Annotated in this window: 36 protein-coding genes and 3 tRNA genes; 29 read left to right on the top strand and 10 right to left on the bottom strand. The window is 64.5% G+C overall.

From position 1 onward, the window contains the following. Window positions 1-253 precede the first annotated feature (253 nt). Window positions 254-712 (top strand): hypothetical protein, encoded by a 459-nt coding sequence (locus YUU_RS62935; protein ID WP_156944750.1) that lies wholly within the window; start codon window positions 254-256, stop codon window positions 710-712. A gap of 76 nt (window positions 713-788) precedes the next feature. Here the strand turns inward: YUU_RS62935 and YUU_RS0138475 are convergent, their stop codons facing one another. Together YUU_RS0138475 and YUU_RS61685 are read right to left on the bottom strand one after the other, a co-directional pair. Continuing rightward, window positions 789-1,517, bottom strand: coding sequence for an SOS response-associated peptidase (locus YUU_RS0138475; RefSeq protein ID WP_027527078.1), 729 nt, complete (start codon window positions 1,515-1,517; stop codon window positions 789-791). Between the two features lie 69 nt (window positions 1,518-1,586). Further along, window positions 1,587-1,883 (bottom strand): hypothetical protein, encoded by a 297-nt coding sequence (locus YUU_RS61685; RefSeq protein ID WP_035664535.1) that lies wholly within the window; start codon window positions 1,881-1,883, stop codon window positions 1,587-1,589. A gap of 234 nt (window positions 1,884-2,117) precedes the next feature. On the opposite strand from YUU_RS61685, the gene YUU_RS53130 reads away from it, so the two are divergent. The 3 genes from YUU_RS53130 (at window position 2,118) to YUU_RS0138455 (ending at window position 4,287) form a co-directional block, all read left to right on the top strand. Beyond that, the gene (locus YUU_RS53130) at window positions 2,118-2,504 is read left to right on the top strand and encodes a hypothetical protein (protein WP_371260557.1); all 387 of its coding nucleotides are present in this window, start codon (window positions 2,118-2,120) and stop codon (window positions 2,502-2,504) included. A gap of 432 nt (window positions 2,505-2,936) precedes the next feature. After that, a complete protein-coding gene (locus tag YUU_RS0138460; protein WP_027527077.1) occupies window positions 2,937-3,209 on the top strand; it encodes a hypothetical protein in 273 nt (90 codons plus the stop codon). Continuing rightward, window positions 3,196-4,287, top strand: a complete 1,092-nt coding sequence (locus YUU_RS0138455; RefSeq protein ID WP_198031905.1) for a tyrosine-type recombinase/integrase — start codon at window positions 3,196-3,198, stop codon at window positions 4,285-4,287. The genes YUU_RS0138460 and YUU_RS0138455 overlap by 14 nt, the downstream gene beginning before the upstream one ends. A gap of 81 nt (window positions 4,288-4,368) precedes the next feature. On the opposite strand, the gene YUU_RS0138450 is transcribed toward YUU_RS0138455, so the two are convergent. Then, a tRNA-Arg gene (locus YUU_RS0138450) sits at window positions 4,369-4,445 on the bottom strand. A gap of 381 nt (window positions 4,446-4,826) precedes the next feature. Here YUU_RS0138450 and YUU_RS0138445 point away from each other — a divergent pair. The 6 genes from YUU_RS0138445 to YUU_RS0138420 all read left to right on the top strand — a co-directional run bounded on the left by YUU_RS0138445 (window position 4,827) and on the right by YUU_RS0138420 (window position 16,014). Continuing rightward, on the top strand, window positions 4,827-10,031 hold the full coding sequence (locus YUU_RS0138445; RefSeq protein ID WP_027527075.1) for an alpha-2-macroglobulin: 5,205 nt from the start codon (window positions 4,827-4,829) through the stop codon (window positions 10,029-10,031). Between the two features lie 11 nt (window positions 10,032-10,042). Then, the gene (gene pbpC, locus YUU_RS0138440) at window positions 10,043-12,250 is read left to right on the top strand and encodes a penicillin-binding protein 1C (RefSeq protein ID WP_035664540.1); all 2,208 of its coding nucleotides are present in this window, start codon (window positions 10,043-10,045) and stop codon (window positions 12,248-12,250) included. Between the two features lie 50 nt (window positions 12,251-12,300). Beyond that, window positions 12,301-14,043 carry a glycosyltransferase family 39 protein gene (locus YUU_RS0138435; protein WP_027527073.1) on the top strand — a complete coding sequence of 581 codons (1,743 nt, stop codon included), beginning with the start codon at window positions 12,301-12,303 and terminating at the stop codon, window positions 14,041-14,043. 1 nt (window position 14,044) lies between these two features. Continuing rightward, the gene (locus tag YUU_RS0138430) at window positions 14,045-14,884 is read left to right on the top strand and encodes a phosphatase PAP2 family protein (protein ID WP_027527072.1); all 840 of its coding nucleotides are present in this window, start codon (window positions 14,045-14,047) and stop codon (window positions 14,882-14,884) included. Between the two features lie 63 nt (window positions 14,885-14,947). Beyond that, window positions 14,948-15,679: a glycosyltransferase family 2 protein gene (locus YUU_RS0138425; protein ID WP_198031904.1), complete on the top strand. Its 732-nt coding sequence runs from the start codon at window positions 14,948-14,950 to the stop codon at window positions 15,677-15,679. Further along, entirely contained in the window at window positions 15,676-16,014 is a 339-nt protein-coding gene (locus YUU_RS0138420; protein WP_027527070.1) for a lipid-A-disaccharide synthase N-terminal domain-containing protein, read from the top strand. Before YUU_RS0138425 ends, YUU_RS0138420 begins: the two co-directional genes overlap by 4 nt. A 124-nt stretch (window positions 16,015-16,138) precedes the next feature. Here YUU_RS0138420 and YUU_RS0138415 read toward each other — a convergent pair whose 3' ends face one another. After that, on the bottom strand, window positions 16,139-17,830 hold the full coding sequence (locus tag YUU_RS0138415) for a Na/Pi cotransporter family protein (protein WP_027527069.1): 1,692 nt from the start codon (window positions 17,828-17,830) through the stop codon (window positions 16,139-16,141). Between the two features lie 135 nt (window positions 17,831-17,965). Further along, entirely contained in the window at window positions 17,966-19,159 is a 1,194-nt protein-coding gene (metC, locus tag YUU_RS0138410) for a cystathionine beta-lyase (protein WP_027527068.1), read from the bottom strand. A gap of 369 nt (window positions 19,160-19,528) precedes the next feature. Here metC and YUU_RS0138405 point away from each other — a divergent pair, with 369 nt between their 5' ends. From YUU_RS0138405 to YUU_RS0138390, 4 genes are read left to right on the top strand one after another with little or no spacing between them, the layout of a single operon-like run. Next, window positions 19,529-20,545: an amino acid ABC transporter substrate-binding protein gene (locus tag YUU_RS0138405; protein ID WP_027527067.1), complete on the top strand. Its 1,017-nt coding sequence runs from the start codon at window positions 19,529-19,531 to the stop codon at window positions 20,543-20,545. 26 nt (window positions 20,546-20,571) lie between these two features. After that, complete coding sequence (locus YUU_RS0138400; RefSeq protein ID WP_027527066.1) at window positions 20,572-21,777, top strand: amino acid ABC transporter permease; 1,206 nt, start codon at window positions 20,572-20,574, stop codon at window positions 21,775-21,777. Continuing rightward, a complete protein-coding gene (locus YUU_RS0138395) occupies window positions 21,774-23,294 on the top strand; it encodes an amino acid ABC transporter permease (protein WP_027527065.1) in 1,521 nt (506 codons plus the stop codon). The genes YUU_RS0138400 and YUU_RS0138395 overlap by 4 nt, the downstream gene beginning before the upstream one ends. 11 nt (window positions 23,295-23,305) lie before the next feature. Continuing rightward, window positions 23,306-24,046 (top strand): amino acid ABC transporter ATP-binding protein, encoded by a 741-nt coding sequence (locus YUU_RS0138390; RefSeq protein WP_027527064.1) that lies wholly within the window; start codon window positions 23,306-23,308, stop codon window positions 24,044-24,046. 105 nt (window positions 24,047-24,151) lie between these two features. Here the strand turns inward: YUU_RS0138390 and YUU_RS0138385 are convergent, their stop codons facing one another. The 4 genes from YUU_RS0138385 to YUU_RS0138370 all read right to left on the bottom strand — a co-directional run bounded on the left by YUU_RS0138385 (window position 24,152) and on the right by YUU_RS0138370 (window position 28,756). Next, window positions 24,152-25,186, bottom strand: a complete 1,035-nt coding sequence (locus YUU_RS0138385; protein WP_027527063.1) for a cysteine synthase A — start codon at window positions 25,184-25,186, stop codon at window positions 24,152-24,154. An 84-nt stretch (window positions 25,187-25,270) separates the two neighbouring features. Further along, window positions 25,271-26,500, bottom strand: a complete 1,230-nt coding sequence (locus tag YUU_RS0138380; protein WP_027527062.1) for a cyclopropane-fatty-acyl-phospholipid synthase family protein — start codon at window positions 26,498-26,500, stop codon at window positions 25,271-25,273. A gap of 89 nt (window positions 26,501-26,589) precedes the next feature. Beyond that, the gene (locus tag YUU_RS53125) at window positions 26,590-27,441 is read right to left on the bottom strand and encodes a DUF1365 domain-containing protein (RefSeq protein WP_084801748.1); all 852 of its coding nucleotides are present in this window, start codon (window positions 27,439-27,441) and stop codon (window positions 26,590-26,592) included. Between the two features lie 4 nt (window positions 27,442-27,445). Then, complete coding sequence (locus YUU_RS0138370) at window positions 27,446-28,756, bottom strand: NAD(P)/FAD-dependent oxidoreductase (RefSeq protein ID WP_027527061.1); 1,311 nt, start codon at window positions 28,754-28,756, stop codon at window positions 27,446-27,448. A 420-nt stretch (window positions 28,757-29,176) separates the two neighbouring features. Between YUU_RS0138370 and YUU_RS0138365 the strand changes: the two genes are divergently transcribed. The 8 genes from YUU_RS0138365 (at window position 29,177) to YUU_RS0138325 (ending at window position 41,241) form a co-directional block, all read left to right on the top strand. Beyond that, window positions 29,177-30,649, top strand: a complete 1,473-nt coding sequence (locus tag YUU_RS0138365) for an efflux transporter outer membrane subunit (RefSeq protein ID WP_156944751.1) — start codon at window positions 29,177-29,179, stop codon at window positions 30,647-30,649. After that, window positions 30,639-32,054 (top strand): efflux RND transporter periplasmic adaptor subunit, encoded by a 1,416-nt coding sequence (locus YUU_RS0138360; RefSeq protein ID WP_027527059.1) that lies wholly within the window; start codon window positions 30,639-30,641, stop codon window positions 32,052-32,054. Before YUU_RS0138365 ends, YUU_RS0138360 begins: the two co-directional genes overlap by 11 nt. Window positions 32,055-32,081: 27 nt before the next feature. Next, window positions 32,082-35,228: an efflux RND transporter permease subunit gene (locus YUU_RS0138355; protein ID WP_027527058.1), complete on the top strand. Its 3,147-nt coding sequence runs from the start codon at window positions 32,082-32,084 to the stop codon at window positions 35,226-35,228. Continuing rightward, window positions 35,228-38,329: an efflux RND transporter permease subunit gene (locus tag YUU_RS0138350; protein WP_027527057.1), complete on the top strand. Its 3,102-nt coding sequence runs from the start codon at window positions 35,228-35,230 to the stop codon at window positions 38,327-38,329. The genes YUU_RS0138355 and YUU_RS0138350 overlap by 1 nt, the downstream gene beginning before the upstream one ends. A 57-nt stretch (window positions 38,330-38,386) precedes the next feature. Next, on the top strand, window positions 38,387-39,127 hold the full coding sequence (locus YUU_RS0138345; RefSeq protein WP_027527056.1) for a tRNA-uridine aminocarboxypropyltransferase: 741 nt from the start codon (window positions 38,387-38,389) through the stop codon (window positions 39,125-39,127). 186 nt (window positions 39,128-39,313) lie between these two features. Then, complete coding sequence (locus tag YUU_RS0138340) at window positions 39,314-40,030, top strand: ABC transporter permease (protein WP_027527055.1); 717 nt, start codon at window positions 39,314-39,316, stop codon at window positions 40,028-40,030. Window positions 40,031-40,039: 9 nt separating this feature from the next. Beyond that, window positions 40,040-40,807, top strand: a complete 768-nt coding sequence (locus YUU_RS0138335) for an ABC transporter ATP-binding protein (protein ID WP_027527054.1) — start codon at window positions 40,040-40,042, stop codon at window positions 40,805-40,807. Between the two features lie 360 nt (window positions 40,808-41,167). Further along, window positions 41,168-41,241, top strand: a tRNA-Cys gene (locus YUU_RS0138325). A gap of 404 nt (window positions 41,242-41,645) precedes the next feature. Here the strand turns inward: YUU_RS0138325 and YUU_RS0138320 are convergent. Then, window positions 41,646-41,825 (bottom strand): hypothetical protein, encoded by a 180-nt coding sequence (locus tag YUU_RS0138320; protein WP_027527053.1) that lies wholly within the window; start codon window positions 41,823-41,825, stop codon window positions 41,646-41,648. A gap of 263 nt (window positions 41,826-42,088) precedes the next feature. Between YUU_RS0138320 and YUU_RS0138315 the strand changes: the two genes are divergently transcribed. The 7 genes from YUU_RS0138315 to YUU_RS53120 form a co-directional block, all read left to right on the top strand. Further along, on the top strand, window positions 42,089-42,349 hold the full coding sequence (locus YUU_RS0138315; RefSeq protein WP_027527052.1) for a hypothetical protein: 261 nt from the start codon (window positions 42,089-42,091) through the stop codon (window positions 42,347-42,349). Window positions 42,350-42,639: 290 nt separating this feature from the next. Further along, window positions 42,640-43,803 carry a PspA/IM30 family protein gene (locus YUU_RS0138310; RefSeq protein WP_027527051.1) on the top strand — a complete coding sequence of 388 codons (1,164 nt, stop codon included), beginning with the start codon at window positions 42,640-42,642 and terminating at the stop codon, window positions 43,801-43,803. A 10-nt stretch (window positions 43,804-43,813) separates the two neighbouring features. After that, window positions 43,814-44,485 carry an OB-fold-containig protein gene (locus tag YUU_RS0138305; RefSeq protein ID WP_027527050.1) on the top strand — a complete coding sequence of 224 codons (672 nt, stop codon included), beginning with the start codon at window positions 43,814-43,816 and terminating at the stop codon, window positions 44,483-44,485. Between the two features lie 11 nt (window positions 44,486-44,496). Beyond that, window positions 44,497-46,200 carry a flotillin family protein gene (locus tag YUU_RS0138300; protein WP_027527049.1) on the top strand — a complete coding sequence of 568 codons (1,704 nt, stop codon included), beginning with the start codon at window positions 44,497-44,499 and terminating at the stop codon, window positions 46,198-46,200. Between the two features lie 229 nt (window positions 46,201-46,429). Next, a complete protein-coding gene (locus YUU_RS0138295) occupies window positions 46,430-46,798 on the top strand; it encodes a hypothetical protein (protein WP_027527048.1) in 369 nt (122 codons plus the stop codon). A 154-nt stretch (window positions 46,799-46,952) separates the two neighbouring features. Beyond that, window positions 46,953-47,027, top strand: a tRNA-Asn gene (locus tag YUU_RS0138290). 687 nt (window positions 47,028-47,714) lie between these two features. Continuing rightward, on the top strand, window positions 47,715-47,878 hold a 164-nt coding region (locus tag YUU_RS53120), incomplete at its 3' end, for a transposase (protein WP_245288233.1).

The following is a 47,878-nucleotide window of genomic DNA, read 5'->3' as shown; positions in this document are numbered from 1 at the left end:
GTAAATGAGGAGCGGCCCCGGCGCTTGGGGCTGGCAGAAACGCCAGGGCCGTCCACATGCACGGCCGCCGCCGTTCGCACCGAAATCACTATGTCGGGAAAGATAGGCAGGAACGAGATGTCTTAATCTGCTTCTGCGGATTTAAGCAACACCGCATGCAGGCGAGCGAGAGCTGACACGTTTTGTTCTTTTACAACCGACAAAGCACATTCAGGTTGTGTCCGCTGAGAACCAAAGAAGATCGAACGGGGGCTTGTTATCGGTTGGCTGGTTCTGTCTTCAAAAGCCGCACATAGGTTCGACTCTCGTACAGCTCGAGCCAGCCACGCTCGACTGCTACCTTGATGCCCGCACCGAACTCCGGGCCGGTGGCTTTAAGCGAGCAGAAGAATGGGGCGTTGATCCTCTCGATGTGGATGCGACCGTCCTGCACTGGTTCGATCCTTGCAGCGAGCTCGACCAGCTTGCGCGCTGCGGCTTCTGGGTTGGCGAAGGGACGTTCGGCGGTGAGCTTTCATGCAGCGGATGCACGGCGTTGTTTCGGACATTGAGCTTCCGCCCGGGCAAGGTCCTGCCACGCCAGAGCAACACGCAACCATTTCAAACGGTCGACCGGGCAGGTAGCGGCTACGGCGCAGCGCATCGCCTCTTCGGCCTCGGTTCGCGGATCAGCGTCTTGGCTCATCCTGCCCCTATAGCCGGTATAGTTTAACGGCTGAAGAACGCAGACGGCCGGGAAACTACGGCCGGTCTCCTATCTGAGCGCTCATCGGGCGCTGGGTAGTCAGCTAAGCAGCCGGGAAGGGATCTTCCTTCTCGCCGGTGGCGACGATCTTGAGCGCGCCGTCGGGGAGGGACCGCTGCAGCGCTTTGGCTTCGTCCCACGAGGCGCGCATCCACACGTCGCGTTCCTCCGCGGTCGTCAGGATGACCGGCATTGCCTTCGGGTGGACGCGTTTCACCTCGGCGTTGGGATCGCTTGTAAGGAAGCCGAACACGTCGGCGGTTACTTCACCTTCCTTGACCTTGCGCACGCTGGTCCAGTTCGTCCAGATGCCAGCGAAGGCGAGCAGGGGGCGGGTCTCGTCCTGTGCGAACCACACCGGGACCTTCTTGCCGTCGATCGTGTCGTACTCGGAAAACGACGTAAGCGGCACCAGGCAGCGGTTGTCAGGTGCAAGCCATCGCTTCCAATGTGCGCTGTTGACGTTGCGGATATTGGTCGTGCCGCTGTCCGGCTCCATGCGCAGCAACTCCTTGAAATCGACAGTCTGGCCCTTCGCTTCTAGCTTCTGCGCGCGCTTCTTCGTGGCGTCCATCAGCGCCCGTTGCGATGACGGCATGCCCCACCTTGCGATGACGATCTCTCGCCTGTCGGGTGCATTGCGAACGATCGGCGCAGGGTAGTCAGGAAAGATGCCCGGCATCGAGGGCAGGTTGCCGACGCGACTGTTGAGAGCGTTGAACAGCCGCCGGATCGCGTCGACGTTCTTAGTCATCGAGTAGAGATTGCACATGATCACGTCTCCGGCGTGGCGTGGCCGCTGCGCGAGCTGGAATAGGGGGCGGCGGGGCGATGACCGGCCTTAGCACATTTGCTGCATCGGAGCCTGCCGGCTAGGTCGTGGACGAAGGTCGTTGAGGCATGTGGCAGCGCGGCCAGATCGACGTCGCGCAGCGTCCTTCAGACGCGAGCACGAAATCGCGAACCATGGGTAGACTGGGTTTTTGATGGAAACCCCACCCGCGTAGAGGAATGGCGCGTTGATCTTCTCGATGTGAATGCGGTCGTCCTGGACGGGCTCGATGCCGGCGGCGATCTCGACCATCTTGCGCGCTGCGGCTTCAGGGTTGGCGAAGAGACGATCGGCGGTGAGCTTCATGCAGCCGCCAGGCGGTGGAAAGAGCGAATATGAGAATCTAGTGTGGGATTGGTGATTACCTCGCCGCAGAATCAGCGTGCAATCCCTTCTGGCCGCTGTGTGGAAGTGGCAGAACCAGGTCGTGCATTCGATCGTTCCAGGCCGTCCTGTCGCGCTGCCGGCGCCAAGCCTCGTAATCGGCCTCTGTGCGCGCGCTGCGCGAAGTGATGGACCGGAATCCCGTTGCAGGTGACCGTGAGCCAGCTGGGCGGATCTATGGCCAGCGCGGCAACGACTGGCAAATATTCGATTGCGGTAACTGAAAAACAGGAAGAGACTTTCACGGTCGGACCCAACAAGCTCCCACGGCTATCACCGAAGGAGGAGGGAATGACCGCTCACAAAAATTACGGATGGAAGCTGCCCACTGCCGCCCAACGTGAGGCGCAAAGGGTCTTCAAGGAAACTGATGCCAAAGTAGCGATGTCCGAGTATGAACGCATCCAAGCGGCGTTTCATGCAAACCGCGAGCGGTTAAAGGCTGAACGACTTGCTCGCGAGGCCGAAGCGGCGGCCCGGAAGCACAAAAACCTGATCACGGCCCACTCTCCGAATGTGCACGGCGGTCCGCGGCACCGCTGATACGAGCATTCAAAATTATCAATCGGAAAGGGCAGGCGCTTGCGACGTGCAAGCCGGCGGAGTGGTTCACTTTTCGCCCTCAACTCGATCTCGACCGGCCGGCGGATGGCCGCAGCGTCACCAGCTTGCGCCCATCTACCTTGATCGGATCTTCGAAAGGTCGCCCCCACCCCTCGGTCGTGTCGTGTTTCGATACCCCATCGCCGACTGTGCTGGCGCGTTCCAATTGAAGTCCAGTCGGATCTTGGCACCGCGTCGCCCGCAGGCCTTGCACACAAATCGCGGCTCGAGGTCCGATAGCCTCAGATCATCCGGCCACTGACCAGCGGTCAGAGCAACGTTATGGCGGCAGCGGCAGTCCGCGCAATAGACCAGAATGCCTTGGACGCCCATAGCGCGCATGTCGCCGTTTGAGCGGCAAGAGCGGCAGGATTGTTTGGCGGCCTCAGCCAGGATGACGAGCCCGAAGCACCGGGGGAAGACCATCTGATGGGCCGTGCGCCCTCTAGCTTCCGCGAGAACGACGTGAAACGGGCGCTGCGTGCCATCGAAGCTGCCGGCCAGAAAGCCGAATCCCTCGAGATCGAAGGCGACTGTCTCAAGATCAAGTTCCAGATCCAGAATGTCAATGGTGCCGACGAGGGCACCAGCGAAAACGGAATGAACGAGACCGACGAGTGGGATGAGAAATATGGCCAGCATTGAGCTTTGGCGCGTCAACAGCTTCCGTGATCGCCACGGCAAAATGCGACATTACTTTCGGCCGCCCGGACGTAAACCGGTTCCGTTGCCGGGGTTGCCCGGTTCCGACGAATTTATGGAGGCTTGTCAGACTGCACTAGGGGAATGCAAAGCGGCGCCTCCCACGATTGGCGAAAGCCGCACTCAGGCCGGAACGCTCGACGCAGCCATCGTTGTGTACTACGCGAGTCCGGATTTCAAGATCGGTCTCGCTGCTGTGACCCAGAGCAACCGCCGCGCCATCCTGGAGCGGTGGCGCACAGAGGACGGTGAGAAGCGATTCTCAGGGATCCGGTCGCATCATCTCTCCAATATGCTCGCGCCAAAGAAGCCGAACGTGCAGAAAAACTGGCTTAAGGCGATCCGGGGGCTGATGAAGTTCGGCAAAAAAATGAACTTGCGCTCCGACGATCCAGCGCAAGACATCGAGATCGTCAGGGCAGGAAAGAGCATGGGCCACATGACATGGCTCGAGCCTCATGTGACTCAGTATCGCGAGCACCACCCGATTGGCACGACGGCGCGACTGGCGCTTGAGCTTCTGCTCAACGTTGCGGGGCGGCGGCAGGACGCGCATGTGCTTGGCCATCAGCACATCAATCGCGATGCCAAGCTGTCATGGTGTCCGCAAAAAACCCGGCGCAGCACCGGCAAGAGGCTGACGATCTCCATCATGCCGGAGCTGCGGGCGGCGCTCGACGCGATGCCGAAGAGCGACGCGATGCCATTTCTGCTCACCGCGTACGGTCGGCCGTTCGCGTCCGCGGCGGCATTCGGCAACAAGTTCGCTGATTGGTGCAAGGAGGCCGGATTGCAGCCGGTCGTATGCGACGACGGCAGGGTTCGAAATTACCGCGCGCACGGTCTGCGCAAGGCGGCGCTGCGCGCGCTGGCGCATGCCGGATGTACCGGCTCCGAAATGATGAACGTGAGCGGTCACAGCTCGCTTCAACAGTTGCAGGAATACCTCGACGAGGTGGAGCAGGAACGACTGGCCGACGCGGCTCTCACCAAGTTAAGGGGCGCGAAGGCCAAAACCTGAACAGCGAGTTACAAACCGTGCTGACCCTGATTTACAAACCGGAGCCTAAGCGATTGAAATCGCAAGAGCTGCGTTCAAGGTTGGCGATCCCGGCAGGACTCGAACCTGCAACCCGCGGAGTAGAAATCCGCTACTCTATCCAGTTGAGCTACGGGACCGTCTGGACAGCCCCGGGGGATGGGGCCCGGCGACGTCTTAGCACGCCAAATATGAAAAATCCGCACGTCCGCCAAGTCCGGATCGAACCGTTTTCCCCGGTCGCGCGACCAAGCGAAGCGATGGACTCTTCTCGTCCCGTTCTGCCCAGCGACGCTCCAGACGTCGCACTCGCGTTCGGGACCCGGTCCACCGGCTGATTTTGTCCGGTGCTGCCATAGGCTGAGGCGGCGCCAGGGGCGGCACTTCGGAGGCCCACTCGGGCTTGCTTGCCAATGGCGCATGCGACGTTTTGCTATTCTGGTTCCATCGCCTTGAGTCTGTCACCTTTCCGCGCATTTCATCGCATACGCGGCGCTTGTCCGCGCTCCCGGGAGTCCATCATGATCGGTTTGGTTCGCGCCGTCACAATCTGCGCAACGCTGGCGCTCGGCCTGGTATCGGCGCAGGCCGCCGACAAGGCCTTCAAGCGCGACGATCTCGCTGATGCCGCGATCAAGCTGGAGGCCCAGATCAAGAGCGAGGCAGGGCCGGTCGCCAAGACCAACGCGACCCTGCGCACCGACGCGGATGCCGCCTTCCGGCGCAACGATGGCCGCAGCGGTCTTTCCATCCTCGGCCAGATCGCCGCCACCACGCCTGAGGATGCCGGCAACTGGCTGCGCCTTGCGAAGGTGATCTTCCAGATCGCGCCGAAGAGCTCGAGCGAGCAGACTTTTCTGCTCGAGCGCGCCTCGACCGCCGCTTACATAGCTTACATGCGCGCCGGCAATGCGGGCGAGGAGGCGGATGCGCTCGCGGTGCTCGGCAAGTCGCTCTCCGAGCGGCATTTGTTCCGGCCGGCGCTGGATGCGCTGCGGCTGTCGCTCGACATGCGGGAGGTTGCCGACGTCCGCGGGAGTTACGAGAAGCTGCGGGACGAGCATGGCTTCCGGCTGCTCGATTACACCGTCGATTCCGACTCGGCGAGCCCGCGCGCCTGCTTCCAGTTCTCCGAGGAATTGGCCAAGCGTACCGACTTCGCGCCGTTCCTGGCGCTCGCAGGGCAGGACAAGCCGGCGCTGTCGGCCGAGGGCAAGCAGCTCTGCGTCGATGGCCTCAAGCATGGCGAACGCTACAACGTCAACTTACGCGCCGGCCTGCCGTCAACGGTGAAGGAAGGGCTGCCGAAATCGGCCGAGTTCAACATCTATGTGCGCGACCGCAAGCCCTTTGTGCGGTTCACCAGCCGCGCCTATGTGCTGCCGCGGACCGGCCAGCGCGGCATTCCCGTGGTCAGCGTCAATACGCCGGCAGTCAACATCAACGTGTTCCGGATCGGTGACCGCAACCTGATCAACACGGTCGTCGACAGCGATTTTCAGAAAACGCTGTCGCGCTACCAGCTCTCCGATCTCGGCGGCGAGCGCGGCGTAAAGGTGTGGTCCGGCGAGCTCGCGACCGCGATGACGCTGAACCAGGACGTCACCACCGCATTCCCGGTCGACCAGGCACTCGGCGATCTCCAGCCCGGCGTGTACGTGATGACCGCCGCGGCCAAGGGGCCGGGCAGCGACGACGATTCCCAGCTCGCGACGCAGTGGTTCATCGTCTCGGATCTCGGCGTCACAGCCTATTCCGGCAATGACGGCATCCACGTCTTCATCAATTCGCTGGCCTCGACCGATCCGGTCGGCAAAGCCGAGGTGCGGCTGGTCGCCCGCAACAACGAGATTCTGGCGACCCGCAAGACCGACGATGCCGGCCATGTGCTGTTCGAGGCGGGGCTGGCGCGCGGCGAGGGCGGGCTGTCGCCGGCGCTTTTGACGGTCAACGGCGAGAAGACCGACTATGCCTTCCTCAGCCTCAAGACCAGCGCCTTCGATCTCACCGATCGCGGCGTGGCGGGACGCGCGGTGCCGGCCGGCGCCGATGCCTTCGTCTATGCCGAGCGTGGCGTCTACCGATCCAACGAGACCGTGTACCTGACTGCGCTGTTGCGCGACGGGCAGGGCAATGCCGTGACCGGCGGGCCGCTGACGCTGGTGATCGAGCGCCCCGACGGCGTCGAATTCCGCCGCGCCGTGCTGTCCGACCAGGGCGCCGGCGGCCGCACGCTCTCGGTTCCGCTCAACTCCGCGGTCCCGACCGGGACCTGGCGGGTGCGCGCCTTCACCGACCCGAAGGGCGCGTCGGTCGGCGAGACCACTTTCATGGTCGAGGATTACGTCCCGGATCGGATCGAATTCGATCTCACGTCCAAGGACAAGCTGATCAAGGCGAATGCTCCGGTCGAACTGAAGGTCGACGGCCATTTCCTCTATGGCGCGCCGGCCTCGGGCCTGCAGCTCGAAGGCGACATGCTGGTGGCGCCAGCCGACGAGCGGCCGGGCTTTGCCGGCTACCAGTTCGGCGTTGCCGACGAGGAGAGCACCAGCAACGAGCGCACGCCGCTCGAAAACCTCCCCGAGGCCGACGCCAACGGCGTCGCGACCTTCCCGGTCACGCTGGACAAGCAGCCGGCTTCGACCCGGCCGCAGGAGGCGCAGATCTTCGTGCGCATGGCGGAGACGGGCGGCCGCGCCGTCGAGCGCAAGCTCGTGCTGCCGGTCGCACCCGCGGCCGCGATGCTTGGCGTCAAGCCGCTGTTCGGCGACAGAAACGTTGCCGAGGGCGACAAGGCCGAGTTCGACGTGGTGTTCGTCTCGCCGGAGGGCAAGACGCTGCAGCGCGACGGACTGCGCTATGAGCTCCTCAAGACGGAGTCGCGCTACCAGTGGTATCGCCAGAACAATTACTGGGAGTACGAGCCGGTCAAGTCGACCTCGCGCGTCGCTGACGGCGATCTCACCATTACCGCCGACAAGCCGTCGCGCATTTCGCTGAACCCACGGCCGGGACGCTACCGGCTGGACGTGAAGTCGAACGACGCGGACGGTCCGGTGACGTCGGTGCAGTTCGATGTCGGCTGGTATTCGGACGGCAGCGCCGACACACCCGACCTTCTGGAGACCTCGATCGACAAGCCGCAATACGCCTCCGGCGACACCATGACGGTGTCGGTGAACGTGCGTAGCGCCGGCAAGCTCACCATCAACGTGCTGGGCGATCGCCTGCTGACGACGCAGACCGTCGACGTCAAGGAAGGTACAGCGCAGGTCAAGATCCCCGTCGGCAACGACTGGGGCACCGGCGCCTACGTGGTGGCGACTTTGCGCCGGCCGCTCGATGCGGCGGCCCAGCGCATGCCTGGCCGGGCAATCGGGCTGAAGTGGTTCGGCATCGACAAGCAGACGCGCACGCTCGCCGTGAAGCTGACGCCGTCGGCGCTGATCCGGCCGAATTCGATGCTGAAGATCCCGGTGAAGCTCGACGGGCTCAACCCGGGCGAGGATGCCAAGATCGTCATCGCGGCGGTCGATGTCGGCATTCTCAACCTCACCAACTACAGGCCGCCGGCTCCGGACGACTACTATCTTGGCCAGCGCCGCCTGACCGCCGAGATCCGCGATGTCTACGGCCAGCTCATCGACGGCATGTCGGGCACGCGCGGCCAGATCAAGTCCGGCGGCGACGCGGGCGGAGCCGAGCTGCAGGGCTCGCCGCCCATACAAAAGCCGCTTGCGCTCTATTCGGGCATTGTCACGGTTGCCGCTGATGGCACCGCGGAAGTGAGCTTCGACATCCCGGAGTTCGCCGGCACCGCGCGCGTCATGGCGGTGGCGTGGACCGCGACAAAGCTTGGCCGTGCCAATACCGACGTCGTGATCCGCGATCCCGTGGTGCTGACGGCGACCCTGCCGCGCTTCCTGCTCAATGGCGACCACGGCACGGTCAATCTCGAGATCGACAATGTCGAGGGCCAGGCCGGCGACTACACGATCAACGTGAAAACGGGCGGCCCGGTGAAGATGACCGGCAATCCCGCAACCACGATCAAGCTCGCCGCCAAGCAGCGCAACTCGTTCTCGCTCGCGCTCGATGCGACCGCGGCGGGGCAGGCGACGCTCGACGTCGACATCAAGGGGCCGAACGGACTGGCGCTCGCGCGGCACTACGCGCTCGACGTCAAGGCGGCGACGCAGGTACTGGCGCGCCGCTCGATCCGCACCCTGGCGAAGGGCGAGAGCCTGACGCTGACCTCGGACATGTTCTCGGACCTCGTGCCGGGCACGGGCAGCGTCTCGGTCTCGGCGAGCCTGTCGACCGCGCTCGACGCCGCGACGATCCTCAAGGCGCTCGATCGTTATCCCTATGGCTGTTCGGAGCAGATCACGAGCCGCGCCATGCCGCTGCTCTACGTCAACGAGCTCGCGGCCGGCGCCCATCTTGCGATGGACACCGAGGTCGATGAGCGCATCCGCGACGCGATCGAGCGGTTGCTGGCCCGCCAGGGCTCGAACGGCTCGTTCGGGCTGTGGTCGGCCGGTGGCGACGACGCCTGGTTGGATGCCTACGTGACGGACTTCCTCAGCCGCGCCCGTGAAAAAGGCTTTGTGGTGCCGGACGTGCTGTTCAAGAACGCGCTCGACCGCATCCGCAACTCCGTCGTCAACGCCAACGAGCCTGAGAAGGACGGCGGCCGCGATCTCGCCTACGGCCTCTATGTGCTCGCGCGCAACGGCGCTGCCCCCATCGGCGATCTCCGCTATCTCGCCGATACCAAGCTGAACAACCTGGCGACGCCGATCGCCAAATCACAGCTTGCGGCGGCGCTCGCGCTGGTCGGCGACCGCAACCGCGCGGAGCGGGTCTATGGTGCCGCGCTCGACTCGCTCGCGCCAAAGCCGGTGCTGGAGTTCGGCCGCAGCGATTACGGCTCGCAGCTTCGCGATGCCGCAGCATTCGTCTCGCTCGCCAGCGAGGGCAACGCGCCGAAGGCGACGCTGACGCAGGCCGTGTCCCGTGTCGAGACCGCGCGCGGACTGACGCCCTACACCTCGACGCAGGAGAATGCGTGGCTGGTGCTGGCGGCGCGGGCACTGGCGAAGGAAAACCTGTCGCTCGATGTCGACGGCCAGCCGGTCAAGACCGCGCTGTACCGCAGCTACAAGGGGGCGACGCTGGAAGGCAAGCCGCTGAAGATCACCAACACGGGTGATGCTCCGATACAGGCCGTGGTCTCGGTATCAGGCTCGCCTGTCACGCCGGAACCTGCGGCTTCAAGCGGCTTCAAGATCGAGCGCAGCTATTTCACGCTCGACGGCAAGCCTGCCGACATCAGCAAGGTCAAACAGAACGATCGCTTCGCTGTGGTGTTGAAGATCACCGAGGCCAAGCCCGAGTACGGGCACATCATGGTGTCCGACTATCTGCCGGCGGGTCTCGAGATCGACAATCCGAAGCTGGTGTCGTCGGGCGACAGCGGCACGCTGGACTGGATCGAGGATGGTGTGGAGCCGGAGGATACCGAGTTCCGCGACGACCGATTCACCGCTGCGGTCGACCGGGCCTCGGACGCCAAGTCGGTCTTCACCGTCGCCTATATCGTGCGCGCGGTCTCGCCCGGCAAATACGTGCTGCCGCAGGCCTATGTCGAGGACATGTACAATCCCTCGCGATATGGCCGCACGGGGACTGGGTCGGTTGAGGTGCGCGCGGCGAAGTGAGTGTGGATGAGATGAGCGAGGTGGACGTTTCTTGTCATTCCGGGGCGGCTCCAAGAGCCGAACCCGGAATCTCGAGATTCCCCGAAGCGCAATTGCGCTCGGAGGTCTGGTCCTTCGGACCATCCCGGAATGACGGCAGGGAGGGCGGGCGCGGAATCACGCATGTCCTCTCTGCCCTCGCGCTGACGCTCATCCTCACCATCTGCGCCTTCGTCGCCTGGGCCATCTCCCTCGGCCCGCTGCCGCTCGACGAGGCGCGCCAGGTCTCCACCACCATCGTCGATCGCAACGGAAAACTCCTGCGCGCCTATGCGATGGCCGACGGGCGCTGGCGGTTGCCGGTCGAGACCAAGGCGAACGTCGATCCGACTTATGTGAAGCTGCTGCTCGCCTATGAGGACCAGCGCTTCTACGCGCATGACGGCGTCGATCCGCTCGCGCTCGCGCGCGCTGCGATCCAGCTTGGGACGCGCGGCCACATCGTTTCGGGCGGCTCGACCATCACGATGCAGCTGGCGCGGCTGATGGAGCCGCGGCGGCAGCGCTCGCTCCATGCGAAGCTGCGGCAGATCGTGCGCGCCATCGAACTCGAGCGTAGCCTGAGCAAGGACCAGATCCTCGATCTCTATCTCGCGCTGGCGCCCTATGGCGGCAATCTCGAGGGCATCCGTGCAGCGTCCATCGCCTATCTCGGCAAGGAGCCGAAGCGGCTGTCGCTCGCTGAAGCCGCGCTTCTGGTCGCATTGCCGCAATCACCGGAAACACGCCGGCTCGATCGCTATCCCGAGGCTGCGCGCAAGGCGCGCGACCGCGTGCTCGACCGCATGGTCGAGGAGCATCAGATCAGCGCTGATGACGCGAAACAGGCGAAGGCTGTGCCCGTGCCGAAGCTGCGCAAGCCGATGCCGATCCTGGCGTCGCATGCGTCCGATACCGCGCTTTCAACCGTCAAGGATACGACGGTCATCAAGCTGACGCTGGATGCCAATCTCCAGAAGGTGCTGGAGCCGCTCGCGCGCGACCGCGCCATTGCGCTGGGTGCAAACATCTCGGTCGGCATCATCGTCGTCGACAATGAGAGCGGCGACGTGCTGGCGCGCGTCGGCTCCGCCGACTATTTCGACGAGAGCCGGGCAGGGCAGGTCGACATGACCCGCGCCCTGCGCTCGCCGGGCTCGACGCTGAAGCCGTTCATCTATGGCCTCGCTTTCGAGGACGGCTTCGTCCACCCCGACAGCCTGATCGACGATCGCCCGGTCCGCTTCGGCTCCTACGCGCCGGAAAATTTCGACATGACGTTCCAGGGCACGGTGCCGGTCAAGAAGGCGCTGCAGATGTCGCTGAACGTGCCGGCGATCGTGCTGCTCGACCGTGTCGGTTCCAGCCGCCTGGCCTCGCGGCTGCGGCAGGCCGGCGGCAATCTGGTGCTCCCTAAGGACGAGGCGCCGGGTCTTGCCATGGGCCTCGGCGGTGTCGGCGTCACGCTTCAGGATCTCGCGCAGCTCTATTCGGGCATCGCCAGGCTCGGAACCACGCGCCCGCTGCACGAGGTCATGACCGACACGGACGCGCGCGAGCCGCTGCGGCTGCTCGACCAGGTCGCGGCCTGGCAGGTCGGCAACGTGCTCCTTGGTACGCCGCCCCCCGAAAATGCCGCCCACAATCGCATCGCCTTCAAGACCGGGACCTCCTACGGCTATCGCGATGCCTGGTCGGTCGGCTTCGACGGCCGCATGACCATCGCCGTCTGGGTCGGCCGTCCCGACGGCGCGCCGGTTCCCGGCCTGATCGGCCGCGTGGCAGCGGCGCCCATCCTGTTCGATGCCTTCGCCCGGAGCGGAAAGTTGCCGGTTCCGTTGCCCAAGCCACCGAAGGGAACCCTGGTCGCCAGTAACGCCAAGCTGCCGTTACCCCTGAGGCGGTTCCGTCCCGTCGGGGAACTCGTCCGCACTGGCGGCGAGCAGGCGCCCCACATCCAGTTTCCCCTGAACGGTTCCCGGATCGACGTCGAACGCTCGGCGGGTAGCGAGGCTGCCACCATGCCTGTGAAGGTCGCCGGCGGCGTTCCGCCCATGACCATACTGGTCAACGGCACCGCGCTCGGCGAGATCGACGGACGGCGCCAGCGGCTGATCGATCCGCCCGGGCCGGGCTTTGCGCGGCTGACCGTGATCGACGCCACGGGCGCCGCCGACACAGTTGTCATTCGAATTCAATGATCCCGGCTTAAGCGGTTGTAGGGGTGGCGGTTTCAGCGTATGCGGAACCAATGGTCGAGACCTATGCCCGCCCCCGTTTCGGAGAGCCGCGCGAGCCGAAAACCCCCGTAAATCCGGGCAACCGGTTCGTGCGCGTGATCGATGCCGTCACCGGCAGCCACGCCCGCGCAATCGGCTTCCTGCTGCTCTGCGCGCTGCTTCTGCTCTTGCCCGGCTTCTTCACGATTCCGCCCGTCGATCGCGACGAGGCGCGCTTTGCGCAGGCGACCAAACAGATGGTCGAGACCGGCGACTATGTCGACATCCGCTTCCAGGACGACGTCCGCTACAAGAAGCCGGTCGGCATCTACTGGCTGCAAGCGGCCGCCGTTCACACCGCGTCCGCGCTCGGTCTGCCGCGCGCCCAGTTGCGAATCTGGGTCTACCGGGTGCCGTCACTCATCGGCGCGATCGGTGCGGTGCTTATGACCTATTGGACCGCGCTCGGCTTCGTCACGCGCCGCGCCGCCGTGCTCGCGGCGCTGGTGATGTGCGCGTCCGTGCTGCTCGGCGTCGAGGCGCGGCTTGCCAAGACCGACGCCGTGCTGCTCTTCACCGTGGTTGCGGCGATGGGCGCGATGGGGCGGGTTTATCTCGCCTGGCAGCGCGGCGAGGACGAGGCGCATCCGCCATGGAGCTATCCCGCGATCTTCTGGACCGCGATCGCCGTCGGCATCCTGATCAAGGGGCCGCTGATCCTGATGTTCGCCGCGCTCACCATCATCGTGCTGGCGATCCAGGACCGCGACGCATCCTGGCTGTGGCGGCTGCGCCCGCTCTGGGGCCTGATGTCGGTGCTGGTGCTGGTGCTGCCCTGGTTCATCGCGATCTTCTGGCGTGCGGGCGATGCGTTCTTCGCCGATTCCGTCGGCGGCGACATGTTGAGCAAGCTGGGCGCCCAGGAATCCCATGGCGCGCCGCCCGGACTCTATCTGGTCCTGTTCTGGATCACCTTCTGGCCGGGCGCGCCGCTTGCGGCGATGGCGGCGCCGGCGGTGTGGCGGGCCCGGCGCGAGCCCGGCGCGCAATATCTGCTGGCGTGGCTGATCCCATCCTGGATCGTGTTCGAGGCGGTGCTGACCAAGCTGCCGCACTACGTGCTGCCGCTCTATCCGGCGATCGCGATCCTCACGGCCGGCGCCCTGGAGCGGCGCGTGCTGTCGCGCTCCTGGCTGATGCGCGGCTCGGCCTGGTGGTTCGCAATCCCTGCGCTCGGCTCGATCGCGGCGGTCGTCGGCGCCGTCATGCTGACGCGCCAGCCGGCTTTCGCCGCCTGGCCGTTCATCGCGGCGTCGTTGATCTTCGGCCTGTTCGCCTGGTGGCTCTACGACAATAACCGCGCCGAACGCTCGCTGCTCAACGCGCTGGTTGCGGCGCTGATGCTGGCGGTCGTGCTCTGGGGCCTGGTCCTGCCGTCGCTGACGCCGCTGTTTCCGAGCGTCGAGATCGCGCGCGAATTGCGCAACGTGCGCTGCGTCGGCCCGAAGGCGGCCTCCGCCGGCTATCACGAGCCGAGCCTGGTCTTCCTGACGGGGACGTCGACGCTGCTGACCGACGGCTCGGGTGCCGCCGATTTCCTCAAGCAGGGAAGCTGCCGCTTTGCGTTCATCGAGCAGCGTTCCGAGCGCAGCTTCGTCCAGCGTGCCGAGGCGATCGGGCTGCGCTACCGCGTCGGCTCGCGCATCGACGGCTACAACTTCTCGCAAGGGCGCGCGATCTCGATCGCGATCTTCCGCTCGGAGGGCTCGGAATAGGATGCCCGGTGAAATCGCACATCGATCGAGCTACGGCGCGCAATTGCTGACGGTCTCAGGCCACGCGCTGACGCAGCTCGTCCGCGCTCCCTCGCATTCGCGGCGCGCGGAGGCGGCGCGCCGGCTGGCGCGGCATTCGCTCTGGCTGAGTGTTGCGGGCGCGGCCCTGATCATCGCGCTGATGGTCGCGTTCGATATGAGCGAGATCCAGATGATGCCCGCGCGCGGCACGCCGGGCCTGTGGCCGATCAAGATCCTCACCGATTTCGGCAAGGACGAGTATGTGCTGACGACGCTCGCCGCTGCGCTGGTGGTCGTGGCGCTGGTCGCAGCCGCCCGGCACGGCACCTCGCGCGCGCTGCTGCTCGGCTTCGGCACGCGGTTGCAATTCATCTTCTTTTCCGTGCTGTTCTCAGTGCTGGTCGGCGAGGTCCTGAAATACGTCATTGGCCGCGGCCGGCCCTTCGTCGGCGGCAAGGCCAACGCCTTCAACTTCATTCCCTTCAATGGAACGGAAGCCCATGCGAGCCTTCCTTCCGGCCATGCAGTGACGGCGTTCGCGCTGGCCTTTGCGGTGAGCGCGCTGTGGCCCAGGCTGCGCGTGTTCATGTTCACCTATGCCGTCGTGATCCTGCTGACGCGGCTGGTGCTGCTCGCCCATCATCCGAGTGACGTCGTTGCCGGCGCCCTGGTCGGCATCGTCGGCACCATGGCGGTGCGCTACTGGTTTGCGGCGCGCCGGCTCGGCTTCGCCATCGGCAGCGACGGGGTGATCGTGGCGCTTCCGGGGCCGGTGTTCGGCCGCCTCAAAAGGGTTGCCCGCGGGGCATCCGCCCCATAAAAGCGGCTGCCTGCCGACCGGACCGGTTCCCGCCGCGGGCCAATTCCAACCACGAGCATCGATTTGTCGTTCCAGCCCTCGGTTTCCATCGTCGTCCCCGTGCGCAATGAGGCGGACAATATCGCGCCTCTGATCGAGGAGATCGGCGCTGCGCTCGATGGCCGCTGGGCCTATGAGATCGTCTACGTCAATGACGGCTCGACGGATGCGACCGGCGAGCGGCTGTCGGCCATCATGAAGCAGCGGGGCAATCTGCGTCAGCTCCGTCATGCGAAGTCAACCGGGCAGTCTGCGGCCGTGCGCAGCGGCGTGCGGGCGGCGCGCGGCGCGATCGTGGCGACACTCGACGGCGACGGCCAGAACAATCCGGCCTTCCTGCCGGACCTGATCGCGACGGTCGAAAAAAGCGAGCGCATCGGCCTCGTCGCCGGCCAGCGGGTCGGGCGCAAGGACACCGGCTTCAAGAAGTTGCAGTCGCGCATCGCCAACCGCGTGCGCAGCACGATCCTGAAGGACGGGACGCGCGACACCGGGTGCGGTCTGAAGGCGTTCCGCCGCGAGGTGTTTCTGATGCTGCCCTATTTCGACGGATTGCATCGCTTCCTGCCGGCGCTGGTGCGCCGGGAGGGTTTCGAGATCGCCTATGTTGACGTGATCGACCGGCCGCGCCGTGCCGGCGTGTCAAACTACGGTTTCTTCGACCGGCTATGGATCGGGATCATGGATCTCGCCGGCGTGTGGTGGTTGATCCGCCGTAAGAAGCCGACACCAGATGTCACTGAGGTGAAGGCATGATCATCCAATACGGCCAGGCGCTGAGCAACTATCTCTACGACGTCTTCGTCGCCAAGTTCGACTTCTGGCTCGCCTTCGGCCTGGTCGCACAGCTGTTCTTCACGGCGCGCTTTCTCGTGCAATGGATCGCGAGCGAGCGTGCCGGAAACAGCGTGGTGCCGATGGCCTTCTGGTTCTGCTCCATGGGCGGCGGGCTGATGACGCTGGTCTATGGCGTCGTGAAGCGCGAGCCGGTCATCATCCTCGGACAAGCGCTCGCGACGATCATCTACATCCGCAACATCATGCTGATCGTCAAAAACCGCGGCCGCGCCTCGAAGACGCTGGATCGCTGACCCTGTTCGGACCGAGGCTTTTGGGCCCGTTCGACGACAATGTCGAAAACAACCCCATGCAAAGTAGACCGGCGATCGCCGGTCTAAGCGCCAAGCATCTGGTAGATAAGGCGTATCGGACAAACTAGCGCGGCAGAGCGGACGCCGCGCCAGAGGCGGGCAGGGTGGCCGCCTCGGCCTCGTTTCTGCGGTAGGGCTCGCCGGCTGCATCGAGCACGGGATAGGCCACCGAGCAGATATGCGAGTGGATGCGGCGCAGGTCGCGCAGCACGTCCAGATGCAGCGAGGTGGTCTCGATGGTCTCGGGCCGCCCCTCGCGCAGGCGATCGAGATGCCGCTCGACGGCGGCAAGCTCGGTGTTGCGCAGCGCGGACTTTTCCACCAGCAGCTTGCGCGCCTCGTTGGCATCGCCCGACATGAACACACCGAAGGCGATACGCAGCGAGTCCATCGTCCGCTTGTGGAAGGCAGCCAGCTCCTCGGCGCCCTCGGCCGAGAACTGGAAGCGTCGCTTGATCTTCTTGGTGGCGAGCTCGCTCAAATTCTTGTCGATGATGTCGCCGATATGCTCGAGATTGATGGCGAAGGAGATGATCTCCATCGCACGCCGGCCCTCGCCCTCGTCCAGGCTGCCGCGCGTCAACTTTGTCACGTAGAGCTTGATGGACTCATCGAGGTTGTCGACGATGTTGTCCGTCTTCGAGACCTGCTCGACCAGCGCGCGGTCGCCCGTCATCATCGCCGCCATCACCTTGCGCAGCATGACCTCGACGAGATCGCCCATGCGCAGCGTTTCGCGGGCGGCATCCGCCAGCGCGAGAGAGGGGGTCTCGAGCGCCGTCTCGTCGAGATAACGCGGGCGGGCAGGGTCCTCCTCCCGTACGCGATCGGGAAATAGCCAGGTCAGCAGCCGCGACAGGGCATCGAGCAGCCCGATGAAGATCGCCGCCGTTGCAAGATTGAAGGCGATATGGAAGCCGGCCGTCATCTTTGCGAGATCCGGCTGCCAGAGGTGCAGTTGGTCGGCGATTCCTTGAAGGAACGGCAGCACCAGCGCGATCCCGGCCACGCGATTGATCAGATTGCCGACCGGCAGGCGATAGCTGGCCGGATCGTCACGCCGCGCGCCTTCGAACACGGGATTGATTGCGCTGCCGAGATTGGCGCCGAGGACGAGCGCCAGCGCAGCATGGGGCGAGATGAACTGGGAATAGGCCAGCGACATGATCAATAGCACGCTGGCGACGCTCGAATGCACCGCCCAGGTGATGACGGCGGCGATGACGATGCAGAGCACGGGATCCCCGGTGATGGCCGACATCACGACGCGGACGCCAGGGGCGTTCTCGGCCGGCGCCAGTGTATCCAGCAGGATATGCAGCGACAGCAGCATCAGGCCGAGACCGATCGAGACGCGGCCGATGTCCTTGATCCGCGAGCGGGGCCCTGAGCGGAAGGCGACGAGCCCGAGCACGAATAGGACGGGAGCAACGGCCGCGATGTTGAAGGACAGCACCTGCACGATCAGCGTGGTGCCGACATTTGCACCGAGCATGATGGCAAGCGCGGCGACCAGGCTGACAAGGCCTTCGGCCGCGAACGAACTGGTGATCAGGGCCGTCGCCGTGCTGCTCTGGAGCAGCGCAGTCAGCCCGAGCCCGGCCGCAAAGGCGCTGAAGCGGTTGCTCAGCGCTCGGCCGAGCAGCCGCCGCAGGTCGGGACCGAAAGCGCGCAAAATGCCGCTGTGGACCATATGCAGGCCCCACAGTAACAGCGCCACGCCGCCCATCAGGTCGAGCAGAACCATGCTTCCCATGCTCCGCGTCCCTCGGAATTGAGTCGAAGAGTCAGGCTATTCCCATACGACCGCGGATCAACGATTTTGTTGCAACGCGCCAATATCAACCTTTGTTGCGGCGCGTTTGCTAGGCGGGATGCCTAATCTCGAAGCTCAAATTGCCGCGTTGAAGGCAGCAAAGCCGCGATCGAGATCGGCCTTGAGGTCCTCGACGCTCTCGAGCCCGATGTGCAGACGCAGCGTCGGACCGCCCGGAGCCCACTTCGTTGCCGTGCGATAACTGTCGCAGTCGAAGGGGATAGCAAGGCTCTCGAAGCCGCCCCAGGAGTAGCCCATGCCAAACAGCTTGAGGCTATCGAGCATGGCATCGACGGCCTTCTGCGGCGCCGGCTTCAGCACGAGGCTGAACAGGCCCGAGGCGCCGGTGAAGTCGCGCTTCCAGATCGCGTGGCCCGGATCAGTCTCGAGCGCGGGATGGAGCACGCGCGCGACCTCCGGCCGCGTGGCGAGCCAGCGCGCCACGTCGAGCCCCGAGCGATAGTGCTGCGCCAGCCGCACCGACAGCGTGCGCATGCCGCGCAATGCGAGGAAGACGTCGTCGGGACCGGCGCAGGCGCCGAGCAGGCGGATGGCTTCGGTCACCAGCGGCCAGGCTCTTGCATTGGCGGAGATGGTGCCGAACATGATGTCGGAATGGCCGCCGATATATTTGGTCGCAGCCTGCATGCTGATGTCGACACCCTGGTCGAGCGAGCGATGATAGAGCGGCGTCGCCCAGGTGTTGTCGTCGATGACGAGCGCGTCGCGGGCATGCGCGACCTCGGCAATCGCGCGAATGTCGGGCATCTCGAAGGACTGCGAGCCCGGCGCTTCCACCAGCACCGCGCGCGTGTTGGGCTTGAACAGAGCCTCGATGCCTGCGCCGATCAGCGGATCGAAATAGGTGGTCTCGACGCCGTAGCGCGCGAGCAGGCCGTTGCAGAAATTGCGGGAGGGCCGATAGGCGTTGTCGCAGACGAGCAGGTGATCGCCTGCCTTCAGCACCGCGAGCAGGGTGGTCGTGATCGCAGCCAGGCCCGACGGCGCAATGCCGACGCCGGCGCAGTTCGGTCCCTCCAGCGCCATCAGCGTCTCCTGCAGCGCCCTGGTGGTGGGCGTGCCGTGGCGGCCGTACTGGAACTCGCCGCGATGGGCGTGCAGGTCCTCGGCGGTCGGGTAGAGCACGGTCGAGCCGTGGACGACCGGCGGATTGACGAAGCCCTTCTGTGCCTTGGTGTCACGGCCGGAGGTCACCAACCGGGTGTCGGGGTGCTGCGAAAAGGGCTTTGCGCCCTCGGAAGAATTCATGCGAGTGCTTTCAAAGGCGATTGTGGGCGAGGGGAAAGCCCCCTCGCGGGACGGCTGGTTGGCCGCGTCTCGTAATAACAGATCACAGAAGAGTCCCGTCAACCCCTTGACCCGGCTCGCCAGTCGTTCTGTGATGCGCAGGTGCTATTCTGTCGCCGCATGTTGAGGGGCTTGCCGCGACCTTTCGATCCACCGCCTGACGGACCATGCGTGACAGCCTGGGTCCTTTAAGGTTTTCGGCAGGGATCTCGGGGTTGGCCCACAGCTTGCACGACGTTCAGCGAATGATGTTCAACGAACGTTCCTCTACGCCCTTTAGAGATGACCGTACGTCGCGTCCCATGCGACGTCCTTGAAAGGCCACAGCCCATGAAACGCGTAACTTTGGTTCTCACCCTTGCTCTCGCCGCCGGCCTGTCCGCCCCGGCCGCCCAAGCGCAGACGCTCAAGACGATCAAGGACAGGGGCATGCTGTCCTGCGGCGTCAGCCAGGGCCTGCCGGGCTTCTCGTCGCCGGACGACAAGGGCAACTGGACCGGGCTCGACGTCGACCTCTGCCGCGCGGTCGCGGCGGCCATCTTCAACGATGCGACGAAAGTCAAATACGTGCCGACGTCCGCAAAGGACCGTTTCACCGCGCTGCAATCCGGCGAGATCGACATGCTCTCGCGCAACACCACCTGGACGATCTCGCGCGATACCTCGCTCGGCGCCAATTTCGCCGGCGTGAACTACTACGACGGCCAGGGCTTCATGGTGAAGAAGTCGCTCAAGGTGAATTCGGCGCTGGAACTCAACAGCGCCTCGGTCTGCGTCCAGACCGGCACCACCACCGAGCAGAATCTCGCCGACTACTTCAAGGCCAACAACATGAAGTACGAGGTGATCGCGTTCGCCACCAACGACGAGACGGTCAAGGCCTATGAATCCGGGCGCTGCGACGTCTTCACCACGGACCAGTCGGGTCTCTACGCCAACCGCCTGAAGCTTGCCAATCCCAACGACCACATGGTGCTCCCGGAAATCATCTCCAAGGAGCCGCTCGGCCCGATGGTGCGTCACGGCGATGATCAGTGGTTCGACATCGTGAAATGGACCCTGTTCGCGATGGTCACGGCCGAAGAGCTCGGCATCACCTCCAAGAACGTCGACGAGAAGGCGAAGGCGGACAATCCGGAGCTGAAGCGCGTCCTCGGCACCGACGGCAATTTCGGCGAACAGCTCGGCCTGACCAAGGACTGGGTGGTCCGGATCGTGAAGCTGGTCGGCAATTACGGCGAGGTGTTCGACCGTAACGTCGGCTCCGGCTCACCGCTCGGTATCGCCCGCGGTCTCAACAGCCTCTGGAACAAGGGCGGTCTCCAGTACGCGCCGCCGATCCGCTGATTTGATCAAGCCCACGGCTTGCGGCGATGAGCACCGAGGCCCGTAAACCACCACCGCAGATCGCGCTGAAGCTGAGGCGCGCTCTCGGTGGTAAGGCTGGCTGGAACGGCGTTGCCGTCCAGCTTGCCTTCGCCGCGATCCTGGGCTGGATGGCCTATGAGATCATCTCCAATGCCCGCGCCAACCTGGAAAACCAGCACATTGCTGCCGGTTTCGGCTTCCTGAGGAACAACGCGGGCTTCGACGTCAATCAGACCCTGATCCCCTACACCGGCTCGGACACGTTCTTGCGGGTGTTCGTGGTCGGACTTCTGAATACGCTGGTGGTCTCGGTGGTGGGCATCGTCTTCGCCACCGTCATCGGCTTCATCGTCGCGCTGTGCCGGCTCTCGCCCAACTGGCTGCTGTCGCGTGTCGGCGAGATCTATGTGGAGATCATCCGCAACCTGCCGCTCCTGTTCCAGCTACTGTTCTGGTACCTCGCGGTGCTCGCGGCCTTGCCCAACCCGCGGCAGAGCATCTCGCTGCTGGGCATCGCCTTCATCAGCAATCGCGGGCTGGTCGTTCCCAGCCCGATCGGCGAGAGCGGATTCGTGCCGTTCCTCGCGGTGCTTGCGTTCGGCATCGTTGCCTCGCTTGCGTTGCGGATCTACGCGCGGCGTGCGCTCTATCAATACGGCCACATGATCCGCATCTGGCCCTACCTGCTGGCCCTTCTGTTCGGGCTCCCGCTCGTCACGATGCTGATCTTCGGTCTGCCCTTCACCTTCGAGCTGCCGCAGCTCAAGGGCTTCAATTTTGCCGGTGGCTCGCGGATCATTCCGGAATTCGTGGCGCTGGCGGTGGCGTTGTCGACCTATACGGCCGCTTTCATCGCCGAGATCGTGCGCGCCGGTATCCTGTCCGTGCACAAGGGACAGATGGAGGCGGGATCCTCGCTCGGCCTGAGCCGCGGCACCACGCTGCGGCTGATCGTGGTGCCGCAGGCCATGCGTGTCATCGTGCCGCCGCTGACCAACCAGTATCTCAACCTCACCAAGAACTCCTCGCTTGCCGTCGGCATCGGCTATCCCGATCTGGTCTCCGTGTTCGCCGGCACGTCGCTCAGCCAGACCGGGCAGGCGATCGAGATCATCGCCATGACGATGGCCGTCTACCTCCTGATCTCGCTCTTCACCAGCGCGGTCATGAGCGTTTATGGCTGGCGCATCAATCGGAGCCTGGGAGCATGACGGATATCACCGCGTCATCCTTCGTTCGCCAGGACCTCGTTGCGGAGCGGCCTGCGCCGGTGAAGACCACCGGCTTCGTCGGCCTCGTGCGCACACGCCTGTTGAGCTCGCCGACCAACATTCTCTTGACGATCCTTGGAGCATTGCTGCTCTGGTACATGGTCATTCCCGCCTTCAGATTCCTGCTGGTCGACGCCGTCTGGACCGGCAAGGACCGTACGGCGTGCCTGCCCGAGAATGCCGGATATGTGGTCGGTGCCTGCTGGCCCTATATCCAGGCGAAGCTTCCGCAGCTCATCTACGGCTTCTATCCCGAGGCCGAACGCTGGCGGGTCAATCTGACCTTCATCCTGGCGGCAGTTCTCTTGCTGCCGCTGCTCATTCCGCGCCTGCCGGCGAAGGGGCTCAATGCCGGGCTGTTCTTCTTCGCCCTTCCGGTGGTCGCGTTCTTCCTGATGCACGGCGGCGGCATCACCGGTTTCGGCCTGAGCTGGACCGCCGGCCTGCTGCAACTGTTCGATGACAGCGTCATCGGCGCGGGGCAGGTGCTGGTCAGCCTCGGCAAGAGTTCGGCCATCGGGCCGCTGCTCTGGGTCGTCGGAAACTTCATCGTGCTGGTCGGCACCGCGATCCAGTGGCTGATCTTCCCATTGACCTGGCTGCGCGATCAGATCCAGGCGAGTAGCCAGTCGGTCTGGATCGATTTCGCGATCACGACCATCGTCGTCTCGCTGATCCTGTTCTTCCTCGGCGGGGGAATGCGCACCGGCTGGCGCGCGCTCGCAACAAGCATAGCGACCTTCATCGGCATGGCGATCGTGATCAAGCTGATGGGGCTCGATCACGGCGGCCTGCCGATCGTCGATACACGCCTGTGGGGCGGGCTGCTGGTGACGCTGGTGGTCGCCGTGACCGGCATCGTCACCTCCATGCCGATCGGCATCGCGCTGGCACTCGGGCGCCGCTCCACGATCCCGCTGATCCGGATCTTCTCGATCGCCTATATCGAATTCTGGCGCGGCGTGCCGCTGATCACCGTGCTGTTCTTCGCCACCTACATGCTGCCCCTGTTCCTGCCGGGCAATTTCACGGTCGACGGCCTGGTGCGCGCACTGATCGGCATTGCGTTGTTCACCGGCGCCTATCAGGCCGAAAACATTCGCGGCGGGCTCGCTGCGGTTCCGCGCGGGCAGGGGGAGGCGGCTTCCGCACTGGGGCTGTCCTGGTGGAAGACCACCTCGCTGATCGTGCTGCCGCAGGCGCTGCGCCACGTCATCCCGAGCCTCGTCAACAGCTTCATCTCGCTGTTCAAGGACACCTCGCTGGTCTCGATCGTGGCGCTGTTCGACCTGCTCGGCTCGCTCAGGGCATCCTTCTCCGACCCGGTCTGGTCGACGCCGTCGACGGCATTCACCGGCTTTGCCTTCGCCGGCGTCCTCTATTTCCTCTTCTGCTTTGGAATGTCGCGCTACTCGCTCTTCGTCGAGAACCGGCTCAACGCTCATCGCCGCAACTGAACAAGGTCACCATGTCCACCAGCCCGATCGTCAAGATTTCCGGCCTCAACAAATGGTACGGCGACTTTCACGTCCTGCGCGACATCGATCTCGAGGTCGAGAAGGGCGAGCGCATCGTGATCTGCGGCCCGTCGGGCTCAGGCAAGTCGACGCTGATCCGCTGCATCAATGCGCTGGAGGAGTTTCAGGAGGGGGAGATCGTCGTCGACGGCATCGAGCTCGGGCCGAACCTGAAACACATCGACGCAGTGCGCCGCGAGGTCGGCATGGTGTTCCAGAGCTTCAATCTGTTCCCGCACCTCACGGTGCTCGACAATTGCACGCTGGCACCAATCTGGGTGCGCAACATTCCCAAGAAGGAGGCCGAGGCGACTGCGATGAAATTCCTGGAGCGGGTCAAGATCCCGCACCAGGCCAACAAGTTTCCGGGCCAGATGTCCGGCGGCCAGCAGCAGCGCGTCGCGATTGCGCGCGCGCTCACCATGAACCCGAAGGTGATGCTGTTCGACGAACCTACCTCGGCACTCGACCCCGAAATGGTCAAGGAAGTCCTCGACACCATGGTCGACCTCGCCAAGGAGGGCATGACCATGCTGGTCGTCACTCACGAAATGGGCTTTGCGAAGGAGGTCGCCAACCGCGTGGTGTTCATGGACGCCGGTCAGATCATCGAGTCCAACACGCCGCAGGAATTCTTCGCCCACCCGCAGCACGCGCGCTCACAGTTGTTCCTGAGCCAAATCCTGCGGTGATCTGCCCGTGAAGGGTGGGCAAAGGCGTGTAGCGCCGTGCCCACCATCTCTCCACGATCGCGACAGAAGCGGTGGGCACGCTTCGCTTTGCCCACCCTACGAGCCTCACACGAACGGCGGCTTGATGTTGCTGCGCTTCTCCAGCCAGGTCGGCACCGGCAGATTCTTGGCGCGCATGAAGTCCGAATTGAAAAGCTTCGACTGGTAGCGGCTGCCGGAATCGGCCAGCACGGTGACGATGGTCTTGCCGGGGCCGAGCTTCTTCGCCAGGTGAATGGCACCGGCGATGTTGATGCCCGTCGAGCCGCCGAGGCACAGGCCCTCGTGCTGAAGCAGATCATAGATGATAGTGACGGCTTCCTCATCGGAGATCAGGAATGCGTCATCCACGTTCGCGGTCTCCACGACCGGTGTCTTGCGTCCGAGGCCGATGCCTTCGGTGATCGAATCGCCCGGCGTCGACTTGAGCTCACCATTCTTGAAAAGTTCGTACATCGCGAAGCCGTGCGGATCGGCACAGGCGGTGACGATGTCCTTGTTCTTTTCCTTCAGGTAGCGGCTGATGCCAGCGAGCGTACCGCCAGTGCCGACCGAGCAGATAAAACCGTCGACCTTGCCGCCGGTCTGCTCCCAGATCTCGGGCCCGGTGGATTCGTAGTGCGCCTTGGCATTGTCGAGGTTGTTCCACTGGTCGGCGAACAGCACGCCGTTGGGCTCGCTCTTGCGCAGCTCGTCAGCGAGCCTGCGCCCGACATGCTGGTAGTTGTTGGGATTGGCGTAAGGCAGCGCCGGCACCTCGACGAGCTCGGCGCCGCACAGCTTCAGGAAATCCTTCTTCTCCTGGCTCTGGGTCTCCGGAATCACGATCAGGGTGCGATAGCCGCGCGCGCTCGCCACGACCGCAAGGCCGATGCCGGTGTTGCCGGCGGTTGCCTCGACCACGAGGCCGCCCGGCTTCAGCTCGCCGCGCTTCTCGGCCTCCAAGATCATCCATTTGCCGGCGCGGTCCTTCACCGACTGGCCGGGATTCATGAATTCGGCCTTGCCGAGAATGGTGCAGCCGGTCTGTTCGGACGCACGCTTGAGCTTGATGAGGGGGGTGTTGCCGATGGCTTCGACAACGTCGTTTTTGATGGTCATGTCAGGCAATTACCGGCTGGTTCTGTGAGGTGATCGAGACCCTAAAGTAGGGTCTGCGGCCACACAAGGCGAGGGTACAAAGTCTTAATGCTGCTTTGCGAAGACGACCTGCCGGACGTCGATATTCCCGGAGAGGAAACCGGCCTCGCAATAGGAGAGATAGTACTCCCAGAGCCGCCGGAACCGATCGTCGAAGCCGAGCGGCACGAGGTTCGGCCAGGCGCTGCGGAAGTTATTTCGCCAGGTGGCAAGCGTCTTGGCATAATCTTGCCCAAAGATGCGCTCCCGGATGACAGGCACGCCAAATGTCTCGCCCAGCGATTTGAGCACGGCGGGCGAGGGCAGCATGCCGCCGGGAAATACGTAGCGCTGGATGAAGTCGACCTCGCGGCGATAGGTCTGAAACAGCCCGTCCTGGATGGTGATGGCCTGGATGCCGGCAAGGCCGCCCGGCAGCAGTCGATCACGCAGTTGCGCGAAATATTTCGGCCAAAACTGCTCGCCGACGGCCTCGATCATCTCGATCGAGGCAATGCGGTCATACCGGTCGCGCTCATCGCGGTAGTCCTGAAGGCGGATCTCGACCCTCTCGGCGAGGCCGGCGTCCTGGATGCGCCTCTGCGCGAAGTCGCGCTGCTCGGTTGAGATCGTCAACCCGACAACATGCGCGCCAAAAGTCTTGGCCGCGTATTCGGCAAAGCCACCCCAGCCGCAGCCGATCTCGAGCAGCTTCTGTCCCGGCTTGAGATCGATGGCTTCGGCGAGCCTGCGATACTTGTTGGTCTGGGCTGCCGTGAGATCCGTGGTGTGCTCCTCGAACAGCGCCGAGGAATAGGTCATGCTCGGATCGAGCCAGGCCGAATAGAAGGCGTTGCCGATGTCGTAATGCGCATGGATGTTGCGCCGCGCCTGGCGCCTGGTGTTGCGGTTGAACCAGTGCCGGAGCACTTGGACGAGGCGCATCAGCGGCTTGTCGCGGAGCATGGCCTGAATCAGGTCGTGGTTGACGCAGAAGAGATAGAGGAACTGCGTGAGATCGGGCGTGTCCCAATCGCCGGCGAGATAGGCTTCCGCAATCCCGATATCGCCGCCATTGATCAGGCGCGGGGCAAAATCGTAATTGTGCAGCCGCATCACCGCATTTGGGCCCGGCTCAAAGCCGCCGAGCCGGATGATGCGACCGTCGGGCAGGATCACGTCGAGCGTGCCGCGCCTCAGACGTGAGCCGAAGGCGAGCGCGAGGCGGACCAGACGCGGCAGGTCGGCGAGGACCGTCTCGACATTGTCGGGGGTGACCGGAATCGCGTTCGACATCGGCATCACCTGAACTGGCACTGTCCGACCACTCAGGCAGCCGCGCCCATCCCGGTTCTCGCTGGACCCGAGAGCGCCCCCGCAGGCAGTCAGCGATGAATAGTATAAACGCGCGGCTCGGCGGCCGCCAAGCCGGTTTGATCGGCAGCCTGACCGTCGAGCCTGCCTGCGACGTTCGGTCGTGGTGTCAGCCGCACCCCCTTGAGCCAGAGCCGCAAGGCTTCCCAATGGATTGCCGCTATCACCTTGAGGGTCACGAGCGGCAGGGCGACGAACGACCGCAACAACGTGCGCGATGTCAGCGCGCGGCGGCGGCCGCTGAAGGTTGCCGCGAGCAGTGGGCCGTCGCGGTCGGTTTCGAGGATGCGCAGGCGAACGGTATCAGACGGCGGATGGAGGCGGAAATGGTAGCGCATCTCCATCGCGATGAAGGGGGAAACGTAGAACTGCTTGTCCTGCTGCTGCCGCAGCCCGGCGGCGCTCATCTCGCCTGATACGACCGGCAGGACATAAGGATGGATGTCGCCAAAGGTGTTGCGCACCTCGTAGATGACCAGCGCGAGCTCGCCGCCTGCGCGATAACAGAAATATACCGACAGCGGATTGAAGCCGTAGCCGAGCAGACGGGGATAGCAGAGCAGCATCACCCGCCCGCCGGTCAGGTCGACACCGCGCCCCGCGGCGCAGCGCTGGGCGTAGGTGCGCAAGGAGGAGCCGTCGCGCTCGCCGTGATCGGCCTCGTGGAAACTGTAGAGGCCTGCGCGATTGACGCCGAATAGGGCCGATTGCCGGTCTGCTTTCTCGAGCCGGTCGAGATCGATCAGGAGGCTCATGACGCGATAGCTGAAGCGGTGGCCGATCGGCTTCAACCGCGCATGCATGACATCGCCGACATAGAGCGATGCGGCGTCCTTCGCGAGCAGGGCGGTCTCTGTCGCCATCGCGCTACTCCGCGGCTTGCGCCAGCTCGACCGGCACCTCGCGCCAGGGGGCGACGGCGCCGAGCGCTTCGGCGACGCGAAGGCCCGAGCGCAGGCCGTCCTCGTGAAAGCCATAGCCGGTCCAGGCGCCGCAGAACCAGGTGTGCCGGCGTCCCTGGATCTCGCCGAGCCGCTTCTGGGCGGCGAAGGCGGCGGCACTATACTGCGGATGCTCGCAGACATGTTTGCCGAAGGTGAGCTCCGGCGCCGGCGCGAACGGCGGGTTGAGGCTGACGAACAGCGGCTTGTCGGGATCGATACCCTGAAGCCGGTTCATCCAGTAGGTCACGGCGACGTCATTGGCGATCCTGCCCTCGCGCTGCCAGCGCAGGAAATTCCAGGACGCCCAGGCGCGCTTCCGCTTGGGCATCAGCCTGATGTCGCGATGCAGATAGACCGTGTTCGGCGCAAAGCCGATCGCGCCGAGCAGGTAGCGCTCGTCCGCGTCGGCATCGGACAGCATGGCGAGCGCCTGGTCGCTGTGGGCGGCGATCACCAAATGATCGAAATTGTCGTGCCGGCCGTGGCTGTCATGGACGACGACGCCGCGCGGGGTGCGCTCGATCGCGGTGACGGCGCAGCCGAGCCGGATGTCCCTGAAGGTTGCCGTCAGCTTCTCGACATAACGCTGGCAACCGCCCTTGACCGTGCGCCAGACCGGGCGGTCGTGATGCAGCAGGCGGTGATTGTCGAAGAAGGCGACGAAATTCTCGGCCGGAAAGTCCAGCATCTCGTCGGCCGGCGTCGACCAGATGGCGGCCCCCATCGGGGCGAGATAGTCGGCGAGGAGCCGCTGCGAGAAACGGCGTTGCGCGAAATATTCGCCGAGCGTCAGGCCGGCGAGGCCCCCGGCATGATAGTCGGCAACGCTTTGCCGGTTGAACCTCACGATGTCAGCAAGCATGCGGAGATAGGACGGCGAGAGCAGATTGCCGGGCTGGGCGAAGAGCCCTGCACCCGTCGACCACCAGTCGTTGCCGCCCCCGCGCCACTCGAATCGCCCGCCGTCAGCGGAGACGGCAAAGCTCATGCAGCTCTCGACCGTCTCGACGCCGAGATGGGCGAACATTGCGGTCAGGTCGGGATAGTTGAGTTCGTTATAGACGATGAAGCCGGTATCGACGGCGATCGGCGTGCCGTCATAATCGACCGTGACGGTGTGGCTGTGCCCGCCGGGGCGCTGCTCGCGCTCATACACCGTCACCGGATAGCGTCGTGAGAGCGTCCAGGCCGCCGCGTTGCCGGCAATGCCCGTTCCGATCACCGCGATGCGCATGTTCAATGCCCCTGCCGCTTGATGTCGGAAGAGCTACGGTGCGCTGCGGCGCAGGTTTCAGTGGAGGGCACCCCTTCTGTGGCCGTCCCGATCCCGCTGTGGCGACAATATCACATGAAATGTTGGTAAGCTTTCCGCCTGCCGGGGAGCGGGTCCAAATGCGGAAAAGTCCTAAAAAGATAGGCAAAACCAGCGTGTTTCGCGACTTCGTGAAGCCCGTTTGTGGGGCGGGCTTCGCGGTTGCGGGACTGTCCGCCCCGGTCACGCCCAGCTAATATGCGGAACGGTTCCTGGAAAGCATCACGCTGTGAACGAAACGGAGACCACGCCCCAACTGATCTGCCGCGAATCGGTTAATCCGGCCGCGCGGTGGCAGTTGCGTCTGCCCGGCAGGGGGTGGATGTGACCCGAAGATTCCCGATGGTCGCCGTCCGGCGATCGTACGGTCCCGCACGTGAGCTGCTGGTTGGGCTGCCGGGCGCAGCCAGCCGGGTGCTGGCGCTTGGGCTGGCACTGAGCTCCGCCGGCTGCGTGCTGACGCAGGATTTGCCCGATCCGGCGCTCGACGTGCCCAGCCGATACAAATACGCCGGCAAGCCCGATGCGCCGCCGCCGCTCGACTGGTGGCGCGGCTTCCGCTCGACAGAACTGACGCAATTGATGGAGGAGGCACAGACCGTCAACCTGGACATCGCCGCCGCCGTCTCGCGCATCTTCGAGGCCGACGCCCAGGCGCGGCAGGCCGGCGCGGCCCTGCTTCCAAGCCTGTCCGGCTCGGGGTCGGAGACCTATTCGCGCACGTCCGGCTCCTCAGCCTCCGGTCTCACCAATGGTGGCCGCGAGGTCGTCAACTATTCGGCCTCGCTCAGCGCCAGCTACCAGCTCGACTTCTGGGGCCAGAATCGCGACGCGCTGCAGGCCGCGGAAGAGACCGCCACAGCCAATCGGTTCGATCGCGATGTCGTCGCGCTGACGACGCTGGCCAGCGTGGCCAACGCCTATTTCCAAGTGCTGGCGTCGCAGGACCGGCTGCGCACCGCGCAGCGCAACATCGCCAGTGCGCAGCGCATCCTCGATGCCATCAAGGAGCGGCGCAAGGCGGGCACGGGCACCGACCTCGACGTCGCGCAGCAGGAGAGCGTGGTGGCGAACCAGAAGGCGCTGGTGCCGCCGCTGCGGCAGACGCTCGACCAGAACATCAACGCGTTGGCCGTGTTGGTGTCGCGGCCGCGGGAGAGCGTGCGCATCGCGGGCGGGTCGATGAACCAGATCGCGATCCCGCGGGTGACGCCGGGCCTGCCGTCGGAATTGCTGACGCAAAGGCCGGATATCCGGCGGCAGGAGGCGCAGCTCGCCTCCGCGACGGCCAACATTGGCAATGCACGGGCGCAATTCTTTCCGAGCATCCAGTTGACGGGGAATGGCGGCTATCAGAGCGCCGCACTGGTATCCCTTTTCCAGCCGCACGCGGCCTTCTTCCAGCTCGTTGGCAGCGCAACCCAGCCGATCTTCGACGGCGGCAGGCTCCTCGGCAATTTCGAGTTCACCCAGGCACGCCAGGAGGAATTGCTCCAGATCTACCGCAAGACCATCGTCCAGGCCTTTGCCGACGTCGACAATGCGCTGTATTCGATCAAGCAGACGACGATCAGGCTGCAATTGCAGCGCGACGTGCTTGCGTCGTCGCGTCGCGCCTTCGAACTTGCCGAGCAACAGTTGCGCGCTGGAACGGCCGACATCGTGGCCGTGCTGAACGTCCAGCAGACACTATTTCAGGCGGAAGATGCGCTGTGGCAGGCGCAGCTTGCCCGTCTGCTCGCGATCGTCAGCCTGTACCAGGCATTGGGCGGCGGCTGGGAGCCGAGAATGGAGAAACCGGTCAATGCTCTTTAAGCCGGACACGAAGAAAGGGGCGAAGGACGAGGCGGACAAGCGCGGCTCGTCCCGGCGCGGCCGCCGCTTTGTCTCCACGCTGATCACGCTCGCGATCCTCGGCGGGCTCGGCTATCTCGGCTGGATCGCGTGGCACCAGAAGCCGGCCAATGACCGCAATGCGCGGCCCGATCTGCCCGTGCCCGTGCTGGCGGCGTCCCCGCGCGTCCAGGACGTGCCGGTCTATCTCGACGGCGTCGGCGCGATCCGCGCGCTCAACACCGTCACCGTGCGCTCGCAGGTCGACGGCAAGTTGAACGCGGTGAATTTCATCGAAGGCCAGGACGTCAAGAAGGGCGACGTGCTCGCGGAAATCGATCCCGTGATCTACCAGGCGCAGTATGATCAGGCCGTGGCGAAGAAGGCCCAGGACCAGGCCCAGCTCGCCAACCAGCGCATCGACCTCACACGCTACGAGCAGCTTGCGGCCTCCAACGCCGGCTCCAAGCAGCAGGCCGACACCCAGCGCGCGCTGGTCGCGCAGACCGAGGCGCTGGTCAAGGCCGACCAGGCCGCGATCGACAACGCGGCGGCGACGCTGAGCTACACCAAGATCGTGGCGCCGCTCTCGGGCCGCGCGGGTCTTCGCCAGGTCGACCAGGGCAACATCATCCATGCCTCCGACATCACGGGCCTCGTCGTCATCACGCAGTTGCAGCCCATCGCGGTGTGGTTCAGCCTGCCGCAGCAGCAGATCATGCGCGTCAACGCCGCCGCGTCGAAAGGCGCGCTGCCGGTCGACGTGTTCGGCAATGACGGCATCACGGTGATCGACACCGGAAAGCTGACCGGCATCGACAACCAGGTCGATCCGACGACCGGCACGCTGAAGCTCAAGGCGGAATTCCCCAACGCCAGCTACCAGCTCTGGCCGGGCCAGTTCGTCAATGTCCGCCTCAAGGTCGAGACGCTGCCGAAAGCGCTGGTGGTGCCGACATCGGCCGTGCAGCGCGGGCCGATCGGAACCTTCAGCTATGTCATCGGCGAGGGCGATATCGTCTCGGCAAAACCCGTGACGGTGACGCAGCAGAACGAGCACGACGCCGTGATCGCAAGCGGCCTGTCGCCGACGGATCGCGTCGTCACCACGGGCTTTGCCAATCTCTCCGACGGCTCCAAGGTGATCGTCGGCCGCGACGACCAGACGCCGTCGGCCGATCTTGCGCCGCGCAAGCGCACCCGCGCGCCGGATGCTCAGAAAGGCGGTCAAGCCAAGGATGGCGCCAAGGATGGGCAGGCCAAGGACGGTCAAGGCAAGGACGGCGAGCGCCGTGTCAAGCGGCAAAGCGGCGAGGGCGACCAGAAAGGCCAGACTGGACCGGCACAGGGGGCAGATTCATCGGGCAGTGGAGCGAAGCAGCCATGACCCCGACCTCGACCGACTGATCGTGTCATGGGCGTCTCCGAACCCTTCATTCGCCGGCCGATCGCGACCTCGCTGCTCGGCATCGCGCTGCTGATCGGCGGCGCGCTCGGCTATTTTTCGCTTCCGGTCTCGGCGCTGCCGCAGGTCGACTTCCCGACCGTGCAGGTGACGACGCAGCTGCCGGGCGCGAGCCCCGACGTCATCGCCTCGCTCATTACCGCGCCGCTGGAGCGGCAGCTTGGGCAGATCCCGTCGCTGTCCGCGATGAACTCGACGAGTTCGTTCGGCGTCAGCCAGATCTCGCTGCAATTCGATCTCAACCGCGACATTGACGGCGCGACGCAGGACGTGCAGGCCGCGATCAACGCCGCCGCCGGCGTGCTGCCGAGGACGCTGCCTTACCCGCCGACCTACGCCAAGGTGAACCCCGCGGATGCGCCGGTCATGACCCTTGCGCTGCGCTCCGACACGATCTCGCTGCGGGCGATGAGCGACATTGCCGACACGATACTCGCACAGCGGCTGAGCCAGATTTCGGGCGTCGGCCGTGTCTCGGTGCTGGGCGGGCTGAAACCGGCGGTGCGCATCCAGGCCGACTTGGCACGGCTGGCTGCCTATGGCATCGCCATGGAGGATCTGCGCAGCGCGATCTCCAATGCCAACGTCTCGGGCCCGAAGGGTTCACTCGACGGCGCGCAGCAGTCCTACCTGATCGCAGCCAACGACCAGATCGCCGCGGCCGATGCCTATCGGCCGATCATCGTGGCCTACCGCAACGGTTCGCCCGTCACCATCGGCGATATAGCGCAGATCGTCGACGGCCTGGAAAATGACCGGACCGGTGGTTGGTACCAGGGCACGCCAGCGGTGATCATCGACATCCAGCGCCAGCCCGGCGCCAACGTGATCGACGTGGTCAGCCAGATCCGGGCGGAGATCCCGAAAGTCCAGCGCGCGATCCCGGCGGGCGTGAAGCTGACCGTGGTCTCGGACCGGACCGTGACCATCCGGGCCTCCGTCCATGACGTGCAGTTCACGCTGATCCTCGCCGTGGTGCTGGTGACGCTGGTCGTACTCTTGTTCCTGCGCTCGTTGCGCGCAACCGTGATCGCGGGCGTCGCGCTGCCGCTGTCGCTGATCACGAGCTTCGGCATCATGTATTTCGCCGGCTTCAGCCTCGACAACCTGTCGCTGATGGCGCTGACCATCGGCACAGGCTTCGTGGTCGACGATGCCATCGTGATGATCGAGAACATCGTCCGCCATATGGAGAATGGCGAGAGCGCGATGCAGGCTTCGCTCAGGGGCGCCAGCGAAATCGGCTTCACCGTGATCTCGCTGACGGTGTCGCTGATCGCCGTCTTCATCCCGCTTCTGTTCATGTCGGGTCTCGTGGGCCGGATGTTCCGCGAATTTGCGCTGACGCTGACGATCGCCGTGGTGACCTCGGCGGTGGTCTCGCTCACCCTGACGCCGATGATGTGCTCGCGCCTCCTCAAGCACGCCCATGAGGAATTGGCGGTCCCAGGGCTCGCCGCGGTCAGCCGCTTCATCGACTGGACCGTCGGCTTCTATCACCGCAGCCTGTTATGGGTGCTGGATCATCAGCGCGCGACGCTGGTCGTGACCTTCGCCACGCTGATCGCGACCCTGGCTCTCTACGTTGTCGCGCCCAAAGGCTTTCTGCCGCTCCAGGATACGGCCTCGATCACGGCAGTGACGGAGGCTGGCCCCGACGTCTCGTTCGCCGAGATGCAGAAGCGACAGACCGAGGCCGCCGATGCCATCAAGGCCGATCCCGACGTGGTCGGCGTCGTCTCGGTGATCGGGGCTGGCTCCGTCAACCCGACCACCAATGTCGGGCGCCTCGTCATGACGCTCAAGCCGCGTGGCGAGCGGCGCGACGACGTCAGCGTGGTCGTCGACAGGCTGAAGAACCGGGTCGCCGCGATCCCCGGTATGACCGTGTACTTCCAGCCGGTCCAGGACGTGCAGATCTCGACCCAGTCGAGCCGCTCGCAATATCAGTACACGCTCACCGGCACCGACGCGGCCTCCGTCTCGGAATGGTCGCGCAAGCTGGTCGCCGAGATGCGGCGAGATCCGCTGTTCCGCGACGTATCATCGGAGGCACAGGAAGGCGGCTTGCGTGCCCAGCTCGACGTCGACCGGACCCGCGCCGGACAGCTCGGCGTCAACCTGCAAGCCGTCACCGACACCCTGAACGATGCCTTCGCGCAACGGCAGATATCCACCATCTACGGCCAGGCCAACCAGTACCGCGTGGTGCTGGAGGCGCTGCCGATGTACCAGCGCGATCCGTCGATCCTGTCAAAGCTCTATCTGCCGGGCGCTGCCAGCAGCACCGTAGGCGCGCCTAACGCCCAAGTGCCGCTGTCGGCCGTGGCGACGCTCACACGGACCACGGCACCGCTGGCGATCTCGCACCAGGCGCAATTCCCGGCGGTCTCGCTCAGCTTCAACCTGGCGCCGGGGGCAGCTCTCGGCGAAGCGGTCGATGCGGTGAAAGCGATCGAGACCCGCATCGGCATGCCCGGCAGCATCGTCGGCGTCTACGCTGGCGATGCCGCGGAATTCGCCAAGGCCCTCGCCGGGCAGCCCTGGCTGCTGCTTGCGGCCGTCATCACGATCTACATCGTGCTGGGCGTGCTCTATGAGAGCTACATCCACCCGATCACGATCCTGTCGACGCTGCCGTCCGCAGGCGTCGGCGCGATCCTCGCGCTGGTCCTGTGCGGCCAGGACCTCTCCGTCATCGGCCTGATCGGCATCATCCTTCTGATGGGCATCGTTAAAAAGAACGCCATCATGATGATCGACTTCGCGCTGGAAGCCGAGCGCGGGCAGGGGATGGCGCCCACGGAAGCGATCGTGCAGGCCTGCCTGTTGCGCTTCCGCCCGATCATGATGACGACGCTCGCGGCGCTGTTCGGCGCGCTGCCGCTGGCAATCGAAAGCGGCACCGGCTCGGAGCTGCGCTTTCCGCTCGGCATCTCCATCATCGGCGGCCTTCTGCTCAGCCAGTTGCTGACGCTCTACACCACCCCGGTGATCTATCTCGCGCTCGACCGGATCAACCGCCGCCTCGAGCGCGCGCTGCCCCCGGCCGAGCCGGGAGGCCCGCCGGTTGCGGGCGCAACCGAGGGCATGTGATGGCATCGATCTCGGAGCCCTTCATCCGCAGGCCCGTCGCCACCACGCTGCTCTCGATCGGGCTGTTTCTCCTGGGCGTCGTGGCCTACGAGTTCCTGCCCGTCTCCTCGGTGCCGAACGTCGATTTTCCCGCCATCTTCGTCTCTGCCAGCCGTCCTGGCGCCGATCCTTCGGTAATGGCGGCAACCGTCGCCGCGCCGCTGGAGCGGCGCTTGGGTGAGATTGCCGGCATCAATCAGATCACCTCGACCAGTTCGCTCGGCATCAGCAATATTCAGCTGCAATTCAACATCGGCCGCGACATCGATCGCGCCGCACGCGACGTGCAGGCCGCCATCAACGCCTCGCTGGTGGACCTGCCGAGCGATCTGCCGGCGCTGCCGCGCTTCCGCAAGGCCAACACGGCGGGTGCCCCGGTCTACGTGCTGGCGCTGACCTCGAAAACCCTCACCACCAGTGCGATCTATGACGTCGCCGATACCGTGCTGGCGCAACGCATCTCGCAGGTGCCGGGCGTGGGCAACGTGACGATCAGCGGTGCGGACCAGCCGGCGGTGCGCATCCAGCTCAATCCGGTCGCGCTGTCGAATGCCGGCATCGCAACCGACGACGTGCGGACCGCGATCATCAACGCCAATCCGCTCGGCCCGGTCGGCATCTTCAACGGCGAGCGCCAGAGCGAGACGCTGGCGCTGAACCGGCAGATGCGCACGGCGAAGGAATTTCGCGACGTCATGATCAAGAGCGCGAACGGCAACTACGTTCGGCTCTCCGACGTCGCCGAGATCGAGGATTCCGTGCGGAACGCCCGCTCGATCGCCTGGTTCAACAAGCAACCGGCGGTGATCATTCAGATCACCAAGCAGGGCGATGCCAACGTCATCGACACCGTCGACCGCGTCAAGGCGCTGATCCCTGAGCTGAAACAATGGATTCCGGCAGGGGTCGAGATTTCGACCCTGGTCGATCGCACCGGCACGATCCGCGCCAGCGTCGAGGACATGCAGTGGACGCTGCTGGCGACCGCCGTCCTGGTGATGGTGGTGGTGTTCGTGTTCCTGCGGCGGTTCACACCGACGATCGCGGCGGGCATCTCGGTGCCGCTGGCGCTCGCGGGCACCTGCGCCGGGATGTGGCTTGCGGGGTTCTCGATCGACAACCTCTCGCTGATGGCGCTCGCGATCTCTGTCGGCTTCGTGGTCGACGACGCCATCGTGATGATCGAAAACATGTTCCGCAATCTCGAGCATGGCATGCGGCCGTTCCAGGCAGCGCAGGAGGGGGCGAAGCAGATCGGCTTCACCGTGCTGTCGATCAGCCTGTCGCTGATCGCGGCGTTCACGCCGCTGATCTTCATGGACGGCATCGTCGGCCGGCTGCTCCGCGAATTCTCGCTGACACTGACCTTTGCGATCGTGGTCTCGACGCTGGTCTCGCTCACGGTCACGCCGATGATCTGCGCCCATTACATCCGTCAGACCACCTCGGGCACGGCGACGCTGTTCGACCGCGTCATCGAAGGCTCGCTGTCGCGCATCGTCGCCTTCTATGCCCGAACCTTGCGCACGGGGCTCGAATTTCCGCTGCTGACCTTGCTCGTCTTCTTCGCCACCATCGGGCTGACGGTGACGCTCTACATCAAGATCCCCAAGGGTTATTTTCCGACCGACGACTCCGGCTTCGTCATCGGCGCAACGCGGGCGTCTGCCGATATCTCGTTCCAATCGATGCTGGGTCTGCAGCAGCAGCTCGCCGACATCGTGATGGCCGACCCGGCCGTCGCCGGCATCGGCTCGGTGCTGGGCGGCGGCGGGCCCGGCCCGGCCACCTCGAACCGCGGCACCATGTTCATCAGCCTGAAGCCGCCGGCCGAGCGGAACTATGTCTCGACCGAGATCGTCATCGATCGCCTGCGCCGCAATCTCTATCGCGTCGCCGGCATCCGCCTGTTCATGTTCGCGGCACAAGACGTCCGCACCGGCGGACGGCAGAGCGACTCGAACTACCAATATACGCTGTCGAGCACCGATCTCGACCTGTTGCAGCAGTGGGCGCCGATCGTCGCCAAGCGAATGGAGACGGTCGAAGGCATCACCGACGTTTCCGCCGATCGCGATCCGGGCGGATTGCAGCTCACCCTCTCCATCGACCGCCAGAACGCCTCGCGGCTCGGCGTCCGCGTGCAGGACATCGACAATGCGCTGAACAACGCGTTTGCGCAGCGGCAGATCTCGATCATCTACACCCAACGCAACCAGTACATGATCGTGCTCGAGACCGACCCGAAATTCCAGGTCGACCCGACCAATCTCGACCGCATCTATGTTGCGGGCGCCAATGACGTGCAGGTGCCGTTGTCAGCCGTGGTCCGCGCCCAGCGCGGGCTCGCCTCGCTCGCCGTATTTCACTCGCAAGGATTCCCTTCGACGACCGTCTCGTTCAACACCTTGCCGGACGTGCCGTTGCAGGTCGCGACCCAGAACATCCAGCGCGCGGTCGAGGAGCTGCACATGCCCGAAGGCATTCGCGGCAGCTTTGACGGCAACGCCGGCGATTTCGCCCGGACCAGCGGCCGGCAACCGCTGCTGATCCTTGGCGCGCTGGTGGCGATGTATATCGTGCTCGGCGTGCTCTACGAGAGCCTTGCCCATCCACTCACGATCATCTCGACCCTGCCATCAGCCGGGCTCGGGGCGCTGCTCGCGCTCCAGCTCACCAACACGCCGCTGACGGTGATTGCCTTCGTCGGCATCATCCTCCTGATCGGCATCGTCAAGAAGAACGGCATCATGATGGTCGACTTCGCTCTCGATGCCGAGCGGCAGCGCGGCCTGTCCTCGGCGGATGCGATCTTCGAGGCCTGCCAGGCGCGCTTCCGCCCGATCCTGATGACGACCATGGCGGCGCTGTTCGCCGGCATTCCGCTGGTCATTGCGACCGGACCCGGCACGGAACTGCGGCGTCCGCTCGGCATCACCATCATCGGCGGACTGTTCGTATCGCAGATCCTGACGCTCTACACGACGCCGGTGATCTATCTCTTGATCGATCGCCTGCGCCGCCGCTCCGAGCCGGGCGCAGCGCATGTGCCGGCGGAATAACGGTTGTTGAAGGCAATAACGGTTGTTGAAGGCTTGGGCCAAGCGTATAGCGGCTGGATGTCGAACCCGTCTGACGTCGCCACCATAGCGCCCGAACCCGTCGCCGATTGTCCGCACTGCCAGAAGCCGATGCCGCTGTGCATCTGCGACAGCGTCACGCCGCTCGACAGCCGCATCGCGCTGCTGATCCTTCAGCATCCGCAGGAGCAGGACAGGGCACTCGGCACCGCGCGGCTGACGGCGCGGCATTTTGCCGATGCGACGGTGCGGGTCGGGCTGTCATGGCCGGGCCTTGCCAAGGCGCTTGGGCAACCCGTGGCGGATCCCGCGCGCTGGGCGGTGCTCTATCTCGGATCGGCGCGCGCCACTGATCTCGATAGCGACGCCGAGATCATCGCGCTTACGCGCAAGGGAGATATCGCCGACAACCAACGCGCCATCCTGAACAGGATCGAGGGCGTGGTGCTGCTCGACGGCACCTGGAGCCAGGCCAAGGCGCTGTGGTGGCGCAATCCCTGGATGCTGAAGTGCCAGCGCGTGATCCTCAATCCCGCAGCCCCCTCACGCTATGGGCGCTTGCGACGCGAGCCGCGCCGCGACGGGCTTGCCACCATCGAGGCTGCGGCCATGATGCTCGCGAGCCTCCAGCAGCGTCCGGATATTGCCGAGACGCTGCATGCGAGTTTTGAACGGATGTTAACACGCTATCGCAAAGTGCTGGCGGAGATGCCGGAACTTGCGCCAAAACCGGCAGGCCGAGGCCGCCGGCGCGATTTTCGCCGCAGCCGCCGCGGCTGACCGCCTGCGCCAAGGGCTTGCCCGCTGCGGAGCGGGAAGATAGAGACTCGGGGGCAGATATTGCCATCCCGTGATCGGGCCTAGCGTTGGAAAGCCAGGAGCGGGATGGGAAGTCGCATTCAGGCTGCGGCCAGAGAAATCGTCCGGCAAGGCGCGCAATTCGATCGCTGGGGCACGCTTGCCCTGATGGACATCTCCTTGCGGTATCGCCGCACGGTGATCGGCCCGCTCTGGATCACGCTGACGCTCGCTGCAACCATCGCCAGCGTCGGCACGGTCTATGCGACGCTGTTCAAGCAGGACGTCGCGGTCTTCCTGCCGTCCTTCGCCGTCGGCCTGATCGTCTGGATCCTGATCGCCGCAACGCTCCAGGAAGGTTCCAACGTCTTCGTGGCGTCCGGCCATCTGATCAAGGCCGTGCCGGCGCCGCTGATCGTGCACGTGCTGCAGATGACGGCGCGCAACGTCGTCATCTTCCTGCACCATCTGCTGCTGGTCGGTCTGCTCTATGTCGTGATGCCCTGGCCGCTGCACTGGACCTTGGTGCTCGCCGTTCCCGGCTTTGCTATCCTGCTGGTCACGCTGGTCGGCGGCGCGACTGCGCTCGGGCTGCTGTGCGCGCGCTTTCGCGACATCGGATCGGCGATCGTCAGCGGCCTGCAATTCATCTTCTTCCTTACGCCAATCATCTGGACCGAGGACGCGGTGCGCGGCACCGCCTTCCACTGGCTGACGCGGGTCAATCCGTTCGCAACGTTGCTCGATCTCGTGCGCAAGCCGCTCTTGTCACAGCCGGCCGATCCGGAGCAATGGCTGCTCGGATCGCTCTACGCGATCGGCATGGCACTGATCGGCCTTGGCTGCTACGCGAGATACCGCCATCGCGTGGCGTACTGGCTCTAGGTGCGCGCCATGAGCTCCGCTGCCTACATCGTGCTGCGCAATGTCTCGGTCGCGTTTCCCGTGCTGTCGTTTCGCGACCGCTCGCTGCGCAGCCGGTTCGTGCGCGCGGTGACGTTGCGCAATGCCGGCAATGCGCCGCGCCCGCACCTTGTCTCCGCGCTGAACGGGGTCGATCTCGATATCCACGCCGGCGACCGGCTCGGCATCATCGGCGCCAATGGCGCCGGCAAGACCACGCTGCTCAGGGTGCTGGCCGGCATCTACCATCCGACCGCAGGCACGGTCGATGTCTGCGGCCGCTGCCTGTCGCTGTTCGATCTCGCCGCCGGTTTCGACGAAGAGGCGACCGGCTACGAGAACATTCTGCGGCGCGGGCTGGTGATCGGAGCGCGGCGTACCGAGATCGAAGCGCGGCGTGCGGAGATCGCTGAGTTCACCGAGCTCGGCGACCGGCTCGACCTGCCGCTGCGTACCTATTCCAGCGGCATGATGCTGCGCCTGATCTTCGCGGTCGCAACTGCGATCGAAGGCGAGATCGTGCTGCTCGATGAGTGGATCGGCGTCGGCGACCAGCAGTTCCGCAGGAAAGCGCGCCAGCGGCTCGACGCGATCGTGGCGCGCGCCGGTATCCTCGTGCTCGCCTCGCACGACATCGATCTCATCAAGAACACTTGCAACCGCGCGATCCTGTTGCGCGAGGGACGTATCGTTGCCGCAGGTTCGACCGAAGAGATCCTCGGCCAATACCTGGCTGGCGCCGGCGAGGGCAGGGGCTGACTCCCGGCTGTTGGCCCTCTGAGTCGGATGCCTCGGCTGGTTCGCGTTTGTGACCTGACCAAGGCGGGCGCGGCAAAAAAAATCGAAATTATGTGCTGGAGCCCATCGCAAGGCTGAGCGATCGTAGAAATCGAGCACCACGGGCTAAAGTGGTGCCACAGGGAAAAGCGCTCATGCTCGCCGCGCTCGAGATTAATTTTGCGCTGTGGGGGATGATCATCTGTGCAAGCATCAAGCTCGCTCAGATGTTTGGGTAGCGGCCGCCCCGCCGCAATTTGGACGACCTTCCACAACTGATCGGAAGTCGGACGAAGGCGGTTGCCTAAGTCTTTGATCCCCTATATCAGTCCGGCCTTACGGGGCCACGTGGCGGAGTGGTTACGCAGCGGTCTGCAAAACCGTTTACACCAGTTCAATTCTGGTCGTGGCCTCCATCACAAACTCCTGATTTCCCAGCACAATTACGCCGGCGCGCGGGGGCTTTTTTCCGCCGGATGCTGGGACGCGCCCGGAACTCACCCGGATTTGTCCGGGGTTGGCGGTTAAGCGCGATTCAGGTGCCTTGGCATGAAGATCGCATCACCTAGATCTGGATGATGAATCCTTGAACCGAGAATCCTGGAGCGCACGTGGGCGAGATCGTCCGATTTATTCCGAAGTCCGAGATCGAGCGGGCCCGACTGATACGGGAAGCCCGCGCGATCTATGAGAGCATCTTTCCGTCCACTGGTCCCGTCAGGGATCCGCGTGAGTCGGACGACCAGTCGGGCACCCAAAGCTGATTGGTTGACTCCGCCGGACGCGGAGCTAGCGGAGAGAGGAGCGCGGGACGTCGCGATCAGCCGGCGGCGTACCAGCCATCCGGAAACGGCAGCAGCGGCCAGGCGCCCTCGTTATCGTTGGCGGCTTTGAGCGGCGCGTCAAAATTCCACGAGCGGGGCACGAATTCCTCCTCCGGCACGGGCTCGATGGCGGCCCGCACGGCATCCAGCAGCAAGTTGAACTCGGCTTCGCTCATCGCATCCTCCGGACTCAGTCCCGACGGCGCAAATTCGCAAAACCGGCTTTTTTCCCAATTGAGCGGATCGATCGAATTTTATCGATCCGGCGATCGGCGCTCGATTGGTTAGCGTTTCCCTAAGAAACCCGCGCGGAAGCTAGGCGGTTCCACCGCCCGGACAGTGTGAAAGAGATCACATTCCCAGAAGTTTCTTTCCCGTAAGTCTGACGTGACGCCGGCCGAGGTGGGCCGGGGGGCGAAGCCGACGGGAGACGTCAGTCATGAAGGCGAGGTTCCTGAAGTTCGCAGGCGTGAAGAGCCGGGCCCGCCGGGCCTCGACTCTCGGATTGTTCCTGACGCTGTTTGCTTCCGCCGCTCATGCGCAAGGCACGCCCGAGCAGCGCCGGGCCTGCACCCCCGACGTCTATCGCCTCTGCGCCGGCGAGATCCCCAACGTCCGCGCCATCACCGCGTGCCTGAGGCGCAACAAGACGAGCCTGAGCGAGGCCTGCCGCGCCGTGTTCGAGCAGGCGGGCGGCTGAGCCGGCCACCTGTGGGTTCGTGCGCAGCAAGTTGGCGCATGTACAGTCGAAATCGACGCCGTTGCCCTGTGGATATGCTGCGGACAAGCTGTGCGTGGCCGCTGCCGGCCGTTCCCATTTCGATGAAAATTGCAACCACCGCGTGCAAGAAGTCTTGATCGGCGGTGATCTATCAGTGACCGGCCGCCTTGAACGCCGCCGGTATCAGCGGCGACTAACCAATACAGTGCATAAGGATCAGTGGAACGTGATCGTCGATCCCCCTTGTAAAGCACCAAAATGGTGCTTTAGTGCTTTCCGTGAGCCCATCGCCCCGACAAGCGCCATCCGCGCTGCGTTACAGGCTCGCCCCTGAGCCGGCCGTCAAAGCCGCGCTGGAGGCGACCTTCGAGGCCTATGACCGCATGATGGAGATCCTGGAGGAGGTTGCCCGCACGCATAATGTGGGCTCCAACGTCGTGCTGCTGCATGCCCACGCCTACGACGCGATCCGAAAACAGACCGGGCTGCCGTCACGCCTGGTAACGCTGGGCCTGCGCGACCGCGCCGACTATCGCGCGGCAAGCGGCCGGCGGCTGCCGCTCGACGACAAGCTCGCCAAGCTCAAGGGCCCGACCACGATCTCCATCGCCACCGTGCAGGGGCGCTTCAGCGTGCCGTTCGATTACGTCGGCTACGCCGAGGGCTGGGGACAAAGCGTGCCCGCCCATCTGATCCGGACCGACGACGGTTTCGAAATTCACTACGGCGTCACGCCGAACAATCTGCCAGAGGAGGAGAACGCCATGGATACCATCGCTGCCGCCCCCGAGAACTTCCTGTCCCGGGTCGGGCGCCTGATCGCGGGCATCGCCTATGACGCGATCGAGCAGGCCGAAGGCAAGAACAAGCTGAAGGTCGTGGGCCAGGCCATCCGCGAGATCGAGAACGCGGAGAACGAAGCGCGCGAGGCGCTCGCGGCCGCGCGCGCCGAGGAATATCGGCTGAACGCCCGGCGCAGCGAGATCGAGCGCGCGATGACCGATCTTGCCGAGAAGATCCAGGGCGCGATCGACGACAGCCGTGACGACCTCGCCCGCGCCGGCATCGCGCGGCAGATGGACCTCGAAGCGCAGTTCGAGGTGCTGTCGCGCGCGATCGACGAGAACAACGAGAAGATCGAGCAATGCGTCACCTCGCTGCGCGCGGTGCTCTCGGCACTCCAGGATGCCGAGCAGCGGCGCGCCGACCTCGAAAAAAGCGAGGCGGCCGCCGGCACGCATTCGACCGAAACGTCGAAGAAACAGACCGGCAACTCGGCCGCAGCAAAGGCGCTGCGTGCGGGCAAGGCGGTGGCGCGGGCCACCGGCGTGCCGGCGGGCATTCCGTTTTCGAGCGACATCGACGAGCTCAGCGCGTTGCATCGCGACAAGGAGATTGCGACAAGGCTTGCGCGGTTGAAGACGCGCTCCTGAGTTCGCTCCCATGAGCACATTGCTCGAACATGTAATGGCGCCGGAGGTCAGGCCGTTCGCAATCGCGGCGGCCATGATCGTCATCGTCGGATCGGTCGAGGTGGTCTCGATGATGGTCGGGGCTTCCCTGAGCGAGATCCTAGGCACCAACATCGATTTCGGCCACCACAGCGACAATGGTGTGATCAACGCCATCTCCTGGATCAATCTCGGTGGCGTGCCACTGTTGATCTTCCTCCTGCTGTTCCTCGGCGCCTTTTCGATCACCGGCTTCCTGATCCAGGATATTGCGCGGATGGTTGCCGGCCCCTTGCCGGCGAGCGTCGCCTCGCTCGGCGCGGTGGTCGCGTCAATTCCGCTGGTGCGCATCTCCAGCGGCTTCATCGCCAGGATCATTCCAAAGGACGAAAGCTATGCCGTCGGCCTCGGAGATCTCGTCGGTCGTGTCGGCGAGGTCGTCATCGGGCCCCTGGACCAGGGGCCGCCCGGCCGCGTCAGCGTCGCCGACGTCCATGGCAACCGGCATTTCGTCTGGGCGGTCGCGGCGCCTTCGTCCGAGCCGCTGGCGCAGGGAAGCCTCGTCCTGCTGGTCGATCGCGTCGGCACCCGCTTTTTGGCGGTGAAAGCCGACGATGAACTCAAACCATCCAAATCCACTCTAAGCAATCAGCAAAGTAATTAGCGGAGAAATCTATGTTTGACATCGCAGTCCCGGCCATGATCGGCGTTGCGCTGATCCTCGTCCTGGGCATCGTCTTCACCACCCTCTACAAGCGCGCCACGCGCGACGAAGCGTTCGTCCGCACCGGCCTCGGTGGCAAGAAGGTCGTGCTCGACGGTGGCGCCATGATCCTGCCGATCTTCCACTCCTATGCTAGCGTCAACCTGAAGACGCTGCGGCTCACGGTCGAGCGCAAGGAGCGGGAATCCCTGATCACCAAGGATCGCCTGCGCGTCGACATCGTCGCCGAGTTCTATGTCCGCGTCCGCCCCGACGATGAGAGCATTGCGCTGGCGAGCCAGACGCTGGGCGCGCTGACCAATGACGCCGAAGCGCTGCGCAACCAGGTCGAAGCCAAATTCGTCGACGGCCTGCGTTCGGTGGCAGCCACCATGACCATCCTGGAACTGCAGGAGAAGCGCAGCGATTTCGTCAAGCACGTGCAGGCGACCGTGGAATCCGACGTCAAGTCCAACGGTCTTGAGCTGGAGTCGGTGTCGTTGACAAAGCTCGACCAGACCGACGTCAAGTTCTTCAACCCGGAAAACTTCTTCGACGCGGAGGGTCTCACCCAGCTCAAGACCATCACCGAGACCCGCCGGCGCGACCGCAACGCCATCGTCCGCGACAACGAGGTGGCGATCGCACAAAAGGACCTCGAGGCGCGGCAGCAGACCCTTGGGATCGAGCGCACCAAGAAGGAGGCCGAGCTCTCACAGGAGCGCGACATCGCCAACAAGACCGCGAGCACCCGCGCGGAAGTCGCCACCGCGACACAGACCGCGCGCCTCACGGAAGAGAACGCCCGCATCGACACCGACCGCGCGGTCGCCGAGAAGGAGGCCGGCGCCAAGCAGATCAAGGAAACGGCGGTGATCGAATCCGATCTCGCGATCAACAAGCGCAAGACCGACGCGCAGCGCGAAATCCAGATCGCGACGCAGGAGAACGAGATCCAGATCGCCGCCAAGAGCAAGCAGACCTCCGAAGCCGTCGCCGAAGCCAAGACTGCGGAAGCCGTGGCCGTGTCCGCGGAGGAAAAGGTCGTGACCGCACGCGCGGTCGAGGTTGCCGACCGCGCCCGCCTGACCCAGGTGCTCGCCGCACGCACCGAGGCCGAACGCAAATCGACCGAGCTGATCGTTGCGGCCGAAGCCGAGAAGAAGGCGGCGCTCGACCGCGCCGAGGCCACCAAGACGCTCGCGAGCGCGGAAGCCGAGGCCAACAAGATCAAGGCAGTCGGCGTCAAGAACATCGGTGAAGCCGAGGCGGCCGTCATCACCATGAAGAACGAGGCGCAGAACAAGCTCGGCAGCAACGTGATCGATTTCGAGATCGCCAAGAAGCGGATCGAGATGATGCCCTCGGCGCTCGCCGAGATGGTGAAGCCGATCGCCAACATCAAGGACGTTCGCATCCTGCACACTGGTGGCGCGTTCGGCGGCAGTGGTGCGAACGGCAGCAATGCCGGCTTCGGCGAAGGTCTCGCCGGCGAGCTGTTGAAGGTGCATGCGCTGCGGCCGATGATCGACGAGATCCTGCGCCAGAGCGGATTTGCGCCGGGTGAGGATCCCGTGAAGGCGCTGGTCGGCGCGGTCGCCGGCAAGAGCAATGGTGCTGCGGTCGAGGTTGCGGCAAGCGTGCCCGCGCCTCAGACAACCGACGCAGCAGAGTAGGCTGTGATGCGTCGGCTATGAATGCCCATTCATTGCTGGCGTGAGCCCTAGTCGATAAGAACAGGCCGTGCGCTTCTCGCGTGGCGTACCGTTCCGGAGTGCAGGTCGATCGTGTGTTGAACCTTTCGATCGCTCTCCGGACGAGTTTTGCAAGGCAACGCCATTTGTTGCCCCGGCACCTGCGCCCAGGATGGGCAGGCGGCGGATGTTCTTTTTCATTGGGGCTCTCATGAAATATTTTCTGTCTGCACTCATTGCACTCGGTCTCTCGGTCGCAGCCGCGCCGTCGCAGGCCGCGGATTCCCGCAACGTCTCCGTCGTCAACGAGACCGGCTACGCCATCAAGTTTCTCGGCTTCAATTCGCCGGACGATGGTCTGGACGAATGGGACAACGAGCTCGACAAGACCTTGCAGAACCAGGCGAGCACTTATGTCGAGTTCGACGACGACGATGAAGGATGCGTCTGGAACATCCGCGTCGACTGGCAGAACTACAACGAATCCGTGCTGTGGAAGAACGTCAACCTCTGCAAGTTCAACGTCCTGAGGCTGCGCTACGACCCCGGTACCAAGACGACCTCCTTCATTGCGGAGTGAGCGTCGGATCACGGCGCGTTCGCGCCCACAGCAGGACCGGCGGGGAGGGGACGCGCGCCCTCCCTCGTGATGGCGAGGATATGACGAATTCGTCCTTTGCAAGCGCCGGAGGCTTTGTTATACGCAGCCGCGCGCGAACGTCGGTTCGCCCTTTTCCTCGGTAGCTCAGCGGTAGAGCATCCGACTGTTAATCGGATGGTCGCTGGTTCGAATCCAGCCCGGGGAGCCAAATAAAATCAAGTACTTAGCTGGAAGTTCCAGGGCGCCGAAAACGGCGCTTTTTCAATCTGGGCCACATGTGGGGCCACATGAAAAAGCCCGCCGACTAGGGCGGGCTCAAGGTTAGGGAGCGAAACGCGCCGCAGGCTGAGGATCGTACGGCGATTTCGAACACCCACAGGAGGGGATAATACAGAACGGTCCCTGGTTGCGCCTGTGATGTAGTTCACGGAGGTGCAAGAAAAAGCCCGCCGGTGTGGCCGCCATGCACTGGCCCGAATCCAAACGCTGATGAAGCTAGGAGGGGCTGGCAAAGAGACGGGGACTCTCAATGGCAGGCAGATCGAAACTCCGAGTCGCGGTGCGGGCGTTGGTGAAGGTTCGGGAACGGACTCGGCGCCGAAGGCGTCGGCGCATATTGCCCGCGCCTCGATAAGGAAAAGCCCGCCAGCGAACCGGCGGACAGATCTCCATCAAAAGAAAGAGCCCGCCCCCGGGCGAGGGCGGGCAAAGGGGACATTTTGCGATGGGCAACGATCCGTGTCACCCGCCGGCCATCCTATGGTCGGTCAATAGCGCTGTCTGCCCGTTGAGCTACATTCCTCGAGGTGAATTAGGGATGCCCTAGGTGGTGTGGACTCTAAGGATTCCCTTTTGAGAGCAAATCAGATTCAAGGCTTCTTTTTGGGAGCCGGCCTTGGGTGTGATGGATCGTTTGGTGCTGAGCGACGCGGCCTGGGAGCGCATGGCACCGCTCATCATAGGTCGACCTGACCAGAAAGGTTCGACCGGACGCGACAACCGGATGTTCGTGGAAGGGGTACTTTGGATCGTTCGTACGGGCTCTCCCTGGCGTGATCT

It is taken from the genome of Bradyrhizobium sp. Ec3.3, from assembly GCF_000472925.1.
GTDB lineage: Bacteria > Pseudomonadota > Alphaproteobacteria > Rhizobiales > Xanthobacteraceae > Bradyrhizobium.
Note: the sequence above shows the minus strand (reverse complement) of the source record. Positions and strands in the feature narration are given on the sequence as shown.

Coding starts and splice junctions, on each gene's coding strand:
- YUU_RS0138475 (WP_027527078.1), bottom strand. CDS start 1,517: ATGTGCAATCTCTACTCGATGACTAAGAACGTCGACGCGATCCGGCGG.
- YUU_RS61685 (WP_035664535.1), bottom strand. CDS start 1,883: ATGAAGCTCACCGCCGATCGTCTCTTCGCCAACCCTGAAGCCGCAGCG.
- YUU_RS0138455 (WP_198031905.1), top strand. CDS start 3,196: ATGGCCAGCATTGAGCTTTGGCGCGTCAACAGCTTCCGTGATCGCCAC.
- YUU_RS0138445 (WP_027527075.1), top strand. CDS start 4,827: ATGATCGGTTTGGTTCGCGCCGTCACAATCTGCGCAACGCTGGCGCTC.
- pbpC (WP_035664540.1), top strand. CDS start 10,043: ATGAGCGAGGTGGACGTTTCTTGTCATTCCGGGGCGGCTCCAAGAGCC.
- YUU_RS0138435 (WP_027527073.1), top strand. CDS start 12,301: ATGGTCGAGACCTATGCCCGCCCCCGTTTCGGAGAGCCGCGCGAGCCG.
- YUU_RS0138430 (WP_027527072.1), top strand. CDS start 14,045: ATGCCCGGTGAAATCGCACATCGATCGAGCTACGGCGCGCAATTGCTG.
- YUU_RS0138420 (WP_027527070.1), top strand. CDS start 15,676: ATGATCATCCAATACGGCCAGGCGCTGAGCAACTATCTCTACGACGTC.
- YUU_RS0138415 (WP_027527069.1), bottom strand. CDS start 17,830: ATGGGAAGCATGGTTCTGCTCGACCTGATGGGCGGCGTGGCGCTGTTA.
- metC (WP_027527068.1), bottom strand. CDS start 19,159: ATGAATTCTTCCGAGGGCGCAAAGCCCTTTTCGCAGCACCCCGACACC.
- YUU_RS0138405 (WP_027527067.1), top strand. CDS start 19,529: ATGAAACGCGTAACTTTGGTTCTCACCCTTGCTCTCGCCGCCGGCCTG.
- YUU_RS0138400 (WP_027527066.1), top strand. CDS start 20,572: ATGAGCACCGAGGCCCGTAAACCACCACCGCAGATCGCGCTGAAGCTG.
- YUU_RS0138395 (WP_027527065.1), top strand. CDS start 21,774: ATGACGGATATCACCGCGTCATCCTTCGTTCGCCAGGACCTCGTTGCG.
- YUU_RS0138390 (WP_027527064.1), top strand. CDS start 23,306: ATGTCCACCAGCCCGATCGTCAAGATTTCCGGCCTCAACAAATGGTAC.
- YUU_RS0138385 (WP_027527063.1), bottom strand. CDS start 25,186: ATGACCATCAAAAACGACGTTGTCGAAGCCATCGGCAACACCCCCCTC.
- YUU_RS0138380 (WP_027527062.1), bottom strand. CDS start 26,500: ATGTCGAACGCGATTCCGGTCACCCCCGACAATGTCGAGACGGTCCTC.
- YUU_RS53125 (WP_084801748.1), bottom strand. CDS start 27,441: ATGGCGACAGAGACCGCCCTGCTCGCGAAGGACGCCGCATCGCTCTAT.
- YUU_RS0138370 (WP_027527061.1), bottom strand. CDS start 28,756: ATGCGCATCGCGGTGATCGGAACGGGCATTGCCGGCAACGCGGCGGCC.
- YUU_RS0138365 (WP_156944751.1), top strand. CDS start 29,177: ATGGTCGCCGTCCGGCGATCGTACGGTCCCGCACGTGAGCTGCTGGTT.
- YUU_RS0138360 (WP_027527059.1), top strand. CDS start 30,639: ATGCTCTTTAAGCCGGACACGAAGAAAGGGGCGAAGGACGAGGCGGAC.
- YUU_RS0138355 (WP_027527058.1), top strand. CDS start 32,082: ATGGGCGTCTCCGAACCCTTCATTCGCCGGCCGATCGCGACCTCGCTG.
- YUU_RS0138350 (WP_027527057.1), top strand. CDS start 35,228: ATGGCATCGATCTCGGAGCCCTTCATCCGCAGGCCCGTCGCCACCACG.
- YUU_RS0138345 (WP_027527056.1), top strand. CDS start 38,387: ATGTCGAACCCGTCTGACGTCGCCACCATAGCGCCCGAACCCGTCGCC.
- YUU_RS0138340 (WP_027527055.1), top strand. CDS start 39,314: ATGGACATCTCCTTGCGGTATCGCCGCACGGTGATCGGCCCGCTCTGG.
- YUU_RS0138335 (WP_027527054.1), top strand. CDS start 40,040: ATGAGCTCCGCTGCCTACATCGTGCTGCGCAATGTCTCGGTCGCGTTT.
- YUU_RS0138320 (WP_027527053.1), bottom strand. CDS start 41,825: ATGAGCGAAGCCGAGTTCAACTTGCTGCTGGATGCCGTGCGGGCCGCC.
- YUU_RS0138315 (WP_027527052.1), top strand. CDS start 42,089: ATGAAGGCGAGGTTCCTGAAGTTCGCAGGCGTGAAGAGCCGGGCCCGC.
- YUU_RS0138305 (WP_027527050.1), top strand. CDS start 43,814: ATGAGCACATTGCTCGAACATGTAATGGCGCCGGAGGTCAGGCCGTTC.
- YUU_RS0138300 (WP_027527049.1), top strand. CDS start 44,497: ATGTTTGACATCGCAGTCCCGGCCATGATCGGCGTTGCGCTGATCCTC.
- YUU_RS0138295 (WP_027527048.1), top strand. CDS start 46,430: ATGAAATATTTTCTGTCTGCACTCATTGCACTCGGTCTCTCGGTCGCA.